The organism is Streptomyces sp. NPDC014995, from assembly GCF_043080745.1.
Taxonomy (GTDB): Bacteria; Actinomycetota; Actinomycetes; order Streptomycetales; family Streptomycetaceae; genus Streptomyces.
This window is the reverse complement of sequence record NZ_JBIBVX010000005.1, coordinates 286,620-343,719: the sequence shown is the minus strand read 5'-3', so window position 1 is coordinate 343,719 and position 57,100 is coordinate 286,620. Positions and strand designations below refer to the sequence as shown.

Annotated in this window: 54 protein-coding genes and 2 pseudogenes (1 of these 56 running past the window's edge); 37 read left to right on the top strand and 19 right to left on the bottom strand. The window is 72.4% G+C overall.

Features of this window, described 5'->3' with window-relative positions; all coding sequences use genetic code 11:
- Positions 1-179: 179 nt before the first annotated feature.
- Positions 180-1,052 (top strand): dihydropteroate synthase, encoded by an 873-nt coding sequence (gene folP, locus ACF1A1_RS13290; protein WP_391999634.1) that lies wholly within the window; start codon positions 180-182, stop codon positions 1,050-1,052.
- Here folP and ACF1A1_RS13285 read toward each other — a convergent pair.
- Together ACF1A1_RS13285 and purU are read right to left on the bottom strand one after the other, a co-directional pair.
- Positions 1,040-1,837: an IclR family transcriptional regulator gene (locus ACF1A1_RS13285; RefSeq protein WP_391999502.1), complete on the bottom strand. Its 798-nt coding sequence runs from the start codon at positions 1,835-1,837 to the stop codon at positions 1,040-1,042. The two genes, folP and ACF1A1_RS13285, sit on opposite strands and share 13 nt — an antisense overlap.
- A 113-nt stretch (positions 1,838-1,950) precedes the next feature.
- Positions 1,951-2,823: a formyltetrahydrofolate deformylase gene (gene purU, locus ACF1A1_RS13280; protein ID WP_391999500.1), complete on the bottom strand. Its 873-nt coding sequence runs from the start codon at positions 2,821-2,823 to the stop codon at positions 1,951-1,953.
- 139 nt (positions 2,824-2,962) lie between these two features.
- Here purU and ACF1A1_RS13275 point away from each other — a divergent pair, with 139 nt between their 5' ends.
- The 16 genes and pseudogenes from ACF1A1_RS13275 (at position 2,963) to ACF1A1_RS13200 (ending at position 17,608) form a co-directional block, all read left to right on the top strand.
- Entirely contained in the window at positions 2,963-3,874 is a 912-nt protein-coding gene (locus ACF1A1_RS13275; RefSeq protein WP_391999498.1) for an MFS transporter, read from the top strand.
- 204 nt (positions 3,875-4,078) lie between these two features.
- A complete protein-coding gene (locus ACF1A1_RS13270) occupies positions 4,079-5,164 on the top strand; it encodes an S-(hydroxymethyl)mycothiol dehydrogenase (protein WP_391999497.1) in 1,086 nt (361 codons plus the stop codon).
- Entirely contained in the window at positions 5,161-5,685 is a 525-nt protein-coding gene (locus ACF1A1_RS13265; protein ID WP_391999495.1) for an MBL fold metallo-hydrolase, read from the top strand. Before ACF1A1_RS13270 ends, ACF1A1_RS13265 begins: the two co-directional genes overlap by 4 nt.
- 83 nt (positions 5,686-5,768) lie before the next feature.
- On the top strand, positions 5,769-6,269 hold the full coding sequence (locus ACF1A1_RS13260) for an FAD-dependent oxidoreductase (protein ID WP_391999493.1): 501 nt from the start codon (positions 5,769-5,771) through the stop codon (positions 6,267-6,269).
- Positions 6,253-7,401 (top strand): N-methyl-L-tryptophan oxidase, encoded by a 1,149-nt coding sequence (gene solA / locus ACF1A1_RS13255; RefSeq protein ID WP_391999491.1) that lies wholly within the window; start codon positions 6,253-6,255, stop codon positions 7,399-7,401. The genes ACF1A1_RS13260 and solA overlap by 17 nt, the downstream gene beginning before the upstream one ends.
- Positions 7,402-7,421: 20 nt before the next feature.
- Positions 7,422-8,555 carry an aromatic ring-hydroxylating dioxygenase subunit alpha gene (locus tag ACF1A1_RS13250; RefSeq protein WP_391999489.1) on the top strand — a complete coding sequence of 378 codons (1,134 nt, stop codon included), beginning with the start codon at positions 7,422-7,424 and terminating at the stop codon, positions 8,553-8,555.
- Positions 8,556-8,801: 246 nt separating this feature from the next.
- Positions 8,802-9,983: an NAD(P)/FAD-dependent oxidoreductase gene (locus ACF1A1_RS13245; protein WP_391999488.1), complete on the top strand. Its 1,182-nt coding sequence runs from the start codon at positions 8,802-8,804 to the stop codon at positions 9,981-9,983.
- Positions 9,980-10,156, top strand: coding sequence for a hypothetical protein (locus ACF1A1_RS13240; protein ID WP_391999486.1), 177 nt, complete (start codon positions 9,980-9,982; stop codon positions 10,154-10,156). The genes ACF1A1_RS13245 and ACF1A1_RS13240 overlap by 4 nt, the downstream gene beginning before the upstream one ends.
- Positions 10,153-11,415: a serine hydroxymethyltransferase gene (glyA, locus tag ACF1A1_RS13235; protein WP_391999484.1), complete on the top strand. Its 1,263-nt coding sequence runs from the start codon at positions 10,153-10,155 to the stop codon at positions 11,413-11,415. The genes ACF1A1_RS13240 and glyA overlap by 4 nt, the downstream gene beginning before the upstream one ends.
- A gap of 68 nt (positions 11,416-11,483) precedes the next feature.
- A complete protein-coding gene (locus ACF1A1_RS13230) occupies positions 11,484-12,866 on the top strand; it encodes an L-serine ammonia-lyase (protein WP_391999482.1) in 1,383 nt (460 codons plus the stop codon).
- A 49-nt stretch (positions 12,867-12,915) separates the two neighbouring features.
- Positions 12,916-13,416: pseudogene (locus ACF1A1_RS13225) on the top strand (radical SAM protein); the annotation flags it as partial.
- 97 nt (positions 13,417-13,513) lie between these two features.
- Positions 13,514-14,371, top strand: coding sequence for a formate dehydrogenase accessory sulfurtransferase FdhD (fdhD, locus tag ACF1A1_RS13220; protein ID WP_391999480.1), 858 nt, complete (start codon positions 13,514-13,516; stop codon positions 14,369-14,371).
- The gene (mshA, locus tag ACF1A1_RS13215) at positions 14,368-15,747 is read left to right on the top strand and encodes a D-inositol-3-phosphate glycosyltransferase (protein ID WP_391999479.1); all 1,380 of its coding nucleotides are present in this window, start codon (positions 14,368-14,370) and stop codon (positions 15,745-15,747) included. Before fdhD ends, mshA begins: the two co-directional genes overlap by 4 nt.
- Positions 15,748-16,143: 396 nt before the next feature.
- Positions 16,144-16,563, top strand: coding sequence for an aspartate 1-decarboxylase (gene panD, locus ACF1A1_RS13210; protein ID WP_391999477.1), 420 nt, complete (start codon positions 16,144-16,146; stop codon positions 16,561-16,563).
- Between the two features lie 61 nt (positions 16,564-16,624).
- Entirely contained in the window at positions 16,625-16,972 is a 348-nt protein-coding gene (locus ACF1A1_RS13205) for a GNAT family N-acetyltransferase (protein ID WP_391999475.1), read from the top strand.
- 3 nt (positions 16,973-16,975) lie between these two features.
- Positions 16,976-17,608 carry an aspartate/glutamate racemase family protein gene (locus ACF1A1_RS13200; protein ID WP_391999474.1) on the top strand — a complete coding sequence of 211 codons (633 nt, stop codon included), beginning with the start codon at positions 16,976-16,978 and terminating at the stop codon, positions 17,606-17,608.
- Between the two features lie 506 nt (positions 17,609-18,114).
- Here ACF1A1_RS13200 and gndA read toward each other — a convergent pair.
- The gene (gene gndA, locus ACF1A1_RS13195) at positions 18,115-19,554 is read right to left on the bottom strand and encodes an NADP-dependent phosphogluconate dehydrogenase (protein ID WP_391999472.1); all 1,440 of its coding nucleotides are present in this window, start codon (positions 19,552-19,554) and stop codon (positions 18,115-18,117) included.
- Between the two features lie 295 nt (positions 19,555-19,849).
- On the opposite strand from gndA, the gene ACF1A1_RS13190 reads away from it, so the two are divergent.
- Positions 19,850-21,073: a transglycosylase family protein gene (locus ACF1A1_RS13190; protein ID WP_391999471.1), complete on the top strand. Its 1,224-nt coding sequence runs from the start codon at positions 19,850-19,852 to the stop codon at positions 21,071-21,073.
- Here ACF1A1_RS13190 and ACF1A1_RS13185 read toward each other — a convergent pair.
- Positions 21,063-22,328, bottom strand: a complete 1,266-nt coding sequence (locus ACF1A1_RS13185; RefSeq protein WP_391999469.1) for a DMT family transporter — start codon at positions 22,326-22,328, stop codon at positions 21,063-21,065. The two genes, ACF1A1_RS13190 and ACF1A1_RS13185, sit on opposite strands and share 11 nt — an antisense overlap.
- A gap of 229 nt (positions 22,329-22,557) precedes the next feature.
- Between ACF1A1_RS13185 and ACF1A1_RS13180 the strand changes: the two genes are divergently transcribed.
- From ACF1A1_RS13180 to ACF1A1_RS13160, 5 genes are all read left to right on the top strand, one after another.
- Positions 22,558-23,307, top strand: a complete 750-nt coding sequence (locus tag ACF1A1_RS13180) for a (2Fe-2S)-binding protein (RefSeq protein WP_391999467.1) — start codon at positions 22,558-22,560, stop codon at positions 23,305-23,307.
- A gap of 38 nt (positions 23,308-23,345) precedes the next feature.
- On the top strand, positions 23,346-24,536 hold the full coding sequence (gene glgA, locus ACF1A1_RS13175) for a glycogen synthase (protein ID WP_391999466.1): 1,191 nt from the start codon (positions 23,346-23,348) through the stop codon (positions 24,534-24,536).
- Positions 24,537-24,587: 51 nt separating this feature from the next.
- Positions 24,588-25,808 carry a glucose-1-phosphate adenylyltransferase gene (gene glgC / locus ACF1A1_RS13170; protein ID WP_391999464.1) on the top strand — a complete coding sequence of 407 codons (1,221 nt, stop codon included), beginning with the start codon at positions 24,588-24,590 and terminating at the stop codon, positions 25,806-25,808.
- Between the two features lie 257 nt (positions 25,809-26,065).
- Positions 26,066-27,388, top strand: coding sequence for a wax ester/triacylglycerol synthase family O-acyltransferase (locus tag ACF1A1_RS13165; protein ID WP_391999462.1), 1,323 nt, complete (start codon positions 26,066-26,068; stop codon positions 27,386-27,388).
- Between the two features lie 226 nt (positions 27,389-27,614).
- Positions 27,615-29,090 (top strand): SDR family NAD(P)-dependent oxidoreductase, encoded by a 1,476-nt coding sequence (locus ACF1A1_RS13160; protein WP_391999460.1) that lies wholly within the window; start codon positions 27,615-27,617, stop codon positions 29,088-29,090.
- 54 nt (positions 29,091-29,144) lie between these two features.
- Here the strand turns inward: ACF1A1_RS13160 and ACF1A1_RS13155 are convergent, their stop codons facing one another.
- Entirely contained in the window at positions 29,145-29,594 is a 450-nt protein-coding gene (locus ACF1A1_RS13155) for a hypothetical protein (protein ID WP_391999458.1), read from the bottom strand.
- Positions 29,595-30,053: 459 nt separating this feature from the next.
- On the opposite strand from ACF1A1_RS13155, the gene ACF1A1_RS13150 reads away from it, so the two are divergent.
- Positions 30,054-30,227 carry a hypothetical protein gene (locus ACF1A1_RS13150; RefSeq protein WP_391999456.1) on the top strand — a complete coding sequence of 58 codons (174 nt, stop codon included), beginning with the start codon at positions 30,054-30,056 and terminating at the stop codon, positions 30,225-30,227.
- A gap of 80 nt (positions 30,228-30,307) precedes the next feature.
- Here ACF1A1_RS13150 and ACF1A1_RS13145 read toward each other — a convergent pair whose 3' ends face one another.
- Positions 30,308-31,651 (bottom strand): amidase, encoded by a 1,344-nt coding sequence (locus ACF1A1_RS13145; RefSeq protein ID WP_391999454.1) that lies wholly within the window; start codon positions 31,649-31,651, stop codon positions 30,308-30,310.
- Between the two features lie 96 nt (positions 31,652-31,747).
- Entirely contained in the window at positions 31,748-32,473 is a 726-nt protein-coding gene (locus ACF1A1_RS13140) for a FadR/GntR family transcriptional regulator (protein ID WP_391999452.1), read from the bottom strand.
- Positions 32,474-32,600: 127 nt separating this feature from the next.
- Between ACF1A1_RS13140 and ACF1A1_RS13135 the strand changes: the two genes are divergently transcribed.
- Genes ACF1A1_RS13135 through ACF1A1_RS13115 form a run of 5 tightly spaced genes read left to right on the top strand, consistent with a single transcriptional unit; the run spans position 32,601 to position 36,823 of the window.
- The gene (locus tag ACF1A1_RS13135) at positions 32,601-33,944 is read left to right on the top strand and encodes an L-fuconate dehydratase (protein ID WP_391999450.1); all 1,344 of its coding nucleotides are present in this window, start codon (positions 32,601-32,603) and stop codon (positions 33,942-33,944) included.
- A complete protein-coding gene (locus ACF1A1_RS13130; RefSeq protein WP_391999448.1) occupies positions 33,941-34,699 on the top strand; it encodes an SDR family NAD(P)-dependent oxidoreductase in 759 nt (252 codons plus the stop codon). Before ACF1A1_RS13135 ends, ACF1A1_RS13130 begins: the two co-directional genes overlap by 4 nt.
- Positions 34,696-35,682: an aldo/keto reductase gene (locus tag ACF1A1_RS13125; protein ID WP_391999446.1), complete on the top strand. Its 987-nt coding sequence runs from the start codon at positions 34,696-34,698 to the stop codon at positions 35,680-35,682. Before ACF1A1_RS13130 ends, ACF1A1_RS13125 begins: the two co-directional genes overlap by 4 nt.
- On the top strand, positions 35,679-35,993 hold the full coding sequence (locus ACF1A1_RS13120) for an L-rhamnose mutarotase (RefSeq protein WP_391999445.1): 315 nt from the start codon (positions 35,679-35,681) through the stop codon (positions 35,991-35,993). Before ACF1A1_RS13125 ends, ACF1A1_RS13120 begins: the two co-directional genes overlap by 4 nt.
- Positions 35,990-36,823, top strand: a complete 834-nt coding sequence (locus ACF1A1_RS13115; RefSeq protein ID WP_391999443.1) for an amidohydrolase family protein — start codon at positions 35,990-35,992, stop codon at positions 36,821-36,823. Before ACF1A1_RS13120 ends, ACF1A1_RS13115 begins: the two co-directional genes overlap by 4 nt.
- Here ACF1A1_RS13115 and ACF1A1_RS13110 read toward each other — a convergent pair.
- Positions 36,811-38,232: a lipase maturation factor family protein gene (locus ACF1A1_RS13110; RefSeq protein ID WP_391999441.1), complete on the bottom strand. Its 1,422-nt coding sequence runs from the start codon at positions 38,230-38,232 to the stop codon at positions 36,811-36,813. The two genes, ACF1A1_RS13115 and ACF1A1_RS13110, sit on opposite strands and share 13 nt — an antisense overlap.
- Positions 38,233-38,400: 168 nt before the next feature.
- Between ACF1A1_RS13110 and ACF1A1_RS13105 the strand changes: the two genes are divergently transcribed.
- Positions 38,401-40,488, top strand: a complete 2,088-nt coding sequence (locus tag ACF1A1_RS13105) for a SpoIIE family protein phosphatase (protein WP_391999440.1) — start codon at positions 38,401-38,403, stop codon at positions 40,486-40,488.
- 31 nt (positions 40,489-40,519) lie between these two features.
- A complete protein-coding gene (locus ACF1A1_RS13100) occupies positions 40,520-41,383 on the top strand; it encodes an Fpg/Nei family DNA glycosylase (RefSeq protein ID WP_391999439.1) in 864 nt (287 codons plus the stop codon).
- 71 nt (positions 41,384-41,454) lie between these two features.
- Here the strand turns inward: ACF1A1_RS13100 and ACF1A1_RS13095 are convergent, their stop codons facing one another.
- From ACF1A1_RS13095 to ACF1A1_RS13075, 5 genes are all read right to left on the bottom strand, one after another.
- Positions 41,455-43,329 carry a caspase domain-containing protein gene (locus ACF1A1_RS13095; protein ID WP_391999438.1) on the bottom strand — a complete coding sequence of 625 codons (1,875 nt, stop codon included), beginning with the start codon at positions 43,327-43,329 and terminating at the stop codon, positions 41,455-41,457.
- A 3-nt stretch (positions 43,330-43,332) separates the two neighbouring features.
- Positions 43,333-43,719, bottom strand: a complete 387-nt coding sequence (locus tag ACF1A1_RS13090) for a hypothetical protein (RefSeq protein ID WP_391999437.1) — start codon at positions 43,717-43,719, stop codon at positions 43,333-43,335.
- A gap of 189 nt (positions 43,720-43,908) precedes the next feature.
- Entirely contained in the window at positions 43,909-44,562 is a 654-nt protein-coding gene (locus ACF1A1_RS13085; protein WP_391999435.1) for a zf-HC2 domain-containing protein, read from the bottom strand.
- A 141-nt stretch (positions 44,563-44,703) separates the two neighbouring features.
- Entirely contained in the window at positions 44,704-45,219 is a 516-nt protein-coding gene (locus tag ACF1A1_RS13080; RefSeq protein ID WP_391999433.1) for a hypothetical protein, read from the bottom strand.
- A 136-nt stretch (positions 45,220-45,355) separates the two neighbouring features.
- Entirely contained in the window at positions 45,356-45,904 is a 549-nt protein-coding gene (locus tag ACF1A1_RS13075; protein WP_391999431.1) for a sigma-70 family RNA polymerase sigma factor, read from the bottom strand.
- A gap of 220 nt (positions 45,905-46,124) precedes the next feature.
- Here ACF1A1_RS13075 and ACF1A1_RS13070 point away from each other — a divergent pair, with 220 nt between their 5' ends.
- Positions 46,125-47,276, top strand: coding sequence for a CapA family protein (locus ACF1A1_RS13070; protein WP_391999429.1), 1,152 nt, complete (start codon positions 46,125-46,127; stop codon positions 47,274-47,276).
- A 333-nt stretch (positions 47,277-47,609) separates the two neighbouring features.
- Here the strand turns inward: ACF1A1_RS13070 and ACF1A1_RS13065 are convergent, their stop codons facing one another.
- Positions 47,610-48,071: a universal stress protein gene (locus ACF1A1_RS13065; protein ID WP_391999427.1), complete on the bottom strand. Its 462-nt coding sequence runs from the start codon at positions 48,069-48,071 to the stop codon at positions 47,610-47,612.
- 852 nt (positions 48,072-48,923) lie between these two features.
- Between ACF1A1_RS13065 and ACF1A1_RS13060 the strand changes: the two genes are divergently transcribed.
- Positions 48,924-49,763 carry a polysaccharide deacetylase family protein gene (locus tag ACF1A1_RS13060; RefSeq protein WP_391999425.1) on the top strand — a complete coding sequence of 280 codons (840 nt, stop codon included), beginning with the start codon at positions 48,924-48,926 and terminating at the stop codon, positions 49,761-49,763.
- A 117-nt stretch (positions 49,764-49,880) separates the two neighbouring features.
- On the opposite strand, the gene ACF1A1_RS13055 is transcribed toward ACF1A1_RS13060, so the two are convergent.
- Together ACF1A1_RS13055 and ACF1A1_RS13050 are read right to left on the bottom strand one after the other, a co-directional pair.
- Positions 49,881-50,552, bottom strand: coding sequence for a class F sortase (locus tag ACF1A1_RS13055; RefSeq protein WP_391999424.1), 672 nt, complete (start codon positions 50,550-50,552; stop codon positions 49,881-49,883).
- Positions 50,553-50,893: 341 nt separating this feature from the next.
- Positions 50,894-51,529, bottom strand: coding sequence for a hypothetical protein (locus tag ACF1A1_RS13050; RefSeq protein ID WP_391999422.1), 636 nt, complete (start codon positions 51,527-51,529; stop codon positions 50,894-50,896).
- Here ACF1A1_RS13050 and ACF1A1_RS13045 point away from each other — a divergent pair.
- A pseudogene (locus ACF1A1_RS13045) lies at positions 51,507-51,976 on the top strand (hypothetical protein). The gene ACF1A1_RS13050 and the pseudogene ACF1A1_RS13045 sit on opposite strands and share 23 nt — an antisense overlap.
- 115 nt (positions 51,977-52,091) lie before the next feature.
- Here the strand turns inward: ACF1A1_RS13045 and ACF1A1_RS13040 are convergent.
- From ACF1A1_RS13040 to ACF1A1_RS13030, 3 genes are all read right to left on the bottom strand, one after another.
- A complete protein-coding gene (locus tag ACF1A1_RS13040; protein ID WP_391999421.1) occupies positions 52,092-52,856 on the bottom strand; it encodes a hypothetical protein in 765 nt (254 codons plus the stop codon).
- Positions 52,857-52,877: 21 nt separating this feature from the next.
- Positions 52,878-53,015 (bottom strand): hypothetical protein, encoded by a 138-nt coding sequence (locus ACF1A1_RS13035; protein ID WP_391999420.1) that lies wholly within the window; start codon positions 53,013-53,015, stop codon positions 52,878-52,880.
- A 163-nt stretch (positions 53,016-53,178) separates the two neighbouring features.
- Positions 53,179-53,364, bottom strand: coding sequence for a hypothetical protein (locus ACF1A1_RS13030; RefSeq protein ID WP_391999418.1), 186 nt, complete (start codon positions 53,362-53,364; stop codon positions 53,179-53,181).
- 454 nt (positions 53,365-53,818) lie between these two features.
- Between ACF1A1_RS13030 and ACF1A1_RS13025 the strand changes: the two genes are divergently transcribed.
- From ACF1A1_RS13025 to ACF1A1_RS13015, 3 genes are all read left to right on the top strand, one after another.
- A complete protein-coding gene (locus ACF1A1_RS13025) occupies positions 53,819-54,826 on the top strand; it encodes an SCO0930 family lipoprotein (RefSeq protein ID WP_391999416.1) in 1,008 nt (335 codons plus the stop codon).
- Between the two features lie 281 nt (positions 54,827-55,107).
- Positions 55,108-55,920, top strand: coding sequence for an SAM-dependent methyltransferase (locus ACF1A1_RS13020; protein ID WP_391999414.1), 813 nt, complete (start codon positions 55,108-55,110; stop codon positions 55,918-55,920).
- Positions 55,917-57,100: the 5' portion of a putative bifunctional diguanylate cyclase/phosphodiesterase gene (locus ACF1A1_RS13015; RefSeq protein WP_391999413.1), read on the top strand. It continues 952 nt past the right edge of the window; 1,184 of the gene's 2,136 nt are visible here — the first part of the coding sequence; its start codon is at positions 55,917-55,919; the stop codon falls past the right edge of the window. The genes ACF1A1_RS13020 and ACF1A1_RS13015 overlap by 4 nt, the downstream gene beginning before the upstream one ends.

Sequence of the window (57,100 nt, the reverse complement as noted above, 5' to 3'; positions counted from 1 at the left end):
CCGTTCCGCCTGTGGGAGCTCCGTCGAGGGGCTCCCACAGGGCTTTGCGCACCGAGTTTCGCACCACCGATCGAAGGCTGGACCCTGTGACCGTCACGGCTGACACCACCACCCCACCGCACCCCGGAAGGCCCGAACTGCACCCGCACGGGCTGCCACGCCCCGGCCGGTCGCTGGTCATGGGTGTCGTGAACGTGACACCGGACTCGTTCTCCGACGGCGGGCTGTCGTTCGCCGCGGACGCGGCCCTCACGCACGGGCTCGCGCTGCTCGAACAGGGCGCGGACATCGTGGACGTGGGCGGCGAGTCGACCCGCCCCGGCGCGACCCGCCCGCCGGTCGAAGAGGAACTGCGACGCGTCCTACCCGTCGTCCGTGAACTCGCCGCGGCGGGCGCGACCGTGAGCGTCGACACCATGCGCGCCGAGGTCGCCGCACGTGCGCTGGACGCGGGCGCGCGGCTGGTCAACGACGTCTCAGGGGGCCTCGCCGACCCCGCGATGCTGCCGCTGATGGCCCGGGCGGGGACGCCATACGTCGTCATGCACTGGCGTGGACACTCTGCCGGCATGCAGGCGAACGCCGTCTACGACGACGTCGTGACCGATGTGCTCGACGAACTGCGCCTCAGGATCGACGCGGCGCTGGAGGCGGGGATACCGCCGGGCTGTCTGGTCGTCGACCCGGGACTGGGCTTCGCCAAGACGCCCGACCACAACTGGGGGCTCCTGGGGCGCCTCGGGGACGTCATGGCCCTGGGCCACCCCGTCCTGGTGGGCGCGTCACGCAAGGCGTTCCTGGGCAGTCTGCTGGCGGACCGGGAGACGGGACAACCCCGCCCCGCGCGGCTGCGCGACGCCGCCACCACCGCCGTGTCCGTGCTCGCCGCCGCGCAGGGCGTCTGGTGCCTGCGCGTGCACGATGTCGCCTCCACGGCCGACGCGGTACGCGTGACGGCCCGCTGGGGCAGTGAGATGGTGTGCAGTCGGAGCGGCCGCCTCGACCCGGTCGCCGCTGGGCTGAGCGTCCCTGTGGAGCCTCAGCCCAGATAGCCCATCCGTCGGCTGATCTCCTGTGCGCCCTTGATCAGCCCGGGTGCGAGCTCGTGCATGCGTTCCTCGGTGAAGCGGTACGTGGGGCCCGAGGCGCTGAGGGCGGCGATCACCTCGCCGTCGTGGGAGCGGATCGGGGCGGCCACGGCGTGCAGCCCGATCTCCAGTTCCTCCAGCGCCACCGCGTACCCCCGCTCCCGCGCCTCGGCGAGATTCTTCTCCAGCCTTGCCTGGGAGGTCAGGGTGTGCGGTGTCAGCTTCTGCGTGCCCGAAGCCGCGAGCACGTCGGCCCGCTCCTTCTCCGAGAGGTGGGCCAGGAGGATCTTGCCGCTGGACGTGGCGTGCACCGGGGTCAGTTGCCCGACCCAGTTGTGCGTGCCGACCGCGCCCGGACCACGCACCTGGTAGAGGTTGACGGCGAATTGCTCTTGCAGGACCGCGATGTTGACCGTCTCGCCGATCTCCTCGCTGAGCCGCTCGCACACCGGCCGGCCCTGCTGGGTGATGTCCAGGCGCCCCGTGACCGCGCCGGCCAGGCGCACGATCCCGAAGCCCAGCCGGTACTTGCCCCGCTCGGCGGTCTGCTCGACCAGGCCGCGCGCCTCAAGGGCCCCGAGCAGCCGGAACGCGGTCGACTTGTGCACGTCGATCTCGGCGGCCACCTCGCTGACGCCCGCCTCGCCGCGCTGGGCGAGGATCTCCAGGACGCTGACGGCGCGGTCGACGGACTGCACGCCGTTCGCCGAGGCACCTGTTGTTTCGCTATCTGCGGCGTAGTTGCTCATAGCGCACCTATGTACATTCCTCGGTGTGTTGCTGGGGGCCGCGGCGACCCGAGAGGAGGCCGGTTGGGTACTTGACGCCGACAGCCTCCGCGCACTCTAGGGGTGTCCGTTCCTCAGCGGAAGACGACCGTGCAGTTCCCGTTCACCAGTACACGGCTCTCGCTGTGCCACTCGACGGCGCGGGCGAGCACCTGCGCCTCGACGTCGCGGCCGATGGTGACCAGCTCGTCGGGGTCGCGCGAGTGGTCCACGCGGACGACGTCCTGCTCGATGATCGGGCCTTCGTCGAGGTCGGGCGTGACGTAGTGGGCCGTGGCCCCGACGAGCTTCACGCCGCGCTGGTGCGCCTGGACGTAGGGCCGGGCCCCCTTGAAGCTCGGCAGGAACGAGTGGTGGATGTTGATGGCCTTGCCGTCGAGCTGCTTGCACAGGTCGTCGGAGAGGATCTGCATGTAGCGGGCCAGCACCACCAGGTCGATGTCCAGCTCGCGCACGAGCTCCAGCAGCCGTGCCTCGGCCTGGTCCTTGGTCTCCTGGGTCACCGGGACGTGGTGGAAGGGGATGCCGTAGCTCTGCGCCAGGGGCTCGAAGTCACGGTGGTTGGAGACGATCGCGGGAATCTCGATGTTGAGCGCGCCCGTGGACTTGCGGAAGAGCAGGTCGTTCAGGCAGTGGCCGAACTTCGACACCATGATCAGCGTGCGCGTCGGGGTTGAGGCGTCGTGCAGCTGCCAGGTGATCCCGTATGCCTGGCCGACCGGACCGAAGCCGGTGCGCAGGCCCTCCAGGGAGATGCCGGGATCCGGGACGTCGAAGTGGACCCGCATGAAGAAGCGGTCCTGCAGCCGGTCGTCGAACTGCTGGCTCTCCAGGATGTTGCCGGAGTGGCTGACGAGAAAGGTGGTCACGGTGTGGACGAGACCGGCCTGGTCGGGGCAGGAGAGCGTGAGAACGAACTCACGGCCGGGCTGCGGTCGAGGAGACATTGCCTTCCTCCGTCATTAGATGCGTATTACGCAACACTGTGAGCTATGTGCAACATCATGCGGACGGGGTGAGGCATCGTCAAGGGCCGGTAAGAGGGTCGGCGCCCTGTCTTGACGGCGAAACGCCGTCGATGCTCGGTTGCGTATAAGCCGTCGGCGAGGCACCCCTGAACAAGTTCCACCGAAAACTCACCTGGGCCTGCGCCGGCGGCCCGTTCCTGGACGGTTACCTGCTCGGCATCGTCGGTCCGACTACCCGATCGCGACATCGCTGCCGGCCGAATGGGTGCCCGACAAACACCGGGGCCGGCTGCTGGGCATCCTCATCCTGGCCTGGTACGTCGGTGCGGCGGCCGCCAATGCGGTGGGCTGTGTGATGTCCGAGATCGCGGGCAACGGCTCCTGGCGGTGGATGCTCGCCTCGGGTGCCGTACTGAGCGCGCTGATCCTGCTGACGCGTATCGGTACGCCGGAGTCGCCGCTCCGGCTGGTCAACAAGGGCCGTACGGCCGACGCCCAGAAAGCGATCAGGAAAGCCCTCGACCGCACCGTCCCGGTCGAGGAACTGCTGGCGGCCTCGGTGGCCGAACAGCCGGTGCAGCAGAACCGGTTCCGTGACCTGTTCCAGGGCGCTTGTCTGAGGCGGACCCTGTTCTGCGGGTCTGCATGTGTCGGATCGCGCCGATGTTCGCCGTGTTCACCTTCGGCCCGTCCATCCTGGCTCCTCCGGGCTGGGGGCGGGCAACGAGAGCAATCCCGGCTCGGCGCTGATCAGCGTCGTGTTCGTACTGGGCTGTATCCCCGCGCTGCGCCTGGTGGACCGGGTGGAGCGCCGCCTCGTCATCGTGTGGTCGTACCCGGCTCCACGCAGCCCGGGTCGGGCAGTGGGGAGCGACGCGACAGCCTGCGCGAAAGCGGGCTGGGTCGGTCCTGGCCGGACAGGGCACCGAACCGGGCGACATGCAGCCGGCCGGCTGCATGTCGCTGCATGTCGGCGGGCCTGCGAAGTCCGTTCCGGCGGCATGGCAAGTTCGCGCGGCCAACCTCTTGACAGTGAGTGTCCGCGGGGAGACAGTTTGGGCGGTCGTTGCCTATAGCGAAGAGAGTTGCTTAATAAGCAACTACGTACGCATGCATCCCACCCCTGTCCCGCCGACCGCTCCGGTCGGCGATCGGCGTCCTCCCGCCATCCAGAACATCAGGCCGAAGACCCCGAAGATCGCATTCGGCCGTCCCCTCGACGAGGAGATCCACCGTGACACACGAGGTACGCGCCGTCGTCGCCCGGAAGAAGGGTGCACCGGTCTCGGCGGAGACCATCCTGGTGCCGAACCCCGGCCCCGGTGAGGCGCTGGTGCGGGTGCAGGCCTGCGGCGTCTGCCACACCGACCTGCACTACCGCGAGGGCGGGATCAACGACGAGTTTCCCTTCCTGCTCGGCCACGAGGCGGCGGGTGTCGTCGAGGCGGTCGGCGAGGGCGTCACCGACGTCGCGCCCGGCGACTTCGTCATCCTCAACTGGCGTGCCGTCTGCGGCACTTGCCGGTCCTGCAGCAAGGGCAGGCCGTGGTACTGCTTCGCCACCCACAACGCCACGCAGCCGATGACCCTCGCCGACGGCACGCCGCTGTCCCCCGCCCTCGGCATCGGCGCCTTCGCCGAGAAGACCCTGGTCGCCGCCGGCCAGTGCACCAAGGTCGACTCGACGGCCTCGCCCGCCGCGGCCGGCCTGCTCGGCTGCGGAGTGATGGCCGGGTTCGGTGCCGCGGTCAACACCGGCGGCGTGGGGCGCGGCGACTCGATCGCGGTGATCGGCTGCGGCGGCGTGGGCATGGCCGCGATCGCGGGCGCCAAGGTGGCCGGCGCCTCCCGGATCATCGCTGTCGACGTTGACGAGCGGAAGCTGAAGTGGGCCGAGCGGTTCGGCGCCACCGACACCGTCGACTCCTCCCGGACCGACGCCGTCGCGGCGATCCGTGAGCTGACCGGCGGCTTCGGCGCCGACGTCGTCGTGGACGCGGTCGGTCGCCCCGAGACCTTCGAGCAGGCCTTCCACGCCCGCGACCTGGCCGGCACCGCCGTCCTGGTCGGCGTCCCCACTCCGGAACTGACCCTCGACCTGCCGCTGCTGGACGTCTTCGGCCGCGGCGGGGCGCTGAAGTCCTCCTGGTACGGCGACTGCCTGCCCTCCCGGGACTTCCCCGCCCTGATCGACCTCTACCTCCAGGGCCGCTTCGATCTGGGTGAGTTCGTCACCGAGACAGTCACCCTGGACGACGTGGAGGCCGCGTTCGCCAAGATGCACCACGGTGACGTCCTGCGCTCGGTGGTGGTCCTGTGACCGCGCGCATCGAACGCCTCGTCACCTCCGGCACCTTCGAACTGGACGGCGTCAGCTCGGAGGTCGACAACAACGTCTGGCTCGTCGGCGTCGACGACGAGGTCCTCGTCATCGACGCCGCCCACGCCCCCGACCTGATCGCCGTCGTGTGCAGCCATGCCCACAGCGACCACGAGGGCGCCGCTCCGGACCTGGCCGCCCGCCACGGTGCGCCGATCCTGCTCCGCCCGGCCGACGCCGTGCTCTGGAAGACGGTGCACGGCATGCGGGTGCCCGGCTTCTGGGAGCTGATCGACGGCGAGGACCTGACCGTGGCCGGCACGGAGCTCCAGGTGCTGCACACCCCCGGGCACTCGCCCGGCTCCGTCTGCCTGTACGCGCCGGAACCGGGCGCCGTGTTCTCCGGCGACACCCTCTTCCAGAGCGGCCCCGGAGCCACCGGCCGCTCCTTCTCTGACTTCGGCACCACGATCGGGGCCGAGGCGCCCCGCCTCGACGAGTGGATCGCCCGCGGCCACTGACCGACCGTCGCCGCACCGCCCGCCCAAGGACCCACACCGCACTACGAAGGCCCGTCACCGCACTGCGAACCTGGAGGAGGACCATGGCGGCACAGCCGAAGGTGGTCATCATCGGCGCCGGCATCGTCGGATGCGCACTCAGCGACGAACTGACCGCACGCGGCTGGACGGACGTCACCGTTCTGGAGCAGGGCCCCCTCTTCGCCACGGGCGGCTCCACCTCGCAAGCCCCAGTCACCCGCCGGCTCACCCCGCTGGTCGTCCAGGACGAGCAGTCCGTGGTGATGGGGCACGAACCGGTGTACGTGGACGGCCGCCCGGTCGGCTGTGTGACCAGCGCCGCCTATGGCTACACGATCGGCGCGCCCATCGCGTACGCCTGGCTGCCCGCCGAACACGCCGCACCCGGAACCCCGGTGGGGATCGAGTGCTTCGGCGCCAGGGTCCGGCCGTCACCGCCGCCGAGCCCCTCTTCGACCCCGAGATGTCACGCATACGCCGCTGAACGGGCCCCGGGCCACCGGCAGCACCACACCCTCATCGGCAAGATTCCCAGGAGATGGACACATGGCCACTTCGTATGACGTGATCGTCGTCGGTCTGGGCGGGATGGGCAGCGCGGCCGCCTGTCACCTCGCCGCCCGCGGCCGGCGCGTGCTCGGCATCGAGCGCTTCGGCCCGGCCCACAACCTCGGCTCCAGCCACGGCGGTTCCCGTATCTACCGGCAGGCCTACTTCGAGGACCCGGCCTACGTACCGCTGCTGCTGCGCGCCCGCGAACTGTGGGAGAAGCTCGCCGTCGACTCCGGGCGGGAGGTCTTCACCGAGACCGGCGGTCTCATGATCGGCCGCGAGGACAGCGAGGCCTTCGCCGGCACCCTGCGCAGCGCCCATGAGTGGGGCCTGGACCACGAGGTCCTGGGCGCCGCCGACATCCGGCGCCGTTTCCCCACCTTCAACCCGGCGGCCGAGGACGTCGCCTTCTACGAGCGCAGGGCCGGCATCGCCCGGCCCGAGGCGACCGTCGCCGCCCATCTGGACCTGGCCCGGGCCCACGGCGCCGACCTGCACTTCGCGGAACTCGTCCTCGACTGGGAGGCCGACGGCCCGGGCGGCAAGGCCTGGGTGGTCACCGACCGTGGCGCCTACACGGCCGACCGGCTGGTCATCGCCCCCGGGGCGTGGGCGCCGAAGCTGCTCTCCGGCCTCGGCGTGCGCGTCACGGTGGAGCGCCAGGTCATGTACTGGTTCCAACCCGAGGGCGGAGTCCGCCCGTTCAGCGCCGAACGGCACCCCGTCTACATCTGGGAGGACCCCGACGGCACCCAGATCTACGGCTTCCCCTCACTCGACGGCCCGGACGGCGGCGCCAAGGTCGCCTTCTTCCGCAAGGGCGGCGCCTGCGACCCCGACCATCTCGACCGCCGGATCCACCCGGACGAGATCGTGGCCATGGCCGACTATCTGCGCCCGCGCATCCCGACCCTGCCCGGCCGCTTCCTCAAGGGCGCGGCCTGCATGTACGCCAACACCCCGGACGAGCACTTCGTCCTCGCCCGGCACCCTGAACATGCGCAGGTGATCGTGGCCTGCGGCTTCTCCGGCCACGGGTTCAAGTTCGTCCCCGTCATCGGCGAGATCCTCGCCGACCTTGCCATCGAAGGCACCACCGACCACCCCATTGCCCTGTTCGATCCCCGCCGCGTGCGCGTCTGACATCTTCCGAAGGTGACACGATGACCATCACGAACCTGCCGCCCAGCCTGATCCCCACGCTGTCCGGCGAGTACTACACCGACCCCGAGGTCTTCGCTCAGGAGCAGGAGCGGGTCTTCGAGGCCATGTGGTTCTGCGTGGCCCGCGCCGCCGAGCTGGACAAGCCCGGGGCTTTCCGCACCTACCAGGTGGGCCGCGAGAGCGTGCTGATCTCCCGCTCGAGGGACGGCTCGATCAAGGCGTTCCTCAACATCTGCCGGCACCGCGGCGCCAAGCTCTGCACCGAGGAGTCCGGCGAGGTCAAGCGTGCCTTCCAGTGTCCGTACCACGCCTGGACCTACGGCCTGGACGGCAAGCTGGTCGCCGCGCCCAACCTGACCTCGATGCCGGACATCGACCGGACCGAGTACGGCCTGATCAACGTCCACGTGCGGGAGTGGCTCGGCTATCTGTGGGTGTGCCTCGCCGACGAGCCGCCGTCCTTCGAGGCGGACGTGCTGGGCGCGGTCGTCGAGCGGCTCGGCGACGTCGAGTCGATCGAGCGCTACGGAATCGAGAACCTCCAGGTGGGCCGCCGTATCACGTACGACGTGAAGGCGAACTGGAAGCTCATCATCGAGAACTTCATGGAGTGCTACCACTGCGCCACCATCCACCCCGAACTCACCGAAGTGCTGCCGGAGTTCGCGGACGGCTATGCGGCCCAGTACTACGTCGGCCACGGTGCCGAGTTCGGTCAGGAGATCCAGGGCTTCACCGTCGACGGCTCCGAGGGCCTGGACCGCATCCCGGGGGTCGCCGAGGACCAGGACCGCCGCTACTACGCGATCACCGTCAGGCCGCAGGTCTTCATCAACCTCGTACCCGACCATGTGATCTTCCACCGGATGTACCCGATGGCACCCGACCGCACGGTCGTCGAGTGCGACTGGCTGTACCTGCCGCACGTCGTGGAGAGCGGCAAGGACGTGGAGCGTTCGGTGGAACTGTTCCACCGGGTCAACCAGCAGGACTTCGACGCCTGTGAGCGCACCCAGCCGGCGATGAGCTCGAAGGCGTACGCCAAGGGCGGCGTGCTGGTGCCCAGCGAGCATCACATCGGCGAGTTCCACACCTGGCTGCAGAACAAGCTCGGGCTGGGCCCCGCACACTGACCCGCCCCACCCCCGGTGCCGCCCGTCCACCTGCTGTTGCGGCCCCTCCGGCAGGTGGGCGGGCCAGTGGGCTGTCATGGACGAACCCGCTATCCGTCCCGCCGACGTTGCGAATCGCGCAACGTCGAGCATCATCAGAAATTGATAGGCGACGCCTCCCTTGACAATGCCCGCACCGCGCGGAAAGCATGTTGCGTATAGCGATTGTCGTTGTGCTATCTGAGACAACTCCCGTCTGGAGCCGGCATGAGGAGCATCACCGTCGTCGGAGCGTCGCTGGCAGGCCTGAGCACGGTTCGCGCGCTGCGCGCAGAGGGCTACGACGGCGAGATCGTCGTGGTGGGGGAGGAGCGCCACGCTCCCTACGACCGCCCGCCGCTGTCCAAGGACTTCCTCAAGGGCGACATCGGCGCCGAGGGACTCGCGCTCGGCGACGCGGACGAGTACGAGGTCCTGGACGCGCAGTGGCTGCTCGGCGAGCGCGCTGTACGGCTCGATCCCGTCGCCCGCAGCGTCACCCTGGCCGGAGGACGGCACGTGCGCACCGACGGCATCGTCATCGCGACCGGCGCCACCCCCCGCACCCTCCCCGGCACGGACGGGCTGGCGGGCGTCCACACCCTGCGCACCCTGGAGGACGCCCAGGCCCTGCGCGCCGAACTGCTCGACGGCCTGCCCCGCGTCGTCGTCATCGGCGCCGGGTTCATCGGCGCCGAGGTGGCCTCCACCGCGCACCGGCTCGGACTCCACGTCACCGTCGTCGAGGCGCTCCCTGTTCCCCTGGAGCGTCAGCTCGGGCGTGAGATGGGCCTGGTGGTCTCCTCGCTCCACAGCGATCACGGGGTCCGGCTGCTGTGCGGATCCGGCGTGGCGGAACTGATCGGCGAGGGCCGGGTCACGGGCGTACGGCTGGCGGACGGGCGGGTGCTGCCCGCCGACATCGTCGTGGCCGGCGTGGGCGTGTGGCCCAACACCGACTGGCTCGTCGGCTCCGGTGTGCAGGTGGACGACGGCGTGGTGTGCGACGCCGGCTGTGCGACCGGCGTACCGGGCGTGGTCGCCGTCGGTGACGTCGCCCGCTGTCCCAACCCGTTCACCGGACGGCACGCCCGCATCGAGCACTGGAGCAACGCCACCGAGCAGGCGAAGACCGCCGCTCGCACGCTGCTGACCGGTGTGCCGGCCGAGGCCCCTCTCATCCCGCCGTACTTCTGGTCCGACCAGTACCAGGTGCGCATCCAGGTCGCCGGACACGTCGCCCCGGGCGCCGAGCCCGAGGTCGTCCAGGGCGACATCGACAGCCGCACCTTCACGGCCGTCTACCGGCGCGAGGGCACCCCCGTCGCCGTGCTCTCCCTCAACCAGCCGAAGTTCTTCAACCGGCTCCGCCGCACCCTCGTCCCCGCCGCCGCGGCCGTCGTGTCATGAGCTCCGCGCCCCAACTCCCCCTGGAGCCCGCGGGGAAGACCGCCCACAGGGAGTCGGTGGGGGAGACCGCCATGAGCGTTCCGCGGCACCTCCGCTACACCTGGGACCACGCGTGGCTGACCCCAGATGCCTACGCCGCCCACTGCGCCCACACCCAAGGAGACCGCCGATGACCCTGTTCAACCAGCCCCTGCACGAGCTCGACCCGGAGGTGGCCGCCGCGGTCGACGCCGAGCTGGAGCGTCAGCAGTCGACCCTGGAGATGATCGCCTCGGAGAACTTCGCGCCCGTCGCCGTGCTGGAGGCGCAGGGTTCGGTGCTGACCAACAAGTACGCCGAGGGCTACCCGGGCCGTCGTTACTACGGTGGCTGTGAGCACGTCGACGTCGCCGAGCAGATCGCCATCGACCGGGTCAAGGAGCTGTTCGGCGCCGAGTACGCCAACGTGCAGCCCCACTCCGGCGCTTCGGCCAACCAGGCGGCTCTGTTCGCGCTGGCCCAGCCCGGCGACACGATCCTGGGGCTGGACCTGGCCCATGGCGGCCACCTGACCCACGGCATGAAGATCAATTTCTCGGGCAAGCAGTTCAACGTCGTTCCGTACCACGTGGACGCGGAGACCGGTCTGGTCGACATGGCGGAGCTGGAGGGGCTCGCGAAGGAGCACCGGCCGAAGGTGATCATCGCCGGGTGGTCGGCGTACCCGCGGCAGTTGGACTTCGCCGAGTTCCGGCGGATCGCCGACGAGGTCGGCGCGTACCTGTGGGTGGACATGGCGCACTTCGCCGGTCTGGTCGCGGCCGGCCTGCACTCGAACCCGGTGCCGTACGCGGACGTGGTCACCTCCACCACGCACAAGACCCTCGGCGGGCCGCGCGGCGGGATCATCCTCGCTCGCAGCACGGACTTCGCGAAGAAGCTGAACTCGTCGGTCTTCCCGGGCTTCCAGGGCGGCCCGCTGGAGCATGTGATCGCGGCCAAGGCGGTCTCCTTCAAGGTCGCCGCGTCGGAGGAGTTCAAGGAGCGCCAGCGCCGCACGGTCGAGGGCGCGCAGCTCCTCGCCGAACGGCTGACCGCGTCGGATGCTCGTGAAGCCGGGGTGAACGTGCTGTCCGGCGGCACCGACGTGCACCTGATCCTGGTCGACCTGCGCCAGTCGGAGCTGGACGGGCAGCAGGCCGAGGACCGCCTCCACGAGGTCAGCATCACCGTCAACCGCAACGCCGTCCCGAACGACCCGCGCCCGCCGATGGTGACGTCAGGCCTGCGCATCGGCACCCCGGCGCTGGCCACCCGCGGCTTCCAGGCCGAGGACTTCGCCGAGGTCGCCGACGTCATCGCCGAGGCGCTCAAGCCGTCCTACGACGCCGAAGCGCTCAAGGCCCGGGTCAAGGCCCTGGCCGACAAGCACCCGCTGTACCCCGGCCTGTAACCGACAACTTCCCGCAGGGGCGTGCCGTGACCGTTCGTCACGCCCCGCCAATCCCACCGGAGTGTGGCGTGGCAATCAGCGTCTTCGACCTGTTCTCCATCGGCATCGGCCCGTCCAGCTCGCACACCGTCGGCCCGATGCGCGCCGCCGGGATGTTCGTGGCCAGGCTGAAGCAGGACGGCGTGCTCGCCCAGACCGCCGCGGTACGGGCGGAGCTGTTCGGCTCCCTCGGTGCCACCGGCCACGGCCACGGCACCCCCAAGGCGGTGCTGCTCGGCCTGGAGGGCAACGAGCCGCACACGGTCGACGTCGCGCAGGCAGACCTGGACGTCGAGCGGATCCGCGGCACCGGACGCATCCGCCTCCTCGGTGCCGAGATCGGCCCGGCCCACGAGATCGACTTCGACGTCTCGACGCAGCTGGTCCTGCACCGCCGGCGCTCGCTGCCGTACCACGCCAACGGCATGATCCTCTTCGCCTACGACGCCGACGGTGTGCCGCTGCTGGAGAAGGCGTACTACTCGGTGGGCGGCGGCTTCGTCGTGGACGAGGACGCGGTCGGCGCGGACTGCATCAAGCCCGACGACACGGTGCTGACCCATCCGTTCCGCACGGGCGACGAGCTGCTGCGCCTGACGAAGGAGACCGGCCTGTCGATCTCCGCGCTGATGCTGGAGAACGAGAAGGCCTGGCGCACCGAGGAGGAGATCCGCGCGGGACTGCTGGAGATCTGGCGGGTCATGCAGGCCTGCGTCTCCCGGGGTCTGGGCCGCGAGGGCATCCTCCCCGGTGGCCTGAAGGTCCGTCGTCGGGCCGCGGCGGCGGCTCGGGCCCTGCGCAGCGAGGGGGACCGGGCGGGCCGCGCGATGGAGTGGGTGACCCTCTACGCGATGGCGGTGAACGAGGAGAACGCGGCGGGCGGCCGTGTCGTCACCGCTCCGACGAACGGCGCCGCGGGCATCATCCCCGCCGTCCTGCACTACTACCTCGACTTCGTGCCCGGCGCCGACGAGGACGGAATCGTCCGCTTCCTGCTCGCCGCCGGGGCGATCGGCATGCTCTTCAAGGAGAACGCCTCCATCTCCGGCGCCGAGGTCGGCTGCCAGGGCGAGGTCGGCTCCGCCTGCTCCATGGCCGCCGGAGGGCTCGCCGAGGTCCTCGGCGGCAGCCCCGAACAGGTCGAGAACGCCGCCGAGATCGGCATGGAACACAACCTCGGCCTGACCTGCGACCCGGTCGGCGGCCTGGTGCAGATCCCGTGCATCGAACGCAACGGCATGGCCGCGGTCAAGGCGGTGACGGCCGCCCGGATGGCGCTGCGCGGCGACGGCCGCCACCACGTCTCCCTCGACAAGGTCATCAAGACCATGAAGGAGACCGGCGCCGACATGAAGGTCAAGTACAAGGAGACCGCCCGCGGCGGCCTGGCCGTCAACGTCATCGAGTGCTGAGGCGCCGGACGGGCGGGACAGGGGCGAAGCAGGAGAAAGGGCCGCAGCCATGCTCATCGACACCTACGGTCGCGTCGCCACCGACCCGCGGGTCTCGCTTACCGATCGGTGCAACCTGCGCCGCACGTACTGCATGCCGGAAGCGGGTCTGCCGTGGCTGCCCAGGCCCGGTCTGCTCACGGACGACGAGGTCGTGCGGCTGGTCCGGATCGCGGTCACTCACCTCGGCGTCGAGGAGGTCCGCTTCACCGGCGGCGAGCCGCTGCTGCGCCCCGGTCTCGTCGGGATCGTCCAGCGGTGCGCCGCTCTCGCACCGCGCCCCAGGCTGTCGCTGACCACCAACGGCATCGGCCTGGGGCGGACCGCCGAAGCCCTCGAACGCGCCGGCCTGGACCGGGTCAACGTCTCGCTGGACCCACTGCGCCCCGCCGCCTTCAAGGCTCTGACCCGGCGGGACCGCCACCACGACGTGCTTCAGGGCCTGGCCTCGGCTCGCGCGGCCGGGCTCACCCCGGTGAAGGCCGTCCTGATGCCCGGACTGAACGACGACCCTTCCTCCAGCCCGACCGGCCGATGTCGGCCATCGGGGGCTGACGCCCCGGGGGTAGAGCGCAACGACGTCCACAGACAAAAGCTGGAGTGAGGCGATGGGACGGGTCACTGAGCGACGGCGCGTCGTCCGGGTGCGGAACGGTGCCGTGAGCACGCGCCCGGACACGCTGGTGGCGGAGGAGCCACTGGAGATCCGGCTCTGCGGCAAGCCGCTGGCGATCACCATGCGCACGCCCGGGGACGACTTCGCGCTCGCCGCCGGGTTCCTGGTGAGCGAGGGCGTCGTGGGCCGGGCCGAGGAGGTGGCGACCATCGTGTACTGCGCGGGCGCGACGGAGGACGGTTCGAACACCTACAACGTGGTCGACGTGCAGCTCGCCACCGGCGTTCCGGTGCCCGACATCACGCTCGAGCGGAACGTGTACACCACGTCGTCGTGCGGACTGTGCGGGAAGGCGAGTCTGCACGCCGTACGGACCACGGCGCGGTGGCCGATCGCCGACACGCCCCCGGTCCGGGTCACCCCTGATCTGCTGGCTGCCCTGCCCGACCAACTGAGGGTCGCCCAGAGGGTGTTCGAGCGGACCGGTGGACTGCATGCCGCCGGACTGTTCTCGCCCGAGGGCGAACTGCTGGACCTGCGGGAGGACGTCGGCCGGCACAACGCCGTCGACAAGCTGATCGGCCGCGCGTTCCAGTCCGGCCGACTGCCGCTGTCCCGCAGCATTCTGCTGGTCTCCGGGCGGGCCTCCTTCGAGCTGGTGCAGAAGGCGGTCATGGCGGGCATCCCGGTCCTGGCGGCGGTCTCGGCACCGTCCTCCCTCGCCGTGGACCTGGCCGCGGAGACCGGGCTGACGCTCGTCGGCTTCCTGCGCGGCGGCTCCATGAATGTGTACGCCGGTGAGCGGCGCCTCGACCTGCGAGCCAGGGCGACGGCGGGAGCCGGTACGTGACCCGGCTCGAGGGCCTCTACAGCCGCACCCACGGCAGCAGCCCCGTCGGTCCGTCCCGGTTGCGGCCGTTCGGCGCCCCGCACCGCCCCCGCCGCGTCGCGATGCTCAGCGTGCACACCTCACCGTTGCATCAGCCCGGCACCGGAGACGCCGGCGGGATGAACGTCTACATCGTGGAGCTCGCCAAGCGCCTTGCCGCGATCGGCATCGAGGTGGAGATCTTCACTCGGGCCACCTCCGCCGCACTCCCGCCGAGGGTCGAACTCGCGCCCGGCGTCCTGGTCCGGAACGTCGACGCGGGCCCCTACGAGGGCCTGGCCAAGGAGGATCTGCCCGCCCAGCTGTGCGCCTTCGGGCACGGCGTGACGCGGGCCTGGGCCGGCCGGCAGCCCGGCCACTACGACCTGGTCCACTCCCACTACTGGCTCTCCGGCCACGTCGGCCGTCTCGTCGCCGAGCGCTGGGGTGTTCCGCTCGTCCACGCAATGCACACCATGGCCAAGGTAAAGAACGCCTCCCTCGCCGAGGGTGACGCCCCCGAGCCCGCGGCCCGCGTGGTCGGCGAGAGCCAAGTCGTACGGGCTGCCGACCGGTTGATAGCGAACACCGAGAAGGAGGCGGGGGAACTCCTCCGCCACTACGGCGCCGACACCGGCCGGGTCGCCGTCGTCCACCCCGGTGTGGACCTGGAACGCTTCCGGCCCGACGCCCGTGGTGTCGAGGCCGGCCGGGCTGCGGCGCGGTCCCGCCTCGGCCTCCCGCAGAACGCGCTGATCCCCCTGTTCGTGGGCCGCATACAGCCGTTGAAGGCGCCGGACGTCCTGCTGCGCGCGGTGGCCGGACTGTTGGAGGAGCGGCCGTGGCTGCGTGAGCGGATCGTGGTGCCGGTCGTGGGCGGGCCCAGTGGCAGCGGCCTGGCCAGGCCGGAAGGGGTGCAGAAACTGGCGGCCTGCCTCGGCATCTCGGACGTGGTGCTGTTCCGGCCGCCGGTCGGCCAGGACCAGCTCGCCGACTGGTACCGGGCGGCGTCCGTGCTCGTCATGCCGTCCCACAGCGAGTCCTTCGGCCTGGTGGCCGTCGAGGCGCAGGCCTGCGGCACCCCGGTGATCGCCGCCGAGGTCGGAGGCCTGCCGGTGGCCGTACGGGACGGGGTGAGCGGCGTCCTCGTACCCGGGCACGACCCGGCGGACTACGCACGGGCGTTGTACGGCTTCGCCGCCGACCCGGCCCGCCTCGCCCGCATGAGCGAGGCCGCGGTGCAGCACGCCCGGTCCTTCGGCTGGGCCACGGCCGCGGCGGCGACCGCGGATGTGTACACGGCGGCCCTGCAAGAGCGCGGACTTCTGCCGGTGGCCGGCCGGCCGGAACGGCCCTGACGCACGGCGAGGCGATCCTTCCCCCGACCCTGGACGTCACCGACAAGGCCGCCGTCACCGCGGCCGTCCAGCGGGCGCACGACTGCTTCGGCCGCCTGGACGTCGGTTGCTCCTGGGAAGTGACCCGCCTATGTCTTCCCGGCCCTGACGTTACGTCAGTTAAGTCAGTGTTTCGTCAGTATCAGTCCTGGCGCATTCCGCGAAGAGTGTCCGAGTAGGTGCATGGTCGGCGATGTCACAACCACCTGGTTCGCGCGGAAGCCCAGGTAGGGAGCCTGCTCGCCAGAGTGAAGCGATGTTCCTCACAATCATCGACTCCGACGCGTGCCGGTGTACAGTGAAGACCGCCCTTGACCTGCACAAAGTAGGCAGGGAGCCGTCTTACAGGAGTCCAAAGTGCTGCGTACTCTGTTCAAGTCCAAGATCCACCGCGCCACCGTCACCCAGGCCGACCTGCACTACGTGGGATCGGTGACCATCGACGCCGATCTCCTCGACGCCGCCGACCTGCTGCCCGGCGAGCTCGTGCACATCGTCGACATCACCAACGGGGCCCGGCTCGAGACGTACGTCATCGAGGGCGAGCGCGGCTCGGGTGTCGTGGGGATCAACGGAGCCGCCGCCCATCTCGTGCATCCCGGAGACCTGGTGATCATCATCAGTTACGCTCAGGTGACCGACGCGGAGGCCCGGACCCTGAAGCCGCGGGTCGTGCACGTGGACCGCGACAACCGGATCGTGGCCCTGGGCGCCGACCCCGCCGAGCCGGTGCCGGGCTCCGACCAGGAGCGCAACCCGCAGGCCGTGTCCGTCTGACCGTCCCTGCCACCGCGACCACCGCGTCGTCCACCGCACCCATCGCACCAGGAGCGTGCCCATGAGCGACATCCGGATCCGCGACGACCGGGCGGCCGGCCGCCTCGAAGCCCTCGGCGAGGACGGCGAGGTCGTGGGCCGCATCGAGTACTTCGTACTTCAGTCGCCCGGGCGCGCCCTGGTCCCCGTGCACACGATCGTCGAACCGGCCCACGAGGGCCAGGGCATCGCCGGCTCCCTGGCCCGTGAGCTGTACACCATCGCCGCACGCGAGGAAACCCCCGTCGCTCCGCTGTGCCCGTACGTCGTGAAGTGGGCCGGGCGTCACCCCGAGGAGGCCCCGGCGGCCGATCCCGGCCTGCTCGCGGCGGCCAAGGACTGGCTGCGCGCCCACCCCGGCAGGTTCTGACGGATGCTGGCCCTCCTGCACACCTCACCCGTCCACGTCCCGGTCTTCGACGCCCTGCGCGACGAGGACCACCCCGGCCTGGAACTACGGCACTTCGTCGACGAGGACCTGCTGGCCCGGGCCCGCGCACGGAGCCCCGAAGCGGTCGCGGACGACGTACGGGCCGTGCTGGCGCGCGCCGTCGCCGAGGGGGCCCGGGCGGTGCTGTGCACCTGCTCGACCCTCGGCGCGGTGGCGGAGACGGCCGGCGCGCGGGTCCCGGTGGTGCGCGTGGACCGTCCGATGGCCGCCGCCGCGGTGGCCGCCGGGCCGCGCGTCGTCGTCCTGGCGACCGTGGAGAGCACCGTCGCCCCGACCGCCGAGCTGATCGCCGAGGAGGCGCGCCGCGCGGCCCGGCCCGTCACCGTCCGCCGGATCCTGGTCGACGGCGCCTGGGCCCGTTTCGCGGCCGGCGACACGGAGGGCTGTGCCCGTCTCGTGGCCGACGCGGCCGACGCGGTCCGCGACGCCGACGCGATCGTCCTCGCCCAGGCCTCCATGGCCCCCGCCCGGCAACTGACGCGTACCCCGGTACCGGTCCTGAGCAGCCCCCGCCCCGGCCTGGCGGCGGGCGCCCGGGCAGCGCAGCGCGGCTGAGCCCGCGACCGGAGAGGCCCGGGCGGGCGCACGCGCTGCCACCGCAGGGTGACTGTCGGCGCCGCCCGCGGGTACGCGGGGGAGTAGTCCAGAGCCAAGCTTCACCAATGGCCGGAGGACACGATGACCAACCCGTACCCCGACCCCGTCCAGCCCCCGCCGACGCCGGGCCCGGAGCCGTACCCCAGCCCGGTGCCACCGCCCGAACCACCCCCGGGCCCGGACCCCACCCCACCCCCGGCCCCACCGCACCCGGGCCCGCCTCCGCCGGAGCCCTCCCCCTCCCCGATCCCCCCGGGACCGGAACCGGTCCCCAACCCGGAGCCGGGCCCTCCACTCAGCTGAGAGCCGACAGGAACAGCCGAGAGCCGACAGGAACAGAGACAGAAACAGAACAGAAGCACGAGCAGGAACAGAAGCAGGAACAGGAACAGAAGCAGGAACAGGAACAGGAACAGGCGGTGGGCGGCGCGACACCGCCGCCCACCGCACCACACCCCTGGGCGCTACGCACCGACCTCCGACCGGTCCCCGCCCCACAGGGTGTGGAACGCCCCCTCCCGGTCCACCCTCCGGTACGTGTGCGCCCCGAAGAAGTCCCGCTGCCCCTGGGTGAGCGCCGCGGGCAACCGCTCGGCACGCAACGCGTCGTAATAGGCGAGCGCCGCCGCGAACCCCGGCGTGGGCACCCCCTGGAGCGTCGCGGACACCAGCACCTCGCGCCACGGGTCCTGCGCGGCAGCGATCTCGGAGGCGAACGTCTCGTCCGACAGCAGGCTCGGCAGGTCCGCGCGGGCGTCGTACGCGGCGCGGATCCGGTCGAGGAAGGCCGCCCGGATGATGCAGCCGCCGCGCCAGATCGCGGAGACGGCGCCGAGGTCGATGTCCCAGCCGTACTCCTCGCTGCCCGCGGCGATCTCGTGGAAGCCCTGGGTGTACGACACGATCTTCGAGGCGTACAGCGCCTGCTCCACCCGGTCCGCGAAGGCCTGAGCCTCCGCCCTGTCCAGCGCGGCAGGCTTCGGGCCGGCCAGCCCCCGCGAGGCCTCCCGCAGCGTCCCGTGCCCCGACAGCGAGCGCGCGAAGACGGCCTCCGCGATGCCCGACACCGGCACGCCGAGGTCCAGCGCGATCTGCACGGTCCAGCGGCCGGTTCCCTTCTGCTCCGCCCGGTCCACCACCACGTCCACGAACGGCTCGCCCGTCGCCGCGTCCACGTGCGACAGCACCTCGGCCGTGATCTCGATCAGGTACGAGTCGAGGCGTCCGGTGTTCCAGGTGCGGAAGACGTCCGCGATCTCGGCGGGGGAGTAACCGGCCACGTCCCGCAGCAGCTGGTACGCCTCGCCGATCAGCTGCATGTCCGCGTACTCGATGCCGTTGTGGACCATCTTCACGAAGTGCCCGGCGCCGTCGGGACCGACGTGCGTCACGCAGGGCGCCCCGTCCGCCGCCTTCGCGGAGATCCTCTCCAGCATCGGCCCCAGCGACTCGTACGACTCCTTCGAGCCGCCCGGCATGATGCTCGGCCCGTGCAGGGCGCCCTCCTCGCCCCCGGAGATGCCCGTGCCGACGAAGTGGATGCCGCGCTCGCGCAGTTCGCGCTCCCGGCGCCGGGTGTCGGCGAAGTGCGCGTTGCCCCCGTCGATGATCATGTCGCCGGGCTCCAGGAGCGGGGCGAACTCCTGGATCACGGCGTCGGTCGGTTCCCCGGCCTTCACCATGATCACCAGACGGCGGGGTCGCTCCAGCGCCGTCACGAACTCCTTGGCGGTCTCGGCCGCGACGAAGTCGCCCTCGTGCCCGAACTCCTTCACCAGGGCGTGCGTGCGCGCCGCCGTCCGGTTGTGCACCGCGACCGTGTAGCCGTTGCGCGCGAAGTTACGGGCGAGGTTGCGGCCCATGACCGCGAGTCCCGTGACGCCGATCTGGGCTGTAGTGCTCATACGGTTGGCTCCTCAGGGTCCTGTGCTCGTCCTGTGCTCGTCCTGTTCCGGTGGTGCCGATCGTCCCGCCCGTCGCGCCCCGCCGGCCATCCTGACGCGCCGGTGCGCCGGCCGCACGTCCTGACCGCGCGCCGTCCCGGAGCGGGTGCGCAGCGGCGGCCCTCTGTGCTACAAGGCCGCGCAACAGGGGGCGATTCCCGGTCGAGTTGAGACAGGGCGGCCGATTGTCGTCTTGTCCTGGCCGGTTGAGGGCCCTTACTTTTGCCGCTCCTGACGCATGTCGAGGGGGACCTTCATGGCCGTACGCGGCCGGCACCGCCGGTATCAGCCGAACAGGATCAACCGGGCCTCGCTCACCGTCACGGCGGGCGGCGCCGGCATGGCCCTCCCGCTCATCGGTACCGGCGTCGCGCAGGCCGCCGACGTGGACACCTGGGACAAGGTCGCCGCCTGCGAGTCGAGCAACGACTGGGACATCAACACCGGCAACGGCTACTACGGCGGCCTGCAGTTCACCCAGTCCACCTGGGAGGCGTACGGCGGCACCCGGTACGCGCCGCGCGCCGATCTCGCCACCAGGGACCAGCAGATCGCCGTCGCGGAGAAGGTGCTGGAGGGCCAGGGACCCGGCGCCTGGCCGGCCTGCTCGGTCCGCGCCGGACTCGCCCGGGGTGGCGACACCCCCGACATCCACCCGGGCGGCACCTCCGCGAAGCCGGCCAAGAGCTCGCTGAAGGACGTACAGCCGCAGACCACGCCCCAGTCGCGGGCGGGCACCGCCGAGATGTACACGGTCGTGCGCGGCGACACCCTCTCCGGCATCGCCGACGAGCAGGCGGTGCGCGGTGGCTGGCAGCGGCTGTACGCCGCCAACCGGGCGGCCATCGGAGCGGATCCCGACCTGATCGTGCCGGGTCAGCGGCTGAAGCTGCGCGGCCAGGCCGGCGCGACGGCCACGACCCCGGGCGGCACCTCCGGCTCCGGGACGGGCAAGGCCTCCCCAGGCACCAAGGAGACCACCAAGGAGAAGGCCGGCAAGCAGAAAGCCGGCAAGCAGAAGGCCGACACGGGGAAGGCCGACAAGGAGAAGGCCACCGGGAAGACGTCGACCGCCCGCTCGCTCGTCGCTCCCGTCGCCGCCGGCACGGGCACCGCGTACCACGCGAGGGGCTCCTCCTGGTCGAAGGGCTACCACACGGGCGTCGACTTCCCGGTTCCCACCGGCACGTCGGTGAAGGCCGTCGCGGCGGGCACGGTGGTGACCGCGGGCTGGGGCGGTTCCTTCGGCTACCAGGTGGTCATCCGGCACACCGACGGCCGCTACTCGCAGTACGCGCACCTCTCGGCCATCTCGGTACGGGACGGGCAGTCGGTCGCCGCCGGCCGGCGCATCGGCCGCTCCGGCTCCACGGGCAACAGCACGGGCCCGCATCTGCACTTCGAGGTGCGGACGGGACCCGGGTTCGGGACGGACATCGATCCGGTGGCCTATCTGCGGGCCGGCGGCGTCAGGATCTGATCCGCACGCGGCGCCGGTCGAGGACCGGCATCGGGACGTACGGGCCGCCGTAGAACGGCCCGTACAGGGGCAGCGGTCCGGGCGGGGCGGACGGCTCCGCCACCGGCACCGGCTCCTCCCGGGTCTGGGCCGGTACGAGCACGTCCGCCCGCACGTTCGCCACCGGCACCGGCTCCTCCCGGGCCTGTGCCGGTACGAGCACGTCCGCCCGCACGTTCTCCCGAAGGCCCTCCCGGGCGCCTGCCCGGACGTCCAGGGCCTTTTCCAGGGCCTCTTCGAGCGCCTCTTCCAAGGCCTCTCCACGTCCACGGGCTTCTTCCCGACGCCTGGCGACCGGCTCGACCGGCTGCCGCGGGAACCCGCCGGGCAGTCCGGCCGCGCTCGCCGGGCCGGCCGTCTGCGCGGCGGGCGCCCGCCGCGGCTGCTCGCCCGCGAGCCGCTCGGTCGTCAGCAGGATCAGGCCGCCGGCCGCCACCACACCGCAGCTCAGGGCGAGCGCGGTGCCCGTGCTGCCGTAGCGGAAGGTCTCGCCGAACATCGTGATGCCGACGGCGGCCGCCACCACCGGGTTCACCACGGTCAGCGTGGCCAGCGGGGCCGTGAGGCCGCCGCTCCGGTAGGAGGCCTGCGACAGCAGCATGCCGGCCGTGGCCAGCAGGCCGATCACGGCGAGGGAGGGCAGGTCGGCCGTCGAGACGCCGCCGGTCCAGTCGACCGCGACGGTCTTGGTGAACACGGACGACATGCCGAAGGCTATGCCGGACCCGGTCGCCAACAGCATGCTGCGCACCGCCGGGTGCCGGTGCGCGGCCCGCCCGGCGATCATCAGGGCCACGACCGCGCCGCAGGTGACGACGGCCGCGGCCACCCGCTGCGGCGTGCTCAGCGACTGCGCCTCCGAGGCGCCGACCAGGGACAGCAGACCGGCCAGACCGACCGTCGCCATGATGGCGCCCCGCCAGGCCGTGGCCCCGGCCCTGCGGCCCACGAACAGGGCCGCCATCGGCAGCGCGACCACGATGGTCAGCGCGCCCAGCGGCTGCACCAGGCTCAGCGGACCGTAGGCCAGCGCCACGACGTGCAGCAGCCCGCCGAGTCCGTTCAGCGCGACCGCCGCCCACCAGCCCGGCCGACGCAGCGGCGCGTACTGTTCGCCGGGCGAGGACACCGCGACCTGCTCCTGCACGATCGCCCCGGCCGCGTAGGCGACGGCCGAGACGAGCGACAGGACCACGGACAACGCGAGGGCGCTCATGAGCTGCTCCTCTGCGTGAGGCTGGGGCCCGGGGCCCGGCGCGGCGAACGGTCTGCTCTCATGAGCAACACGATGCCTTGTCGATCTGTTCCCGTCGTCGTCCCTGAGCACGCATTGGGTCATACTGCCGATGGAGTACGACCGGCCCGCAGTCCTCCCCAAGGTGGGTGATGGGCACGCCGCATCCCGCCGGTCGCTCCTGCGGCCGGCCTTGGTACTACTGCCCTTCGTGGACCTCGACCCCCAACTCGCCGCCCTCCGCCCGCTCGGTGGCTTCTTCGCCCTGCGCACCGCCGCGCCCACGGCCCGTCAGGCGCCCCGGCCCCTGCCGACGCTCGCGGAGGCCTACGCAGCCGCGTCGCCGGACGGTGACGGACATCCCCTCACCTTCCGCGTCCGGAAGGTCGCCCGCGCCCTGCGCGCGCCCGAGACGCGGATCGCCGCCTCCGTGGCCCAGCAGGGCCTCGCCGCCCGCCTGTGGTCGGTGGCGCTCGGCTGCGCCGCCCTGTACGGCGAGCTGCCCGACCTGGACCCGCGGCTGCTGCTCTGGGACCCGGACGGCAGCGCCCCGGACGACCTGTGGCTGACGGAGGTCCGCGCCCGGCCCGCGGACGCGGCCACCCTGGCCGACTCCGTGCTCCATGCCCACCTCGAACCGCTGGCCGAGGCCCTGCGCACCCGCCACCGGCTCGCCCCGGGTCTCCTGCGTGGCAACGCCGCCTCGGCGCTGGCCGGCGCGGCCCGGCAGCTGGACCAGTGGGCGCGCGTCCACGGCCGTACGGACGTCCGCGCGCGCTCCCGCGCCCTCACCGCGGAGCTCCTCGCCCACCCCCTGCTCGCCGCCACCGGCACCCTCACCGGTACCGCCTTCCGACGCCGCAGCTGCTGTCTGTACTACCGGCTGCCGGGGGCGGGGGTGTGCGGCGACTGCTGCTTCGTACGACCCCCGCGCTCTTCCCCGCGCGCCCCGTCTGGGTGACCATGAGGTGACCGGTCACGGAGAATTGGGGGTTCCGGGTGCGAGTGGGACTGCTGACCCGGGAGTATCCCCCGGACGTGTACGGCGGCGCGGGCGTCCATGTCGAGTTCCTCGCCCGCGAGTTGCGCGCGCTGGTCGACCTCGAGGTGCACTGCTGGGGCGAGGTCTCCTCGGCGGACAGGGCGGCCGGCGTCCTGCGCCACCGCCCCTGGTCCGCCCTCGACGGGGCCAACGACGCCCTGCGCACCTTCTCCGTCGACCTCGCCATGGCAGCCGCCCTCGAGGGCCGCGAACTGGTCCACTCCCACACCTGGTACGCCAACCTCGCCGGCCATCTCGCCAAGGAGCTGTACGGCGTCCCGCACGTGCTGACCGCCCACTCGCTGGAGCCCCTGCGCCCCTGGAAGGCCGAACAGCTCGGCGGCGGATACGCCCTGTCCGGCTGGGCCGAGCGGACGGCCGTCGAGGCCGCCGACGGGGTGATCGCGGTCTCCGGCGCGATGCGCGACGACATCCTCGCCTGCTACCCGGCGCTGGACGCGAACCGGGTCCACGTCGTGCACAACGGCATCGACACCGCCCTGTACCGGCCGGACCACGGCACCGACGCCCTCGCCCGGACCGGCCTCGACCCGTCCCGCCCGTACGTGCTGTTCGTGGGCCGCATCACCCGTCAGAAGGGGGTCCCGCATCTGCTGCGCGCCGTCCGGGACATCGACCCGGCGGCCCAGGTCGTGCTGTGCGCGGGCGCCCCCGACACCCCCGAGATCGACCGGGAGTTCCGCGAGCTGTTCGAGGAGCTGAGCCGCGCGCGGGACGGGGTGCACTGGATCCCGCGGATGCTGCCGCGTCCGGAGGTCATCCAACTCCTCACCCACGCCGCCGTGTTCGTCTGCCCGTCGGTGTACGAGCCCCTCGGCATCGTCAACCTGGAGGCGATGGCCTGCGGCACGCCCGTCGTGGCCTCCCGGGTCGGCGGCATCCCCGAGGTCGTCGAGGACGGGGTGACCGGCCTGCTGGTTCCCGTGGGGCGGGAGGGCGAAGGGGGCGACGGGGGCGAGGAGTTCGAGGCGGGCCTCGCGCGGGCGCTGGACTCCGTCCTCGGCGACCCGGAGGCCGCCCGCCGGATGGGAGAGGCCGGACGGGCCCGCGCGGTGGGCGAGTTCGGGTGGGACGCGGTGGCGCGGCGCACGGTCCGGCTGTACGAGGAGATCGTCAAACAGGCGTAGGGAGCCCCGCGCGGGGGCAATCATGGTTCAACCAGGATGAGGGGAGCGGCCATGCGTCGTGGTGGGCCTTCGGTCCTCGGGATCGTGCTGGCGGGCGGCGAGGGCAAACGTCTGATGCCCCTCACAGCGGACCGCGCCAAACCCGCGGTCACCTTCGGCGGCACCTACCGTCTCGTCGACTTCGTGCTGTCCAACCTCGTCAACGCCGACATCCTGCGCATCTGCGTGCTGACGCAGTACAAGTCGCACTCGCTGGACCGGCACATCACCACCACCTGGCGGATGTCCAGCCTGCTCGGCAACTACATCACCCCGGTCCCGGCCCAGCAGCGGCTCGGCCCGCGCTGGTACCTCGGCAGCGCCGACGCCATCCTGCAGTCGCTGAACCTGATCTACGACGAGCGGCCCGAGTACGTCGCCGTGTTCGGCGCCGACCACGTCTACCGGATGGACCCGCGCCAGATGCTCACCCAGCACATCGACAGCGGGGCGGGCGTGACGGTGGCCGGCATACGGGTGCCGCGCACCGAGTCCTCGTCCTTCGGCGTGATCACCCCGGGCTCGGACGGGCAGACCGTCGAGCGCTTCCTGGAGAAGCCCGCCGACCCGCCCGGCCTCGCGGACGACCCGGAGACCGTGTTCGCCTCGATGGGCAACTACATCTTCACCACCAAGGCCCTCATCGAGGCACTCCAGCGCGACGCCGAGGACGAGAGCTCCGTGCACGACATGGGCGGCTCGATCCTGCCCCAGCTCACCCAGCGCGGCGAGGCCCGGCTGTACGACTTCAGCGACAACCACGTACCCGGCGAGACCACCCGCGACCAGGGGTACTGGCGGGACGTCGGCACGCTCGACGCGTACTACGACGCCCACATGGACCTGATCGCCGAGCGCCCCGCGTTCAACCTCTACAACCGCAGCTGGCCCATCTACACGCACTCCTACCAGCTCTCCCCGGCCCGCTTCAACGCGGGCGGCATCGCGGGGGAGTCGATCATCAGCGCGGGCTGCCTCATCCGCGGGCAGGTCACCCGCTCCGTGCTGTCACCGGGGGTCGTGGTCGATCCGGGGGCCGTCGTCCAGGGCTCGATCCTGCACGACAACGTCCACATCGGGCGGGGCGCGGTGGTGCGCGGGGCGATCCTGGACAAGAACGTCGAGGTCCCGCCCGGTGCCACGATCGGCGTGAACCCGGAGCGGGACGCGGAGCTGTACTCGGTGTCCAAGGGCGGAGTGATCGCTCTCGGGAAGGACCAGCAGGTGCCGTAGTCCGGCCGGCGTCATGGGTCGGCAGGGGTCGCAGGTCGGCCGCCGTCATGGTCAGCAGGTGCCGTAGGCCGGCAGGCGTCGTGGGTGAGCAGGGGCGTGGCCCGGGCAGGTGTCGTGTTCGATCTGGCTTCCTGGCGTCGATGGTGTTTTCGACAGACTTAATCGACAGTTAACTGTGTGTAGCCTGATCGTACTTGACCGTAATCGCCCGGAGAGATTGACTGCTGTCTCACCCGTCGTCGACGCGAGGCAAGCCCGTGACTGCTGATGATCTGCTGGCACCTCTCGACCTGGCGTTCTGGAACATCGAGTCCCCCGAGCATCCGATGCACCTCGGCGCGCTCGGCGTCTTCTCGGCGCTCTCGCCCACCGCGGGCGCCCACGCGGCCGACCTGCTCGCCGCCCGGGCGGCCGCCGTCCCCGGACTGCGCATGCGGATCCGGGACGTGTGGCAGCCCCCCGCCTTCGGCGGCGCGGTGCGCGAACCCGACCCGGACTTCGACCCGCTGAACCACGTCCGGCTGCACGCGCCGGCCGCCGACTTCCAGGCCGAGGCCGGCCGGCTCATGGAGCGCCCGCTGGAGCGGGGCCGCCCGCCGTGGGAGGCCCACGTCCTGCCGGGGGAGGAGGCCGGCCGCTTCGCCGTCCTGTTCAAGTTCCACCACGCCCTCGCCGACGGCCTGCGCGCGCTGACGCTCGCCGCGGCCGTCCTGGACCCGATGGACCTGCCCCCGCCCCGGCCCCGGCCGGCCGACCCGGCCCGTCCTTCCCTGCCCGACGTACGCAGGCTCCCCGGGCTGCTGCGCGGCGCCCTGTCCGACGTGGGCCGCGCGCTCGACATCGGCGCCTCCGTCGCCGTCCACACCCTCGCCCGGCAGTCGACCGCCGCGCTCACCGCCGGACCCACCGGAACCCGGCGCACCGCCGGCGTGGTCCTCGACCTCGACGACGTGCACCGCGTCCGCAAGGTCGTGGGCGGCACGGTCAACGACGTGCTGATCGCGGTCGTGGCCGGCGCCCTGCGCCGCTGGCTCGACGAGCGCGGCGACGGCAGCGACGGCGTGGCGCCGCGCGCGCTCATCCCGGTCTCCAAGCGCCGCCCGCGCACCGCGCACCCGCAGGGCAACCGGCTCTCCGGGTACCTGATGAGGCTTCCCGTCGACGACCCGGACCCGCTGGGCCGGCTCGCCACGGTCCGCACCGCCATGGACCGCAACAAGGACGCCGGACCGGGCCGGGGGGCGGGCGCCGTCGCTCTGCTGGCCGACCACGTCCCCGCCCTCGGCCACCGCCTCGGCGGACCGCTGGTCAGCCAGGCGGCCCGGCTCTGGTTCGACATCCTGGTCACCAGCGTGCCGCTGCCGAGCTTCGGGCTGAAGCTCGGCGGGAACCCGGTCACCGAGGTCTACCCGTACGCCCCGCTCGCCCGCGGCCAGTCCCTGGCGGTGGCGATCTCGACCTACCGCGGGCGCGTCCACTTCGGCCTGGTCGCCGATGCCGAGGCGGTCCCCGACCTCGACCGGTTCGCACGGGCGCTGTCCGCGGAGGTGGAGACGCTCCTCACGGCCTGCGGCTCGTGAGCACCGTTTTCCGGCTCGTTCACCTCCGGGGGGCGCCGGCCGGTGGCGGGAGCACGACCGTGCTCGGCCCTTCGGGCCTGCGCGCGCCCGCACCCTCGCCACCGGCGCCCCCCTGCGGTTCACACGCGAGCGGGTTTGGAGGTGTGGCCCGGCGCTCCGTACACTTCCCCGTTCGAAAGCGGGCGCGGTCGGAGCGCCGCACGGGTGAGCAGGGAACGGCAGCGCGATGACGGTGACAGAGGACGGCTCGGCGACCATGGACGAGGTCGTGTACGGGCCCGGCATCGACCCGGAGCGGCTCGCCGTCTGCCTCGGTGTGCTCGAGGAACTCGACAAGCTGGAGGTCGACCACCCGGACGCGATCGCGGTGCGCCGGGCCACCGCCGGCATCTACCGCACCGTCAAGCAGCGCCGCCGCCAGGAGCGCCGGGCCGCGAAGACCGCCCACGACAAGGCGGTCACCGAGGCCACCGCGACCGGGTCCGCCCAGCGCATCGACGACGAGACCGAGGGCGTCCTGCCGTCGTCGGTCACCGAGGAGGGGAAGATCGCGGGGATACTCCAGCGCCCCCGCTCCTGCTACACCTGCAAGACCCGGTACGTCGAGGTCGACTACTTCTACCACCAGCTCTGCCAGGAGTGCGCCGCGGAGAACCGGATGCGGCGCGACGCCCGCGCCGACCTCACCGGCAAGCGCGCCCTGCTCACCGGCGGCCGCGCCAAGATCGGCATGTACATCGCGCTGCGCCTGCTGCGCGACGGCGCGCACACCACGATCACCACCCGCTTCCCCAACGACGCGATCCGCCGCTTCAAGGCCCAGCCCGACAGCGCCGACTGGATCCACCGCCTGAAGATCGTCGGCATCGACCTGCGCGACCCGGCGCAGGTGGTCGCCCTGGCGGACTCGGTCGCCGCCGAGGGACCGCTCGACATCCTGATCAACAACGCGGCCCAGACCGTACGGCGCTCCCCGCAGGCCTACAGCGAGCTGGTCGCCGCCGAGTCCGCCCCGCTGCCGGCCGGCGAGCTGCCCGCCGCCGAGGTGATCGGCACCTTCGGCTCCGGCGCGGTGGCGGCGCTCCCGGTCGCCGGGGGCGGTGCCCTGACCGCCCAGGAGGTCACCGACCTGGCGCTGGTCTCGGGCTCGGCGTCCCTGGAGCGGATCGCGGCCGGCACGGCGATCGACGCGGGCGGTCTCGTCCCCGACCTGCACGACACCAACAGCTGGATCCAGACGGTCGAGGAGGTCACCCCGGTCGAGCTGCTGGAGGTCCAGCTCTGCAACTCGACGGCCCCCTTCATCCTGATCAGCCGGCTGCGTCCGGCGATGGCGGCCTCGCCGGCGAAGCGCACGTACATCGTCAACGTCTCCGCGATGGAAGGCGTCTTCAACCGCGGTTACAAGGGCGCGGGGCACCCGCACACCAACATGGCCAAGGCCGCCCTGAACATGCTCACGCGCACCAGCGCCCAGGAGATGTTCGACAAGGACGGCATCCTGATGACGGCCGTCGACACCGGCTGGATCACCGACGAGCGCCCGCACCCGGACAAGATCCGCCTCGCCGAGGCCGGTTTCCACGCCCCGCTCGACCTGGTCGACGGCGCGGCCCGCGTCTACGACCCGATCGTGCGCGGCGAGGCCGGCGAGGACCTGTACGGCGTCTTCCTCAAGGACTACGCGCCCGGCAAGTGGTAGGCGGCAGGCGGCCGTTGGCGGGGCACCGGCGGCCGCGTACCGGCCGCCGGACGCTCAGTCGACGGCCCCCAGCCGCGCGTTGCGCGCCGCCACCAGCTCCAGGACCGTCCGCCAGTCCTCCAGCACGCCGGCGTCGAACCCGGCGACCCGCCCGTCCTCGTCCGCCTGCCGCAGGCTGAGCAGGTCGTCGTCGGCCGCCGGACCGTGCCAGGGGTACCGCCGCAGCAGCCGCGCCACCCGCTCACCGAGCAGCGGCCGTACGGCGTCGGCGGCGCACTCGGCCCGGCCCGCGACGTCCACGGGCCCCAGCAGCCGGCCGACGGGGTGGACGAGACCCGTGACCTGGAGTTCCTTGTCTGCGGGGTGACTTCGGCGCAGCAGCGCGGCGGTCCGCAGCGCGTGGTCGTGCAGGTCGACCCCGTGCCCGCGGTGCTCCGGGGCGTCCCACACGCCCCGCCCCGCGCGCAGCAGATCCATCAGCTCCTCGACGCCGCGCAGCTCCATGCGTCAGTCCTCCCGCGAGACAGCCGTAGCGGTACGTCAGCAGATCATGGCGACCTTGCGACGGGGCCAACGCCACCTGAACTGTGCGACGACACGGCGGCGGAGAGCACCGCCGTAGTCCGTCCGGGTGAAGCTCAACGGGTGGGCGGACGGGCGAGGGGTTTCAATTCACGTGCGACGACACGTGCGTGACGTGCCATGGTTACCCCAAATTTTCAGCCCTATCGAGCGGACCCCCGCTCATTTGGTTAATCTGTAGGAGACGGACAGCAGGACGGAGTGCCACCCACACCCACGGTCCGTCATGGGACAAGCCGGTTCACAACGGCCTGGTCTCCTCGGAGTTACCGGCGCCACCGCGTCCGAACTGCTTTCAGACAGACCCCTGGGACGCGTCGGGCGCCGGACCGCCGACCGACCGGCACGCCCGAGGGTGACCCGACACATAAGGAGTGCGCGGTGACACCGGAGACGACGAATCGCGAGCAGCGCCCCAAGGAACGCACGGAGCGCGCGGGCCGACGGCCCGGGGACATCCGCAGCCTCGACGTGTGGGCCCGTTCGGCCCCCATCCGCCTGGCGGGCTACGAGGACGACCTCGCCGAGCCCCACATCCTGCCCAGCGTGGACTGATCCCGGGCGGGACCCCTCGCGATCGCCTGCCGCATGGGCGTGCGTGCGACACGCCCATGCGGAACGCCTGCCGCTCCCCCTCAGGTGAGCGGCGCCGTCCGCCGCCACGGACGCAGCTCCTCCAACTGCTCCGCCACCCGCAGCAGTCGCCCCTCCGACCCCGGCAGCCCCACCAACTGGACGGCGGTGGGCGCGCCCGACGGCAGCGTCCCGACCGGGACCACCGTCGCCGGCCAGCCGGTCAGGTTCCACGGCGGTGTCAGCGGCGAGTAGTTCGAGTTCACCAGCACATTGCTCAGCCAGCCCCGCTCGTGCCACGGCGCCGACTTCGGCGAGCGCCGCGCGAGCGCCGGCGTGAGCAGCACGTCGTACTCCGCGAAGAACGGCTCCAGCCGGCGGCGCAGGTCCTCGCGTGCGGTGCCGCCGCGGACCCCGTTCAGGAAGCGCCGGCCGAGGGCTGCGTGCACCCGGGTGCGCCGGTTGAGCAGCCGCGCGTCCAGGGCCCGGGCGTCCACGGCCGTGCCCGCCGTCCAGTGCGCCAGCGCGGTGACGCCCAGCGACAGCGGATACGGCGGCTCGGCCCGCCGCACCCGGTGCCCCGCCCGCGCCAGCAGCCCGGCCGCCGCGCGCGCCGCACCCACGTACGGCCCGCTCACCGTGGTGCCGGCCAGGGGGCTGCGCACGGAAACGGCGATCCGGTGGCTGCCGGGCTCCTCGGGCCGCAGGACCGGGGTGCCGGCCAGGACCGACAGCATCAGGCGGACGTCCTCGACCGTCGTCGCCAGCGGGCCGTTCTCGGACATGCCGAACCAGTCGCCCTCGCCGATCCCCGCGGGCACCACCCCGCGGCCCGGCTTGATGGTGACCAGGCCGCAGTTGGCCGCCGGGATGCGCAGCGAACCCATGCCGTCGTTGCCCAGGGCGATCGGCACCATCCCGGCGGCGACCGCTGCCGCGCTGCCGCCGGACGAGCCGCCCGCCGTGCGCGAGGTGTCCCACGGGTTGCGGGCGGTGCCGTGCACCCCCTCGGTGGTGCCGAAGACGCACAGTTCCGGCACGTTGGTCAGCCCCACGACCACGGCGCCGGCCGCCCGGAGCCGGGCCACCGTGACGTGATCGGCCCCGGCGGGCGTGTCCGGCGTCGCGGCCGAACCGACGCGCGTGGACTCGCCCCGCACCGCGAGGTTGTCCTTGACCGCCACCGGCACCCCGGCCAGGGGCAGATCGGCCAGGTCCGCCCGGGCGTCCACCTCGTCCGCCTCGGCGAGCGCGGCCCCTGCCCGCACCGTACGGAACGCCCCCACCCGGTCGTCCAGCAGTTCGATGCGCGCCAGATGCCCGGCCACCACCTCGCGGGCGGTGACCCGCTTCTCGCGTACGGCGGCGGCTGTCTCGGCGGCGGTCCGGCCGACCCACTCGGTCACAGGGGCTCCTCGTGTACGGGTGCTACTCGCGAGTACGTGGGGAGAACTGTGCCGCGCCGGCGGCTCCGCGTCGAGAGGTGGTGGAGACGGGCCCGCTCAGGGGCCGGCCTGCGCCCGCAGCCACTCCTCCACCGCGCCCACGTGCGCGGCGGCCGCCGCCCGGGCCGCCTCCGGGTCCCGGGCGGCCAGGGCGCGGTGGATCGCCGCGTGCTCACGGCGGGTGCGGGCGAAGGCGCCCTCCTCGCGGTAGCCGCGCCAGACGCGGGCGCGGAAGGTGCGTGAGGACAGGCCCTCCAGGATCGCCGCCATCGTCTCGTTGCCGGCGGCAGCCGCGATCTCCCGGTGGAAGGCCAGGTCGTGGGCGAGGATCTCCTCCGGGTCGTCCGTGGCGTTCATCGCGGTCAAGTGGCCCTCGACGGCGTCCAGTTGTTCCGCAGTGATGCGGGCGGCGGCCAGCGCGGCCGCCGTCGACTCCAGCACGCGCCGCACCTCCAGCAGCTCGACCACTCGCGGCCCGCGCGAGAGGTCGGCCACCACCCCGAACGTCTCCAGCAGGTCGCCGGCCTGGAGCTGCGTCACGTAGATCCCGGAACCGTGCCGGGCCTCCAGGACGCCCAGCACGGTGAGCGCCCGGATCGCCTCGCGCATCGAGCTGCGGGAGATGCCCAGCTGCGCCGCGAGATCACGCTCGGTCGGCAGCCGCTGGCCCGGCTCCAGCAGACCCTCGCCGATCATCGCCTTGATCCGCTCGATGGCGCGCTGCGTCACCGTGCCCTTGGGGGCGGCGGGCCCGGTCCGCGGGGTCTCGTCGGCCTCGTCCACGTCACTTCTCCTGTCACCGGTGCGCCGCAGTCTAGCCACCGGAGTGGTCGGACCACTCGGCCGGAAAACGCGTCTCTTCACGGCATGAGGGTGTTGTCGGCGGGAAGTGGTCTGATAAATATGCGGCATGGTGCCCCCGAGCCCCGCCCGCGTCACCGCGGTCGACACCCATGACATCCGCTTCCCCACCTCGCGCGAACTCGACGGCTCCGACGCGATGAACCCGGACCCCGACTACTCGGCGGCCTATGTCGTGCTGCGCACCGACGCGCCCGACGGCCACGAGGGGCACGGGTTCACCTTCACCATCGGCCGGGGCAACGAGGTGCAGGTCGCCGCGGTCGAGGCACTGCGCGAGCATGTCGTCGGCCGGTCCGTCGACGCGCTCTGCGCCGACCCGGGCACACTGAGCCGCGACCTGGTCGGCGACAGCCAGCTGCGCTGGCTGGGGCCCGAGAAGGGCGTGATGCACATGGCGATCGGCGCGGTCGTCAACGCCGCCTGGGACCTCGCAGCCAAACGCGCCGGCCAGCCCCTGTGGCGGCTGCTCGCCGACGCCGACCCCGCCTGGCTGGTCCGCCAGGTCGACTTCCGCTACCTCACCGACGCCCTCACCCCCGACGAGGCCCTCGACCTGCTGCGCCGCGGCAAGGAGGGCGCCGCCGAGCGCACCGCGCACCTGCTGTCCAGGGGCTACCCCGCCTACACCACCTCCGCCGGCTGGCTCGGCTACGACGACGAGAAGCTGACCCGCCTCGCCGCCGGGGCCGTCGCCGACGGCTTCCGGCAGATCAAGCTCAAGGTCGGCGCGGACCTCGACGACGACGTACGGCGCTGCCGCGTCGCCCGTGCCGTCGTCGGCCCGGACGTCCGGATCGCGGTCGACGCCAACCAGCGCTGGGACGTCGAGGAGGCGATCCGCTGGACCCGCGCCCTCGCCGAGTTCGACCCCTACTGGATCGAGGAGCCCACCAGCCCGGACGACATCCTGGGACACGCGGCCGTGCGCAGGGCGGTCGCCCCGGTCAAGGTGGCCACCGGCGAGCACGTCCACAACCGTGTCGTCTTCAAGCAGCTCCTCCAGGCCGGCGCCCTCGACGTCCTCCAGCTCGACGCGGCCCGCGTCGGCGGGGTCAACGAGAACCTCGCGATCCTGCTGCTCGCGGCCAAGTTCGGCGTCCCCGTGTGCCCGCACGCCGGCGGCGTCGGCCTGTGCGAACTCGTCCAGCACCTGTCGATGTTCGACTACGTCGCCCTGACCGGCACCACCGAGGACCGCGTGATCGAGTACGTCGGCCATCTGCACGACCACTTCCTCGACCCCGTGGTGATCACGGAGGGTCACTACCGGGCACCCACCGCGCCGGGCTTCTCGGCCGCCATGCGGCCCGAGTCGATCGCGCGGTACACCTACCCCGGCGGCACCTACTGGGCCGCCGACCTCGAGACACGGAAGGAGCGGGCGACGTGAGCGACTTCGCGGGCCTCAGGGCCCTGGTGACGGGCGGGGCCTCCGGGATCGGCCGGGCCACCGCCGAACTGCTGGCCGGGCGCGGCGCCACGGTCGCCGTCCTCGACCTCGACCCCTCGGGCGTCGACGAGCCGCTGCTCGGCTACCGGGCCGACGTCACCGACGACACCTCCGTCCGCGCGGCGGTGGCGGCGGCGGTGGCCGACCTCGGCGGCCTGGACGTGCTCGTCAACAACGCGGGCATCGGCGCGCAGGGCACCGTCGAGGACAACGACGACGCCGAGTGGCACCGCGTCCTGGACGTCAACGTCGTCGGCATGGTCCGTACGGCCCGCGCCGCCCTGCCCCACCTGCGCCGTTCCGCGCACGCGGCGATCGTCAACACCTGCTCCGTCGCCGCGACCGCCGGCCTGCCGCAGCGCGCCCTCTACAGCGCGACCAAGGGCGCCGTGTACGCGCTGACCCTCGCCATGGCCGCCGACCACGTCCGCGAGGGCATCCGCGTCAACTGCGTCAACCCGGGCACCGCGGACACACCGTGGATCGGCCGACTGCTCGACGCCGCCGACGACCCGGCCGCCGAACGCGCCGCCCTGGAGGCCCGCCAGCCCACCGGCCGACTGGTCGACGCCGCCGAAGTCGCGGGCGCCATCGCCCATCTGGCGAGCCCGCTGTCCGGCTCCACCACCGGCACCTCCCTCGCCGTCGACGGAGGCATGCAGGGCCTGCGTCTTCGCCCGGCGGCCGCCCGGTGAACGCGCTCGGCCGCAGCGGCGTCCAGGTCACCGGCCTCGGCCTCGGCGCCGCCGGCATCGCCAACCTGTACACCGCGGTCGACGAGCGGCAGGCCCACGACGCCGTGGCCGCCGCCTGGCGGCAGGGCGTGCGCTACTTCGACACCGCGCCCCACTACGGCCTCGGGCTCTCCGAACGGCGCCTGGGCGCGGCCCTGCGCGAGCATCCCCGCGCCCACTACACTGTCTCGACCAAGGTGGGCCGCCGCCTGGAACCCTCGGCGGACGGAGGCGACGACCTCGCCCACGGCTTCGCCGTCCCCGCCACCCACCGCCGCGTCTGGGACTTCACCGCCGACGGCATCCGCCGCACCCTCGACGCCGCCCTGGACCGCCTCGGCCTCGACCGGGCCGACGTCGTCTACCTCCACGACCCCGACGACCACGCCGAACAGGCCTTCCGCGAGGGCTACCCGGCGCTGGAGGACCTCCGCGCCGAGGGTGTGGTCGGCGCGATCGGCGCCGGCATGAACCAGGCGGAGATGCTCACCCGCTTCGTCCGCGACACCGACGTCGACGTGGTGCTGTGCGCCGGCCGCTACACGCTGCTCGACCAGAGCGCGCTCACCGCACTGCTGCCCGCCGCCGAGGAGCGGGGCGTCTCGGTGGTGATCGGCGGCGCCTTCAACTCCGGTCTGCTGGCGGACCCGAAGCCGACGGCGACGTACGACTACGGCCAGGCGCCCCGGAAGCTGATCGACCGCGCCCTGCGGCTGAAGACCGTCGCCGAACGTCACGGCACCACCCTGCGCGCCGCCGCCCTCGCCTTCTGCGCCGCCCACCCGGCCGTGGCGAGCGTCCTCGTCGGCGCCCGCTCGGCCGCCGAGGTCGACGACTGCGCCGAGCAGTTCCGGTCCCCGGTCCCCGCGGCCTTCTGGCAGGAGCTGCGCGAGACCGGACTCCTGCCGCCCGACGCCCCCGTACCGGCCGAGGAGCGCTCATGAGGGTCGCCCCGCACACCAGGGTCCGCGCCGACCGGATCACCGCGTACGAGGCCGCCCACCGCGAGGTCCCGAAGGAGCTCACCGACGCGATCCGCGCGGCGGGCGCCACGTCCTGGACGATCGGGCGCAGCGGTGCCGGCCCCTTCCACGTCCGGGAGTGCGAGGACTACGCCCGTCTCCTCGCCGAGCTGGAGAAACTGCCGGTCGAGGTGGCCCGGCAGGCCCGGATGGCCGAGCTGCTCGACGTGGCGCACGACTACTCCGACGAGGGCGCCGGCGCCGGCCCGCCCGTCGTGTGGGAGCTGCCGTGACCGTCGACGCGCACCACCACGTCTGGGACCTCTCCGTCCGCGACCAGGACTGGATCGACGACGGCAGCCCGCTGCGCCGGAACTTCACCCTCGCCGACCTCGCACCCGAGGCCCGCGCCGTCGGCGTCGAACGCACCGTCCTGGTCCAGACGATCACGGTGGCCGAGGAGACCCCGGAGTTCCTCGCGCTCGCGGCCGGACACGAGCTGGTCGCGGGTGTCGTGGGCTGGACCGACCTGACCCGGCCGGACGTCGCCGAGGAACTCGCCCGGCTTCGCGCGCTCCCCGGCGGCCGCTACCTCAAGGGCATCCGCCACCAGGTCCAGTCCGAACCCGACCCGCAGTGGCTCCTGCGCCCGGACGTTCGCCGGGGCCTCGCCGCGGTCGCCGCCGCGGGTCTCGTGTACGACCTGGTCGTCCTGCCCCACCACCTGCCCGCCTGCGCCCGGGCCGCCGCCGACCACCCCGGCCTCACCTTCGTCCTCGACCACCTCGGCAAACCCCCCGTCGCCTCCGGCGCCCGCGAACCCTGGGCGTCGGACCTGCGCGCCCTCGCCGCCCTGCCCAACACGGTCGCCAAACTCTCCGGCCTGGTCACCGAAACCGACCCCGCCACCCGGACGCCCGCCGAGCTGCGCCCGTACGCCGACACCGCCCTGGACGCCTTCGGCCCGCACCGCCTGATGTTCGGCTCCGACTGGCCGGTGTGCACCCTCGCCGCCCCGTACGGCGAAGTGGCCGCCACCGCGAGGGAGCTGACCGCGGGGCTCGGCGAGCCGGAGCGGGCCGAGGTCTTCGAGGGCACCGCCACCCGCGTCTACGGCCTGTGAACCGCCGTCGTCAGCCGGGTCGGCGGCAGATACTCCCGCACCTGGGTCCGCTCCCAGCACGCGCCCGTCTCCCGCAGCTCCCGCCAGGTCGTGTACCGGTAGCGGAAGAGACGGGCGCGGACGTAGCGCGGCGGCTCGTCGGGCGGGAACGGGGAGTGGCGCAGCAGACGGAGCGTGGCGCGGTCGTTCTCCAGGAGCCGTTCCACCAGCGCGCCGAACCAGGCACCGGCGTACGCGGGGGAGAGCGCGGCGAACCACATCATCCAGTCCAGCCGCAGGTGGTAGGGGGCGAACTGGCGCGGCCAGTGCCGCGGGTCGCCCGGCTTGCCCTTGAACTCGTACTCCCGCCAGTCGGAGTCCTCGCGCGGCACGTCGTCGAGGGTGCCCTCGACCACCACCTCGTAGCGGATCCGGCTCACGCTGCCGAACGCGCCGTAGGTGTTGACCAGGTGCAGGGGGTCGAAGGAGCGGTTCATGATCTGGCCGCGGGAGAGCATGTTGAGCACCGGGCGGTGGCTGAGGAACAGCAGGAACGCCGCCACGGCGAGGACCACCACCACGTACCAGAGCGGCGCGTCGGGGACGGGCGGCGGGTCGGCGGGCAGTTCGAGGGCGGGCACGGCCAGCACGATGGTGATCCAGTTCAGCCAGGCGAAGTTGCCCGACAGCACCAGCCACAGCTGCGTCAGGATCATCAGGGACGCGGCCGCCGTCGCGAGGGGCTGCGGGGCGAACAACAGGAACGGCACGACCAACTGGGTGACGTGGTTGGCGGCCACCTCCACCCGGTGCAGCGGCCTGGGCAGATGGTGGAAGAACCAGCTCAGCGGGCCCGGCATCGGCTGGGTCTCGTGGTGGTGGTCCAGGCACGTCAGCTTCCGCCAGCAGGGATCGCCCCGCATCTTGATCAGGCCCGCGCCGAACTCCACCCGGAACAGGATCCAGCGCAGCAGGAACAGCACGACGATCGGCGGGGCCACCTCGTCGTTGCCGAGGAACACCGCGAGGAAGCCGGTCTCCAGCAGCAGGGACTCCCAGCCGAACCCGTACCAGGTCTGGCCGACGTTGACGATGGACAGGTACAGCGCCCACGGCACCAGCCACAGCAGCATCGCGCCCCACAGCGGCAGATACCCGTCCAGCCCCGCCAGCAGCGCCACCGACACCGCACAGCCCGTCCACGCGCAGACCGCGAAGAAGCGGTCGGAATAGTGCCAGTGGAACAGACTCGGCGCCCGCCGGAACGGCACCCGGGCGGTGAAACGCGGCACCGGCAGCATCCCCCGCTCACCCATGAGCGCACGGAACTGCAGGGCCGCCGTCAGGAACGCGACCAGGTACAGGCCGGCCAGTCCCCGCTGGAAGACCTGCCGGCTCAGCCAGTACTCGGGTGCGGTGAACCAGTCCACGGCGGTGCGCTCCTCACTCCATTCTGACGCCGGTCACCGTGCGTGTTCCTCACGTCGGCTCGCGTAACCCGGGCGAGCGAAACAGACGGAAGGGGCGGACGCGGCCGGACCTCGATCGTGTCGCCGATCCGGGTCGAAGAATCGGACAAACCCTGGCAAGGTGGCTCCATGGCTGATCGGGGAGCGAGCGCGCTGTCCCTCCCGGCCGACTGGCCCGCCCACCCGGATCCGATCCTGGCGCTCAACCGCATGGGCAGCTTCGACTGGGACCTGGACTCCGGGCTGTTCCACATGGATGCCCGCGCCCACGAGATCTTCGACATGCCCCCCGAGGAGTACGACGGCCGCCCGGAGAGCCTGTCCCCGCGCGTCCCGCCGGCGGAGGCCACCCGCCTGGACGCCCTGATCGCGCAGGCCATCAAGGACGGCAGCGAGAACTACGGCGCCTACTTCCGCGTCCGCCGCCGCGACGGCACCCTGTGCTGGACCCACACCCAGGGCTACATCCGGCGTGACGAGACCGGCCGTCCCCGCCGGATCATCGGCATCGTCCGGGACGCCACCGAGGAACTGCGCGACCTCGCCGACCGCCGCGACGAGGCCGCCGTCGACGACGCGCGCCGCGACCAGACCAACATCGTCCAGCTCGCCACCGCCGCCCTGGCCCACGCCCGGACCGTGCGGGACGTGATCGACGTCCTCAAGGACACCCACGGCCTCACCCACCTCGGCGCGACCAGCCTCGTCATGGGCCTGGTCGAGGCCGACCGCATCCGGCTGATCGCCGAGGGACCCGAGGGCAGCTTCGTGCCCGGCACCCTCGTCACCAGGATCGACGAGCCGTACCCGATGAGCGAGGTCGTGCGCACCCTCACCCCCCGCTTCATCGAGTCGCCGGACGAGTTCTCCGACGCCTATCCCGTGCTGTGGCCGCACATCACCGACCTGAGGATCACCTCGGCCGCCTACCTGCCGCTCATCGTCCAGGCCCGCCCGATCGGCGCCATGGGCCTGCTCTACAGCGACCGGCGGGGCTTCACCCCCGAGGAACGCAACATCCTCGTCGCCCTCGGCAGCAGCATCGCCCAGAGCCTGCAGCGGGCCATGTTCTACGAGCAGGAGAAGGACATCGCCCAGGGCCTCCAGCAGGCCATGCTGCCCCGCACCATCCCCAGCGTCCCCGGTGCCGACGTCGCCGTCCGCTACCGTGCCGCCACCATGGGCGGCTCCCTCGGCCGGGACATCGGCGGCGACTGGTACGACCTGATCCCGCTGCCCGGAGGCCGCGTCGGCGCCGTCATCGGCGACGTCCAGGGACACGACACGCACGCCGCCGCCGTCATGGGCCAGCTGCGCATCGTCCTGAAGGCGTACGCCGCCGAGGGCCACACCCCGGCCACCGTGATGGCCCGCGCCTCCGTCTTCCTGCACGAACTCGACACCGACCGCTTCGCCACCTGCCTGTACGCGGAGACCGACCTGTCCACCGGAGTGGTCCAGATGGTCCGGGCCGGCCACATCGATCCGCTGGTGCGCGGCACCGACGGCACCTGCCGGCGCGTCGCCGTCCCCGGCGGGCTGCCGCTCGGCCTGTCCGCCGAGTTCGGCAGCCTCGAGTACCCGGTCGCCACCCTCGAACTCGACCCCGGCGACACCCTGCTGCTGTGCACCGACGGCCTGGTCGAGCAGCCCGGCGCCGACCTCGACGACGGCATGCGGATCCTCACCGACCTCATCGCCGCCGGCCCCGACGACGTGCGCGAACTCGCCGACCGCCTGATCGACGTGGCCGAGGAGCGCGGCGGCGACGACGACGTGGCCCTGCTCCTGCTGCGCCGCCGGCGCCTGGAGAGCCCGCGCGCCGGGGGCCGGCTCCAGCAGCACGTCGCTCCCGGCGATCCCGAGGCCCTCACCGGGGCGCGGCACATGATCCGCGCCGCCGTCCGCGCCTGGGGCGGCCGCGACCGCGCCGACGAGGTCGAACTGGTCGCGGACGAACTCATCACCAACGCCCTCATGCACACCGAGGGCGCCGCGATCGTCACCGTGCGGGTCCTCGACGGCTCCGACCGCCGACTGCGCGTCGAGGTCGAGGACTCCTCCAGCGCCCTGCCGCGCCGCCGCGAGGCCGGGGAGTCGGGCGTCTCCGGGCGGGGCCTGCTCCTGGTCGACCTGCTCACCGACGTATGGGGCGTGGAGGCGCGGGGCGGCGGCAAGTGCGTGTGGTGCGAGTTCGTGGTGCCGCGGCGGAGCTGAGCACTCCGTCCCCGGATGGCACTCTGGACGTATGCCGGAACTCCCCGAGGTCGAAGCGCTCAAGGACTTCCTGACCGAGCACCTGGTCGGCCACGAGATCGTCCGTGTGCTGCCCGTCGCGATCAGCGTCCTGAAGACCTACGACCCGCCGCTGACCGCCCTCGAGGGCCGGGAGGTCACCGCGGTGCACCGGTACGGCAAGTTCCTCGGCCTGGAGACGGCCGGCGGCCTCCACCTCGTCACCCACCTCGCCCGCGCCGGCTGGCTGCACTGGAAGGACCGCCTCCCCGACGGCCCGCCCCGCCCCGGCAAGGGTCCCCTCGCCCTGCGGGTCGCGCTGGAGACCGGCGAGGGCTTCGACCTCACCGAGGCCGGCACCCAGAAGCGGCTCGCCGTCCACGTCGTACGGGACCCGCGGGAGGTCCCCGGCGTGGCCCGCCTCGGACCCGACCCGCTCGCCCCCGACTTCGACGAGGAGCGCTTCGCCGCCCTCCTCGCGGGTGAACGGCGCCGGCTCAAGGGCGCCCTGCGCGACCAGTCGCTGATCGCGGGCGTCGGCAACGCGTACAGCGACGAGATCCTGCACGTGGCGCGGATGTCCCCCTTCAAGCTCGCCGCCTCCCTCACCCCGCAGGAGACCCACACCCTCTACGCGGCCCTGCGCACCACGCTCACGGACGCGGTGGAACGCTCCCGGGGCGTGGCGGCCGGCCGGCTCAAGGCGGAGAAGAAGACCGGCCTGCGCGTCCACGGCCGTACCGGCGAACCGTGCCCGGTCTGCGGCGACACCATCCGTGAGGTCTCCTTCAGCGACTCCTCGCTCCAGTACTGCGCGACCTGCCAGACGGGCGGGAAGCCGCTCGCGGACCGGCGGATGTCGCGGCTGCTGAAGTAGACCCCGCGGAAGCCGAGCGGATCAGCGCGAGCCGCGGCGGACCAGCGGCAGCCGGCGCGGGTCACCGGGGTTCACCAGACCTCGCCGGCCACGAGGTAGGCGATGTTCGCCAGCGCGGCGAGGACCAGGGCCGGGATCGCCAGCCCCTTCGTCACCGCGGCCATCGTCTCCGTGGCGCTCGCCGCCGCCGGTGTGCACCGGACCCGCCGCACGGTCAGCCGGGCGAGCGCGACGAACACCAGCGCCGCCGCGGCGGTGAGCAGGGACGTGGTGAGGGGCACGAGCAGCCCCGACGCCTGGACATGGTCCCGGAGCCGGCCGCCCGTCCCTTCGGCGAGCCGGTTGTCGACGGCTTCCACCGCCCGCTGGGCGGCGATCACGACGGTGACGAGCGCGGTGACGGCCAGGGCGAGGGCCGCGGCCGCGAGGGCGGGCGCGCGCCGGGACCCGGGCCGGGTCGATTCGGGCCGAGTCCATTCGGGCGGTGCCGTCCAGGGCGGGGTCGGTCCGAGAGGGGTGTGGAGCTCGGCGGGCTCCTGGGTGATGCCGGGGGGTTCTTCCGGAGGGGGCTCGACGGGCTTGGGGTGGACGAGCACCGTGTCCGGTCCGACGCTCGGCCCGGTACGCGGCGGAGGCTGTGGAGGCGGCTCGGGGATCTCGGGCCCGGGCTCCGGCTCCGGCTCGCGTTCGGGAGCCACCACCGCCTCCACGTGGACGACCGCGTCGTCGGCGACACCCTTCAGCAGGATGTCACCGGACAGGTGTCCCTCGCTGGGTGTCTCCACGCGCACGTTCACCCCGTGCTCGGACGGTTCGACGCGCAGCCACGGCTGGGTGGACTGGGCCACGCAGTGCTGGGCGAGGGGCGGGCCGCCCAGGGTCACCGACCGCGGCTGCGGGGTCGAGCCCCGCGGCACCAGGCCGAAGTCCAGGCGGTCCGGGGAGGGCATCAGGCGGATCTCGCGCAGGGCCCGGCACGCCTGGTCGGCGATCTGCCGGATGTCGTTGCGCGCGATCTCCTCCAGATCCTGGCGGGCCCCCTCGGCGATGCCGAGGGACTCGTCGTGCAGCCGGGCGCGCAGCTCGACCACGGCCCCCTGCCGGGTGAAGGCGTTGTCGCTGTGCACGGCGGCCAGCAGGGAGGGCGGTGAGGGAACCACCGGGATCTTGATGCGGCCCCGCCGGCTGTGCGCCAGGAACAGGTCCCCCTGCATCTCCACGGTCCGGCTCGGCGTCTGGTTCGGGTTCTGCTCCCGTACGTGGTCGAAGACGTAGTCGTACAGGTCGTCGAGGGAGACCTCGCCGTCGGCGTCGAGATCGGCCTCACCGGTCTCCAGACCCTGCACCACCGCGTGGGTGAACACCGACGGCCGCGGAGCGGCGTTCTCGGCCAGCTCGGGGCCCTCGAAGGCGTACTCCATGGAGTTGGAGGCGGTGATGACGGCCCAGCCCCGTCCGCCGGGCGGCTTGTCGCCGGTGAAGGACTCGAGGACGTTCACGTCCCCGGCCGCGCGCACGGAGGACGACCCCCGGGAGAAGGCGCCGCCGTAGCAGCAGTCGAGGAACAGGACGGTGCTGCCCGCCCGGGTGCGGCGCATGCACCGGTGCACGAACTGGGCGGGGATCGCGGTGGCGTCCAGCAGCCGGGGATCGGTGTCGGTGGCCGCGAAGTAGAGTTCGCCGGACTCGCTCTTGAGTCCGTGGCAGGAGAAGTGCACCAGCAGGGTGTCGGGGCGCCGGCGGTCGTTGAAGAAGGCCTGGATGCGCCGGTTGATGACGGTGACCGGCTGGTTGCGCACGACCTCGACCTCGAAGTCGCCGATCTTGGGATCGTGCAGGACCTCGGCGAGGGCGGCGGCGTCCTGCGCCGGCGCCCTGAGCTTCTTGAGCCCTTGGTCGTCGTAGCGGTCGTTGGCGATGATCAGCGCATGCCGGGAGTCCGCCATGGTTCAGGTCCCCGCCGGGGCGTGCCGTTGCAGGAAGAGGTCGAACGCCTCCGTGACCTGCTCGTCGGTCGCCTCCGAGATCTCCAGGACGTCGTCGTCCAGCGTCAGGCGCAGCGACGGGCGTTCCTGCCGGTTCCGGCCCAGCCAGCTCCTCAGGACGGTCACCACCTGGCTGAGGGCGGTGGCCGAACCGCCCAGGGCCACCAGCAGGGAGCCGATCTGGGTGACGTCCACGGCCCGCGCTCCGGCCGGAACCTCCCCGCCGGGCACGGTCCTTACGTCGTCGACATCGAGGTCGAGGAGTTCCTCGCGCAGATAACGGGTCAGTTCCGCCACGCGTTCGGCTTCCGCTTCCTCCTCGGAGAGGAGGATCAGCAATTGCTTGTCCACCGGCTCAGCCCCTTCGTTCGTGCTCCCAGGGGCGGCGCGGAGCGGGCCCGTACCAGGCTCCACGTCGGCTTTCTCCAGTTTCCGTCCGCCGCCGGGGGAGGGCAAATCAGGCCGGGGGACGGCACATGGGCCGGAAACGGGCACGTCGTTCCCGGGGCGGCGCGGGCGGCGGCCGGGGCGCCGGCGGAGCTACCGCGGCTCCAAGGTGACCAGCCGCTCCCCCTGCTTGGTCCGCACCTCGTACCGCGCGATCTCGTCGGGGTGCAGGGCCGAGCCGCCCTTCATCGTGTTGGGGCGGGCGTCGTGGTGGGGGGCGTTCCAGCTGGTGACCGTCTGTTCCGAGCCGTCGCGCCCGATGACGACCAGGTGGCAGGCGCGCGGTCCGGCGGCGTCCTTGACCTGCAACTCGACCTGGCTGCCGTAGACCTCGTCCTCGATCGTCACCTGCGCCCACACCCCCGACCTCTCGTCCGTCGCGGTGACCCGCACGGTCTCCTCACCGCCGCCGGCCGCCATGATCGCGACCGTCGGCCCGGCGAGGGCGATCACCACGGACGCGGCCAGGGCGTACAGCAGCCGGCGTTTGGCGGCCCGGCGCCGGGCCGCCACCTCGCCCAGGAGCCGGTCCAGCAGCCGCGGCCCCGGCCCGGCGAAGGGGTGCACCGTGCGCGGTGTCGCCCGCCGGTACAGCAGCAACTGCCGGGTGGTGGGGCCGAATTCGGTGACCTGTGCCGCGCAACGAGGACACTCCATGAGGTGGTCCTCGAAGCGGAAGGCTTCCGCTTCGTCCAGCACGCCGAGCGCGTACGCGCCGACGTCGCGATGCCTTTCCAGGGACCTCATGCCGAAACCTCGTGCCGTTGAGTGCCAGTGGGGTTACTCCTTGCTCCCACCGGTACGGACCAGGCACGCGAATCACTCAAGGGACGTACCGAATCGTGACCCGAGTATTCGGAGCGGTCGGGACCGCGGATTGGTCGGAATCTAAAAAAGATGGATCGCGAGGTGTCCGAGGGGCAGTCCGAGCTGCCAGGCGGGCGTCCAGACCTCGGGTCCCTCGTCCTCGCCGACCCCGGGCGCGCCGCCCGGCACCGCGTTGAGGTCGGGGGCGAGCAGCTCGGTCTCCTCCAGCCAGCGCCAGGCCGCCGACGCCAGCTCCAGATCGGGCGCGGGTTCCCCCGACTCGGCCGCCTCGGCCGCCAGTTGGGCCATCCGTTCGTCCACCCAGTCCTGCCACGGCTGGTCGTAGGCGGTCAGTGAGAGCCAGGTCTCCAGCTGGGTGACGACCCGGATGCCGGGAAGCTCGCCGTCGGTGTCGGACAGGAAGATGGTCAGCGCCAGCGCGTCGCGCCCGGCGCGGAACTCGAAGGACGTCGGCGGCATGAGATCGCCGGTCCGCAGCAGTTCCTCGGCGATGTACTCGGCGTAGAACCAGGCCATGGGGACGGTGAGCGCACCGCCGCCGGCGCCGTCCGCGCTCTGATGACCTCTGTGCAGCATCCCTTCCTGCCTTCCTCCGGTGCGTGCGCGTCACCCGCTGCCGGGATCCCCCATCCGGAACACGGATAAGGACACCCGATTACTCAACCGGGGTGGCCGCAAGGCGCTTTACGGAGGTTTGACTCGCCCGTGGGTTTCAGCGCAGGTCGGCCGCGTAACCCGGAAGCACCCGGCGCAGGGCGCGCAGCGCGTAGTACGCGCGGGACTTCACCGTACCGGGCGGGATTCCGAGGGTTTCGGCGGCTTCCGCCACACTTGCCCCCTGGAAGTACACCAGCACCAGGACTTCACGGTGTTCCGGAGTGAGTGTCTTCACAGCCTCGCGCACATCGAGGGCGGCGGCCGCCCGCTCGGCGTGGTCGGCGCAGACCGGCGCGTTCTCCAGCACCGCGTCCCCGACCTCCGCCGGCCGGGCCTGCCGGGCCCGCCGCGCGTCGATCGCGAGCCGCCGGGCGACGGTGAGCAGCCACGGCCGTACGGACTCGAAGGCGTCGGTGCGCAGTGCCTCGGGATGCTGCCAGGCGCGCACCAGGGTCTCCTGGACGAGGTCCTCGGCCCGCTGGCGGTCGCCGTCACACAGCCTCAGCAGCAGCGCGTAGAGCGGCCGGCCGTGCTCGCGCTGGAGCGCGGCGAGCTCGTGCTCGGCGGTCGTCGTCGTGGTGGTGAGGGTGGTTCCGGCCGTCATGGGCGTATGGCACCGCAGGGCGGCCGGGAGGGACAGGCCACGCACACGGATCTGCGACGGACGGTCGATCGCGTCGACGAACGGTTCGACGAACGGTCCGGGCTACGCCGATCGCGCGCATCGAGCGGGGCGACGGGAGCGCCGGGGCCGTGCGCCCCCGCCCATGGATTAGTAGTTATACGTGCGTAAATATGACAATCCATGTGAAGTGGGGTGACCGGTGATCGCACGCAGACACCAAGTGGCCCTGGCCCTGACGGCCCTTCTCGCCGCGGCGGCGGCCTGCCAGGCCCACGAACGCCAGTCGGCCGCGCGGCCCGGAGCCCAGGGCCCTTCCGCCGGCCGTTCCTTCACCCTCGTGGCCACCGGCGACGTCCTCCCGCACACCGCCGTCGTCGAACGGGCACGCTACGACGCCGGCGGCGTCGGTTACGACTTCCGCCCGATGTTCGACGGCGTCAAGTCCCTCGTCTCCCGCGCCGACCTCGCCCTGTGCCACACGGAGACCGTCTACGCCGCGCCCGGGGACCACACCGGCCGGCCCCTCTTCCAGTCCCCGCCCGAGATCGCCCCCGCCCTCGCCGCCACCGGCTACGACGCCTGCTCCACCGCCTCCGACCACAGCCTCGACGACGGAGCCGCCGGCGTCCGCCGCACCCTGGACGTCCTCGACGGCGCCGGCGTACGGCACGCGGGCACCGCCCGCACCGAGGCCGAGGCCACTTCCGTCACCCTCCTGCGCGCGGGCCCCGCGAAGGTCGCCCACCTCGCCTACACCTACGACACCGACGGCCACCCGCTCCCCAACGGGCAGCCGTGGGCCGTCAACCGCATCGACGAGAACCGGGTCGTCGCCGATGCCAGGGCCGCCCGGGCGGCGGGCGCCGACGTGGTCGTCGTCTCCCTGCACTGGGGCACCGAATGGCAGGACGCGCCCGACGACTTCCAGCTCACCCTCGCCCGGGCGCTCACCGCCTCCCGCACGGACGGCCGCCCCGACATCGACCTCATCCTCGGCACCCACGCCCAGGTCCCGCAGGCGTACGAGAAGGTCAACGGCACCTGGGTCGTCTACGGCATGGGCGACCAGGTCGCCGGTGAGATGGTCAACCGGCAGGGCCTGCGCGACCCGCGCGGCAACCAGTCCAGCATCGCCCGCTTCACCTTCACGGCTCCGGCCCGCCCCGGCGGCCGCTGGGAGGTGACGAAGGCCGCCTTCGTCCCGCAACTGTTCGACATCGACGCCGGCCGGGTGGTCAACCTCAACAAGGCCCTCGCCGAGGGCGCCGACGTCCGGGGCGTACGCGACCGCATCCGGGACGTCGTCCTCAGCCGGGGCGCGGCCGAGGACGGCCTGGTCATGGGGGAGTGACTGGGCCCGGGGGGCTCCCTGAGTGACGGGGGTGACGTTCGGTCTGAAGGTGCCGGGGATGCGGTGTGCTGGGGTGCTGGTGTGCCCGGGATGCCAGGTGTGCTGGGTGTGCCGGGACGCCCGGTGAGCCGGGGTGCCGGAGGTGCTGGGCGGTGTCTTCCGGATCGTCCCGGCTCGGGGCCGCGGTGCCCGGTCGACGCCGGTGAGCGGGGCCTGGTGGGCAGCCGCACGGCGGAGGCGGGGTCGACGCGGAGCGTGGCAACCGACGCCAACGTGGCAGATGTGCGTGCCGGGCCGGGCCCCGCGGCCCCGGGGTGAGCCGGAGGGCACGGCCTACGGCACCACCGTCACCGGCCACCGCCCCGCCTTCACCAGCCGCACCGCCACGGAGCCCACGATGCGGTGGCCGGCCTGCTCCGAGGCGCCCACCACCACCGCGTCCGCCTTCAGTTCGTCCGCCGCGCGCACCAGGCCGTTGTAGGGGTCGCCGCGGAACGTGTGGAACTCCCAGCGCACGTCGAACATCCCCCTGAGCCGCTCGGCGGAGTCCCGGATCTGCGCCACGATGTCCTCGGCGATCTCGTCGGTCGTCTCCGCGACCGGCACCCCGAGCACCGAGCTCGCCGCCATCACCGGCTGCACGTACACCACGGCGAGCAGCGCCCGCTGGCGCCGGGCCAGACCGCCGGCGTAGGCCGCGGCCCGCAGGGACGAGTCGGAGCCGTCCACGCCGACGACGATGACCTTCGGACCGTCCGTGCCCCGTTCGAACGCGGAGGAGTGGTGTTCCGTCACGACCCCGAGGCTATCCGAACCCGCAGGTCCGACCCTCGCGCGGACCACCCGAGGGGCGGGCAGGGGTCCGCCGGGTCGGCTGTGGCCGGGGGAGGGCATTCCGGGCTCGCCACGGTCGAGGACTGCCGGGCCGGCTGCGGCTGGGGCATGTCGGGCCCGCCACGGCCGAGAGCCCGGGACCACCGCGGCCGGGGACGCTCCGGGCCCGCCGGGAGCGAGGGCCGCTGGGTCCGCCACGGCCAGGGGCACTCGGGCCCGCCCGCGGAGCGCGGCAGGGCCCGCCACGGCCGAGCGCGGCAGGGCCGACCTTGCCGAGCGCGGCAGGGCCCGCCCGCCGAGAGCACCAGGACCTGCCACGGCCGAGAACAGCAGGACCCACCGCCGCCGAGAGCGCCAGGGCTCGCCCCCGCGGAGCGCATCAGGGCCCGCCGGGGGCCGACCGGCGGAGCCATTCCTCGGCCGGGTCCCGGTCGCCCCTCCGGGGCCTTCTTCGCGGCCTCGGGCTCCTCTGTGCCCACCGGCGTCGCTCGGCACTCACCGCGGCCCACCCGCGGCGTTCGGCACTCACCACGCCCCGCCGACGGCGTTCGGCACTCACCGCGCCCCCCGGCGGCGCTCGGAACCCGCCGTGCCCCACCGGCGCCGCGATGTCGGCCGCCGTCGTGGGCCTCGGCGTCGGCGGCGGCCGGCTCGGCGGGCTTCTCACCGGCCTGACGGCCCGTAAGGCGCTTCCGTTCCCCGTCCCCTGGCGCCCGCCCGCTCGCGCCGAACGCTGCGCCGGGCGGGTGGATTCGTGCCGCCGCCCCGGTGCACCCGGGGTGCGTCGGGTCCTCGCCGGGCGACTGATGATTCATGGAGAAGGATCAGTTGTTCACCCGCCGCCGGATGCTGCTCGCCGGCACCGCCGCCGTCGGAGCGGTCGGCACCGCCGGACTCTTCGGCTGGGGAACGGGCGGCGAGCCGGTCCGCACCACCGCTCCGGCCGCCGGTGCCCCGGTGCGCCGTATCCCGATGAAGCCCTCCGCCTACCGTCTCCAGCCGATGGGCGGACACGGTCCGCTCGCCGCCGTGCCCCGCCGCACCCCCGTGCGGCGCACGCCGCTGCTGCGGATCACCGACCGCGGCCGGACCATGGTGCTGACCTTCGACGACGGCCCCGACCCCCGCTACACCCCCGGCATCCTCGACACCCTCGCCGAGTACGAGGTCCGGGCGATGTTCTTCGTGTGCGGGGAGATGGCCGCCCACCACCCGCATCTGCTGGCCAGGATGGCCGACGAGGGGCACGTCGTGGGCAACCACACCTGGTCGCACCCCCTGCTCACCCGGCTCACCCGCCGTCAGATCCGCTCGGAGATGTCCCGCACCTGTGACGTCATCGAGGACGCCTACGGCGAGCGGCCCCACTGGTTCCGCGCCCCCTACGGCGCCTGGAACCGCGCCGCCTTCCAACTCGGCGCGGAACTCGGCATGGAACCGCTGGCCTGGACTCTCGACACCCTCGACTGGACCACCCCCGGCACCCGCACCATCGTCGACCGGGTCGAGAAGGGCGCCGCCCCCGGCGTCGTGGTGCTCTCGCACGACGCCGGGGGCGACCGCAGCCAGAGCGTGTGGGCCCTGCGTACGTACCTTCCGCAGCTCCTGGACTCCGGCTACCACATCTCCGTCCCGCACCGGCCGTACCCGTAACGGGCCATCCGGGGAAACCACCGGCGGGACGCCCGGCGGGACGCCCGGCGGGACGCCCGGCGGGAAAGCCGTCGGGGCTCTCGCCCGCCCGGTCCGGGCGTCTCGGGTCCGGGTGTCTCAGTGGACCTCCACCAGGCGGGCGAAGACGACCACGTTCCCGTCGTAGCCGTTCAGCTTGGAAAAGCCGCCGCCGCAGGTGATCACCCGCAATTCCGGGGCCCCCTTGGAGGCGTACACGCGGTCGCCGGGGAAGTTGTTCTTCTCGAAGACCTCGATTCCGTAGATCTCGAAGACCGCGGTCTTTCCGTCCTTCCGCGCCACCTCGACGCGGTTTCCCTTCTTCAGGGCCCCGAGGCCGTAGAACACGGCGGGCCCCTGTTGGTTGTCGACATGGCCGACGACGACCGCGGTCCCCTTTTCGCCCGGTGAGACGGCGCCGGTGAACCAGCCGGCCAGATTCGGGTCCTCCGGCGGCGGCGCGCCGACCCAGCCGTCCACGTCCAGACCGACCGGCATGACCGGGGCGTCCACCTGGATGGCGGAGATCCGGACCCGGTCGGGCACGCCGTACGGCAGCGGGGCCGGGGCCCGGCCGAAGGCGCCCTGGGCTGCGCGGGCGTCCGCGGCCGCCGCCGAGGCGGGCTGCGGCGGGCCGACGTCGAACTCCCCCGAACCATTCCGGACGAGGGCGAGGCCGGTCAGCAGAACAAGCGCTATCACGCCCCAGGGGGCGCGCTTCTTCGGCCGCTCCTCCTCTTCCAGCATCTCGGACAGCTCGTACCCAGACATTGGCCATCCCCTTTCGACGCGGCCGTCGCCACGTCCTTTCGCGCATACCAGAACGCTAAGTCCCGCACGCGAAACCGGCGACGGGGCAGAAGCGAACGGGTGGCCCCGCGCTTTTCGGTGCGCCATCCGAGTCACCGGCGGCAGGAAATTTCCGACAGTCCGTGACCTGCGGCGATATCCCCTTGTGAGCTTTTCGCTCGGCGTGTCCTCTCACCAGGACGGACCACTCCCGAAATGCGGGGGCGTCCACGGCATCTGAGGGTCATTGCGGGAGGCGTTTGCTCGCCGACATGCCGGGGACGGGCCCCGGGGCGCCTTCCGCGGAGGATCACATGCGAAATTCACGTGCCCTGGCGGCCACGGCCCTCGCGGCCGCCGTCCTCGGGCTCGCCGCCCCCGTGGCCGTCGCGGACGGCATGGGCAATCCGGGCGGCCAGAACGACAACACCTTCATCGGCTCGGGCATCAACGACGTCGGTGGCAACGGTAACAACTATGGAGGCCGTCCCGGCAACGACATCGGTGGCAACGGCAACAACAACGACGGGCGTGGCAACGGCAACGACGGGCGTGGCAACGACAACGACGGGCGTGGCAACGACAACGACGGGCGTGGCAACAACAACGACGGGCGTGGCAACGACAACGACGGGCGTGGCAACAACAACGACGGGCGTGGCAACAACAACAACGACGGGGGCGGTAACGGCAATAACTTCGGGGGCGGTAACGGCAACAACTTCGGTGCCGGCGGCAACGGCGACAACGACGGAGGCCGTCCGGGCAACAACTTCGGTGCCGGCGGGAACGGCGGGAACGGCGGGAACGGCGGCCACGACGGCAATGGCGGCAACAACTTCGCCGGCGGTGGCAACGGCAACAACTTCGGTGGCAACGGCAACGGCAACAACTTCGGCGCGGGAGGCAACGGCAACGGCAACAACTTCGGCGCCGGTGGCAACGGCGGCGGCAACCACTCCGGTGTCGGCGGCAACGGCGGCGGCAACAACAACTTCGGGGGGTCCCCGAGCAACATCGTCGCGCTGCCCAACGTCGTCGCCCGCGGCGGCCAGCTCACCGTCACGGTCGACGGCTGCCGCGACGGCGGCACCATGAGCTCGGACGCCTTCCGCACGGCCAAGCTCACGCCGATCAGCGGCGGCGGCGGGACGTCGAGGGGAACCGCCACGGTCAACAACAACGCGGCCCCGGGCCCCCACAGCATCACGGTCAACTGCCACGGCCGGACCTTGACGAACCCGACCGCCTTCACCGTCATCGGCGGTGTCCGCGGCGGTATCGGCGGCAGCACCTCCAGCGGGGCCACGCCGACCGACATCGCCATCGGCGGCGGGCTCGTCGCCGCGGCCGTCATCGGGGGCGGAGTGTTCTGGATGCGCCGTCGCGCCGAACGCCGCACCTGAGCCCTTTGGAGACACACTTCGCCTTCGGTACACCCATCGAGCACGCACGGAACGGGCCTTCGTCCCGGGTTCCCTCCGGGGCCCCGGGACGAAAGTCTGCCCGCCTGCCGGAGAATCAGCCCCTGGCGCCCGGGAAGAGCGCCAGGAAGGGCTCGGTGGTCGCGGTGATGCCCCGGCTGTAGGGCGCGTCGAAGTCCCAGATCAGGAAGAGCAGGAAAGCGATCAGGGCAGAGAACAGCCCTGCCAGGATCAGTTCACGGGTGGTGCGCCGGATCTGGAGCGCGAAGATCATGCCGATGGTGATGACGGCCCCGGCGACCAGCCCGAACCACACCACCCCGGGCATGGTGGGATCCATCGAGTCGGCGCGGGCGGTTCGCGCCTGGTCGGCGGCGGTCATCTGGTCCAGGAGCGGCTGGTAGGCCTGCGCCTCGAAATCGGACCCCGGCCGGTAGTCGGTGAGGTCCACGCGCAGGCGCTGGAGGAGTTCGTCGCCGCGCTCGGTGACCCGTCCCTCGTCGGCCATCGTCTTCCATTCGGTGGTGACGACGTGTCCGACATAGGCGTTGACATCCTCTCGAATGCGGTCACGCACACCGGCCGGGTACACCCGCACCCGCTCGTCGATCTCGTGCAGCGCCTGGGCCTCCGCCTGGACGTGGTCCTGGGCGATGCCGCGGGCCTCCCACACGCCGGCGATGGCCAGACCCAGGACGATGGCGTACACCACGCCGATCCACATCGTCATGTACTCGATGACGTCGGGCGTCTCGGAGGGGTCCTCGTCCTGGGCCGCCGTGCGGTGCCGGACGAGGGTGATGACGACCACCACAGCGCACGCGGCGAGCATCGCGAGGGTGAGAACAAGCCATTCCGGCAAGAGGTGCCTCCAGGGTCGGCGTTAACGCGGCCGCAGCGCGGCGACGGCGACCACCGCGGGCGCGGTGATGAGCAGGACGTAGGTGACCGGCGAGGGGCCCCTGCGGGTGGGCCGCGGACGCGGCGCCGAGTGGTACGCCGGGTAGTGCACGGGCGTCACGGAGGGACGTGGCGCGGGCTCCGGCGCCGGTGCGGGGGCCGGGGCGGGCACCGGAGCCGGGGTGGGCGCGGGTGGCGCGGGCGCGGGGGCCGGCGGAGGGAGCGACGCCTCGGGCCGTGGAGGTGCGGGCACGGGCTGAGGGGGCGCGGGCGGAGGGGGCGGTTCAGGCGGCGGCGTGGGCCTCGCGGGCGGCTTCGGCGCGGGGGGCGGGCTCGGCGCGGGGGGAGGCGTGGGCGTCGGTTTCGGAGGAGGTGTGGGTTTCGGAGGGGGTGCGGGCTCGGGCGGGGGCTTCGGCTTCGGCGGTGTGGGCGTCGGTGTCGGTACGGGGCACCCCGGCGGCGTCGGCCACGGGGACTTCCCCGCGACCGCGTACGCCTCGGTGCCGTACGGGCCCGTCGAGGCGTACGCGCAGGCGTCGGCCGCCGCCACCCCGGCCGGCGCGGCCGCCAGGATCCAGGCCACGGTCACCAGGGCCAACGCCCTGGTGAGAAGGGCGGATCGGGTCGTTTCGGGTCCATGCACGACGCAGATCATGGGGCCTCGCACTCGCGCGTACGCCTGCGCGGGGGGTGATTGCCCCGAAGGGAGGAAGTCCGCCTCCGGGGGTTTGGCCGGCGGGCCCGCACGCGTCGGGCCCGCCGTACGCCCGTACGAGCCCTGTCCGGAACGGACCCCGGCACAGGCGGCGGAAAGAAATTCGTGCCGTGTTTGAACACAACGCCCATCGGCGTGCGTACCCATGACCGTGCGGCGGCGCAGCAGGGCGCTGCAACACCCTTGTGATGATCGGGGAGTTGTTGACGATGAAGACCTCCTGGCGGAGCGCCTCACTCGTGGCGAGTGCCGTGGCCGTTCTGGCGCTGACGACGGCGTGCGGTCAGGAAAGCGGTACGTCGAACGCGAGCCAGAACGTGGGGGCCACGGCCCCGGCCGGCGGCATCGCGGGAGTGGGCAGCGGCATCGGCGGGGTCGGCACCGGTACCGGCGCCGGCGCCGGCGCGAGCGCCAGTGCCCCGGCGGCCACCGGCGGTGTCGGCGCCGGCACGGGCACCGGTTCCCAGACGGGCACGGCCGGTCAGCTGTCCGTCTCCGCGAACGCGGAGCTCGGCAAGGTGCTGATCGACTCCGACGGCATGACGCTGTACCGCTTCGACTCGGACACCCAGGAACCGCCCAAGTCGAACTGCGACGGCGACTGCGCGACGACCTGGCCGCCCGTGCCCGCGGACGACGCCACGGCCGGCGACGGCATCGACAAGTCGCTGCTCGGCGAGGTCACCCGCTCCGACGGCACCAAGCAGCTGACCGTCGACGGCTGGCCGGTCTACCGCTACGCCAAGGACACCAACGCCGGTGACGCCAACGGCCAGGGTGTGGGCGGCAAGTGGTTCGCGCTGGCCCCCGACGGCAAGAAGGCGAAGGCGCAGTCCGACCTGCCGGGGCTGTCCGTCCGCAACGACCCCAAACTCGGTGACATCGTGGTGGACAAGAACGGCATGACGGTCTACCGCTTCATGAAGGACAAGCAGTGGCCGATGTCGACCGCGTGCACCGGCGCCTGCCTGGAGAAGTGGCCCGTCGTCGGCCCGGTCGACGCGAAGGACACCAAGGACATCGATCTCAAGGGCTCGAGCGCCAGCCGGGGTTACGTCGTGTTCGACCGGCCCGACGGCATCAAGCAGCAGACCATCGACTGCGTACCGCTCTACACCTTCGCGGGTGACAAGGCGCCCGGCGACATCAACGGTCAGGGAGTCGGCGGCACGTGGTACGCCGTGGCCCCCGACGGCAAGCCGGTCGGCGCGTCCTAGCAGGACCGATCACCTCCCCAGGGCTGATCCCCGCACCTGCCCCAGTCGCGCCCGACCCCGGTCCGCCCCCTCCGCGCCGCACGGAGGGGGCGGACCACTGTGCTGTCCGCCCCGCTGTCCTTCGGGTACTTTTCGGGGACCCCGAAGGAGGATGACGATTCGGCACGTGCCGCAGGCAGTGACCGGGAACGGACGGTCAATTTCCGTTTCTGCTCGCCCGTTTGGCGGGCGATCAGTAGCCTCTGCTCGAACACCGGATCGCCTACGCCTTGGAGAGATAGATGGAGCGTCCCGCCTGGGCCCCACGGAGCATCGACATCTCCGTGCCCAGTGTCTCGCGAATCTACGACTACTACCTGGGCGGTTCGCACAACTTCGAGGTCGACCGGCAAGCGGCCCGCAAGGCCATGGAGTTCATGCCGGGACTTCCGAAGATCATGCAGGCGAACCGGGCGTTCATGCGCCGCGCCGTGCGCTACGCGGCGAGCGAGGGCATCACCCAGTTCCTGGACGTCGGTTCGGGCATCCCGACCTTCGGCAACGTCCACGAGGTGGCCCAGGCGGCCAGCCCCGGCGCCCGTGTCGTCTACGTCGACCACGACCCGGTGGCCGTCGCGCACAGCCAGGCCGTGCTGGAGGGCATCGAGGACGCGGACGTCGTCGCCGCCGATCTGCGCAAGCCGCAGGAGATCCTCTCCAGTCCCCAGGTCGGGCGACTCCTCGACCTGGACCGGCCGGTGGCGCTGCTCCTCGTTGCCATACTGCACTTCGTGGAGGACGAGGACGAACCGTACGCGGCGGTGGCCGAGCTGGCTGCCGCGCTCGCGCCCGGCAGCCTGCTCGTCCTCACGCATGCCTCGTACGAGGGAATCCCGCTGCCGCCCCGGCGGGCGGAGGGCGCGGTGGACGTGTACAGGGACATTCGCAACCCGCTGATCATGCGCTCGCGTGACGAGATCGCGCGGTTCTTCGAGGGGTACGACATGGTGGAACCGGGACTGGTGCCGATGCCGCACTGGCGGCCGGAGACGGCGCCGGAGGACGAGGATCCGTACGCCTTCTCCGGTTTCGCGGGCGTGGGGCGTACTTCGTGACCGCCGCGCCGGACGGGCCGGAGGACAGACTGAGGCGGTTCGCGACGATCTGGAGCCGGGCGGTGTACCCGGTGACGTCGACGTCGCTGACCCGGCCGGAGTTGGAGGAACAACTCCTCCCGCTGGCCCGGCGGTTGAGCGGGGCACTGCTGGCCAGGGCGTTCGACGCCGAGGCCGCGAAGGAGGTCGGGGCCGCGCTGGTCGACGCGCACTGCACCGACCCGGACGCGCTCAGCCACAGCCTGGACTGCGTCGACGCCTACCTGGTGCTGTACTGCGGCGAGGACGGCCCGCAGGAGGATCTGCGCACCCGCTGCTCGCGGTTGCAGCACGCCATGGCCGCCGGGTTCGCGCAGGCGCTGCGCGAGCGCACGCTGGCCGAGCAGGAGGCCATCGCCCAGGCCGCGTTGCAGGCGCAGGGTGTGGTGGCACAGGCGCTGCACGCGAGCGAGGCCCGCTTCCGCGCGGTCTTCGAGGGCGCCGCCATAGGGATCGGCATCGCCGACCTGGACGGCAACGTCCTCCAGGTCAACGGGGCGATGATGCGCATGTTCGGCGGCGGCGAGCAGGCGGTGCGCGGCCGCAACGTCCGCGAGTGGACGCACGCCGAGGACGCGCCCCAGGTCTGGCGGCTCTACGAGGAGCTGGTGCGCGGCGAACGCGAGCACTACCACGTGGAGAAGGCGTTCTACCGCCCCGACGGGACGGTCCTGTGGACCAACCTGACGGTCTCCCTGCTGCGTGACGCCGACGGCCGGCCGCAGTACCAGCTGGCGCTGATGGAGGACACCACCGAACGGCGCCTGCTCAACCTGCGGCTGCGCTACGAGGCCACCCACGACGCGCTCACCGGCCTGCCCAACCGCACCCTGTTCTTCGAACGTCTGGAGAAGGTGCTGGCCGCCGGCGAGAACCAGCGCTTCGGCCTGTGCTACCTGGACCTGGACGGCTTCAAGACCATCAACGACAGCCTCGGCCACGCGGCCGGCGACCGGCTGCTGGTGGAGGTGGCCGACCGGCTCCAGTCCTGCGCCACCGCGCCGGGCGAGATGGTCGCCCGGCTGGGCGGCGACGAGTTCGTGGCGCTGACCACCGGCCCCGACACCCCCCGCGAGGTCGACGACCTCGCCGCGCGCATCATGAACGCCCTGGTGGCGCCCGTGCGCATCGACGGCCGGGA

Coding starts and splice junctions, on each gene's coding strand:
- ACF1A1_RS13120 (WP_391999445.1), top strand. CDS start 35,679: ATGAGGGTCGCCCCGCACACCAGGGTCCGCGCCGACCGGATCACCGCG.
- ACF1A1_RS13085 (WP_391999435.1), bottom strand. CDS start 44,562: ATGAGGTCCCTGGAAAGGCATCGCGACGTCGGCGCGTACGCGCTCGGC.
- purU (WP_391999500.1), bottom strand. CDS start 2,823: ATGTCTCCTCGACCGCAGCCCGGCCGTGAGTTCGTTCTCACGCTCTCC.
- ACF1A1_RS13055 (WP_391999424.1), bottom strand. CDS start 50,552: ATGTCTGGGTACGAGCTGTCCGAGATGCTGGAAGAGGAGGAGCGGCCG.
- ACF1A1_RS13020 (WP_391999414.1), top strand. CDS start 55,108: ATGGAGCGTCCCGCCTGGGCCCCACGGAGCATCGACATCTCCGTGCCC.
- ACF1A1_RS13105 (WP_391999440.1), top strand. CDS start 38,401: ATGGCTGATCGGGGAGCGAGCGCGCTGTCCCTCCCGGCCGACTGGCCC.
- ACF1A1_RS13155 (WP_391999458.1), bottom strand. CDS start 29,594: ATGGAGCTGCGCGGCGTCGAGGAGCTGATGGATCTGCTGCGCGCGGGG.
- ACF1A1_RS13080 (WP_391999433.1), bottom strand. CDS start 45,219: ATGCTGCACAGAGGTCATCAGAGCGCGGACGGCGCCGGCGGCGGTGCG.
- glgC (WP_391999464.1), top strand. CDS start 24,588: ATGCGTCGTGGTGGGCCTTCGGTCCTCGGGATCGTGCTGGCGGGCGGC.
- ACF1A1_RS13160 (WP_391999460.1), top strand. CDS start 27,615: ATGACGGTGACAGAGGACGGCTCGGCGACCATGGACGAGGTCGTGTAC.
- ACF1A1_RS13190 (WP_391999471.1), top strand. CDS start 19,850: ATGGCCGTACGCGGCCGGCACCGCCGGTATCAGCCGAACAGGATCAAC.
- ACF1A1_RS13205 (WP_391999475.1), top strand. CDS start 16,625: ATGAGCGACATCCGGATCCGCGACGACCGGGCGGCCGGCCGCCTCGAA.
- solA (WP_391999491.1), top strand. CDS start 6,253: ATGGCCACTTCGTATGACGTGATCGTCGTCGGTCTGGGCGGGATGGGC.
- ACF1A1_RS13185 (WP_391999469.1), bottom strand. CDS start 22,328: ATGAGCGCCCTCGCGTTGTCCGTGGTCCTGTCGCTCGTCTCGGCCGTC.
- ACF1A1_RS13250 (WP_391999489.1), top strand. CDS start 7,422: ATGACCATCACGAACCTGCCGCCCAGCCTGATCCCCACGCTGTCCGGC.
- ACF1A1_RS13285 (WP_391999502.1), bottom strand. CDS start 1,837: ATGAGCAACTACGCCGCAGATAGCGAAACAACAGGTGCCTCGGCGAAC.
- ACF1A1_RS13135 (WP_391999450.1), top strand. CDS start 32,601: ATGGTGCCCCCGAGCCCCGCCCGCGTCACCGCGGTCGACACCCATGAC.
- ACF1A1_RS13245 (WP_391999488.1), top strand. CDS start 8,802: ATGAGGAGCATCACCGTCGTCGGAGCGTCGCTGGCAGGCCTGAGCACG.
- ACF1A1_RS13260 (WP_391999493.1), top strand. CDS start 5,769: ATGGCGGCACAGCCGAAGGTGGTCATCATCGGCGCCGGCATCGTCGGA.
- ACF1A1_RS13060 (WP_391999425.1), top strand. CDS start 48,924: ATGGAGAAGGATCAGTTGTTCACCCGCCGCCGGATGCTGCTCGCCGGC.
- ACF1A1_RS13100 (WP_391999439.1), top strand. CDS start 40,520: ATGCCGGAACTCCCCGAGGTCGAAGCGCTCAAGGACTTCCTGACCGAG.
- folP (WP_391999634.1), top strand. CDS start 180: ATGGGTGTCGTGAACGTGACACCGGACTCGTTCTCCGACGGCGGGCTG.
- ACF1A1_RS13200 (WP_391999474.1), top strand. CDS start 16,976: ATGCTGGCCCTCCTGCACACCTCACCCGTCCACGTCCCGGTCTTCGAC.
- ACF1A1_RS13025 (WP_391999416.1), top strand. CDS start 53,819: ATGAAGACCTCCTGGCGGAGCGCCTCACTCGTGGCGAGTGCCGTGGCC.
- gndA (WP_391999472.1), bottom strand. CDS start 19,554: ATGAGCACTACAGCCCAGATCGGCGTCACGGGACTCGCGGTCATGGGC.
- glyA (WP_391999484.1), top strand. CDS start 10,153: ATGACCCTGTTCAACCAGCCCCTGCACGAGCTCGACCCGGAGGTGGCC.
- ACF1A1_RS13240 (WP_391999486.1), top strand. CDS start 9,980: ATGAGCTCCGCGCCCCAACTCCCCCTGGAGCCCGCGGGGAAGACCGCC.
- ACF1A1_RS13095 (WP_391999438.1), bottom strand. CDS start 43,329: ATGGCGGACTCCCGGCATGCGCTGATCATCGCCAACGACCGCTACGAC.
- fdhD (WP_391999480.1), top strand. CDS start 13,514: ATGGGACGGGTCACTGAGCGACGGCGCGTCGTCCGGGTGCGGAACGGT.
- ACF1A1_RS13075 (WP_391999431.1), bottom strand. CDS start 45,904: ATGACGGCCGGAACCACCCTCACCACCACGACGACGACCGCCGAGCAC.